The sequence below is a fragment of the Dyadobacter sp. CY261 genome (assembly GCF_021440085.1).
In the GTDB taxonomy this organism is placed as follows: Bacteria; Bacteroidota; Bacteroidia; order Cytophagales; family Spirosomataceae; genus Dyadobacter.
Window position 1 is genome coordinate 1728935 of sequence record NZ_JAKCPW010000001.1, and the last position, 57671, is coordinate 1786605.

The window sequence follows — 57671 nt, forward strand, 5'->3', positions numbered from 1 at the left end:
GCGCATTTCGCTCCGGGCCGACGACGCGTCGCTGAAAAACATCCTGAACCGCATCGAAGGCCTCACCGAGATCCGCTTCACGTATAGTCCCAAGGTGATCCAGGCCGACCGACGTGCATCGGTGAGCATCCAGAACCAGCCCGTACGCGAAGTACTCGAAACGGTGCTGAAACCGATGCGTATCAACTACCGCGTGATCGGCAACCAGATCATCCTCAGCCAGCAGCCCAGCCCCACGGGCGAGGCCACGCCGCCTGCGAACGCCCCGCAGGCAGCATCGATAGACCGCACCATTACTGGGTCGGTGAAGAGCGAGAGCGGCGAGGGCCTGCCCGGTGTGAGCTTGGTCGTCAAAGGCACAGTGCAGGGAACAACCACCAATGCCGACGGTCAGTTTTCATTTACCATTCCCGATAATGCTGCTACGATCGTGTTTTCCTATGTCGGTTACCTGAGCCAGGAAGTCGCATTGGGCAATCAGACGCAACTGAATATCCAACTGATGCCGAATCTGAAGGCCCTGGACGAAGTAGTAGTAGTGGGTTATGGTACGCAAATCAAGCGGGAATTGACCAGCGCCATATCAAAAGTATCGGCCAAGGAGCTCACCGAACTGCCCGTGGCGGAAGTGGGGCAGGCATTGCAGGGCCGGGTGCCGGGACTAACCGTTACCAATGTGAGTTCACCGGGAACGGCACCGAATATCCGCATTCGCGGCGTGAGCTCGGTAAGCTTCTCCACAGACCCGTTGTACGTGATCGACGGTTTCCCGACCACCAATCTTTCCAGTTTCGACAACCGCGACGTCGAATCGGTGGAAATCCTCAAAGATGCCAGCGCCGCAGCTATTTATGGTTCGCGTGCAACCAACGGGGTCATCCTTCTGACCACCAAAAAAGGCCAGAGAAATAAAAAGATGACCGTCAATCTGGATTCCTACGCCGGGATCGAATCGGCCTGGCGGAAGCTGGACCCGATGAATACCGAACAACGCTCGCGGTTTATGGATGCCATGTTTTCCGGTGCCAACCAGGAGAATGCAGGTGCACGACCCAGCAGATATACCCCCGCAGAAATGAACAAGTATCCCTACCCCGGCGCGCCGCAAACCTACGCCCAGACTAACACCGACTGGCAGGACTTGTATTTCAAAAAGGGTTTTATGACCGGCAACAACGTGTCCATCTCCGGCGGAAGCGACAAATCGACATTTTACAGCTCAGCTGGCTATATGCGTCAGGAAGGCATTGTGAAAGGCGTGGGTTTCGATCGGTACAACTTTCGCGTCAATTCCAGCCACGATCTTGGCAAGCGTTTCACATTCGGACAAAACCTGCTGGTAGCCTATACCTCTCAACTTTACAATAACTCCGACGGACAAACCGGCGACCAGGGCACACCGCTATCATTGCTTCAATTCGCATTGCCGCATTTGCCTTTGAAGGACCCGACCAATAATGCGTGGATCAAGGCAGGCGGCGACGCCATCGACGGTCATCCTTTTCCCAACCTGATCGCTGATATAGAAAACATCGTTTTTAGAAGAAATACCACCAAAATCCTCGGCAGCGCATTCCTCGACGTGAAGCTGCTCAGTTGGTTGAAATTTCGGAGCACATTTGGAATCGATTACGCCAATTCGCTCGAAAACGGCGCTGATAACAGCTATACGGTCAACGACGGTAATAACGTATTTAAGCTCAATGATGGGTTGTCGACTATTTCCAGCAACCGGAACACCTACTCCTCCCTATTGTTTTCGGAACAACTGACGGCCGACAAAACCTTTGGCACCGATCACCATTTGAATGCTATTCTCGTTTTTGAAGGTCAGAATGGTAAAATCCGTACGGAAATGATGTCGGGCAAACAGTCAAACCCGGATATCAAGACATTGAATGGTGCTACCAATGTGAGCGCATTGAATGCGTTGGAAGAAAACCTGCTGCTCTCGTACGTCGCGCGTGTGGGATATGCTTACAAGGGGAAATATATTCTGAATGCGAGCATCCGTCGCGACGGCTCGTCGGTTTGGGCACCGGGCAACAAGTTTGCCAATTTTCCGGCGGCTTCGGTAGGCTGGAATATCGGACAGGAGTCGTTTATGCAAAAACTGTCGTTCGTGTCGGACATGAAAATACGGGCGAGTTACGGCGTGACCGGACTGAACCCAACTTCCCTGAGCAATTATCCGTGGCAATCGCTGGTTTATAATTCGTCTTATCCATTTAATAATGAAAACGCGGTCAATGCCTCGTTCTACAATAAACTGGCTAACCAGAACCTGAAATGGGAGAAAACCGACCAGCTTAACATCGGTCTGGATGCTTCCCTTTTCAATAATTCCGTATCCTTTACGGCCGAGTATTTCAACCGCATTACCGATAACCTAATCCTGAAAGCCCCTACTCCGCCGTCGTTTGGCTATGTGCAATTTACGGATGTGAACATTGGAAAAATGGAAAACAAGGGTTGGGAGGTCGCATTGGGCTATCGCTCTCCGGGCAAGAAAAGTTTCAACTGGGGCATCAGTGGCAATATCAGTGTGGTCCGTAACAAAGTGCTCCGCCTGGATTCGCCAAGTGGTGTGATTTACGGCGGCGATGGTAACTACTTTTCAAGCTGGGGCGTGCCTGTTACCCGCACAGTGGCCGGGGAATCGATACAATCGTTCTATGGTTGGGATTTTGACAAAATTTATCAGACACAAGCCGAAGTGGACGCCGATAATGCTGCCGCGCGCGCCAAAACAGGTTCAGACGGCGCATATTATCAAAGCCAGGCCACAGCCCCCGGCGACGTCCGTTTCCGCGACCTGAACGGCGACGGTGTGGTCGACGACAAAGACCGCAAAGTGATCGGCTCCTTCCTGCCCGATTTCACCTATGGTCTCAATCTGACCGCCAACTACAAGCATTTCGACATTTCCATTCTCTTTCAGGGTGTGCAGGGCGGTGAAATTTACAGCGGTATCGGCGTCTATGCAGGTGCGTTCCGCTGGCCCTTGGGCGGCAGTCTGGATGCATTCGAAAATGCCTGGACGACCGAAAACCCGAGTACGACCAACCCGCGCATCAAATGGAGTGACCCGAACGACAATTCGCGCGTGTCGCAACGATGGTTGCAGGACGCTTCCTATTTACGGCTTAAAAACATCAGCATTGGCTATGAGCTTCCGGCCGATTTGCTGGCAAAGAAAACCAATGGCGCATTCTCCAAATTCCGCATTTACCTCTCGTCCCAAAACCTGCTGACTTTTACCAAATACGACCTCGGATACGACCCCGAAATCGGGATGAAAATCGGGAGCAACCGCGGGGCCGGTAACCTTACCAACGGCATCGACTACGGACAATATCCTGCCGCACGTTCTTTTACGCTCGGTTTACAATTAGGTTTTTAAATTGATATTCAGGAATTTATGAAAAGATATAAACTTTTACCCGCACTCATTACCGCATTGACGTTGCTGGGAGGCTGCGAAAGCCAACTCGACAAAGTGAACCCGAATGCGGTCACATCCGAAAATTATTTCAAAACCGCCGCCGAGCTGGAAAAGGGCGTCAACGCAGCCTACACTACCTTGAATGGCAGCTACCTGGTCGGCAATTGTTACATATGGCTGCACGATCTCCGTTCCGACGATTTTGTGGGCACCACGCTTGCAGATGACCGGGGCGAAATCCTGCGCGGCACGCTGGGCGTGAACAACTCCTACGTGGAACGTGTCTGGAAAGGCTTCTACATTGTGATCCATCGCGCCAATGTGGTGATCAACAACACGGTCACCGACAATGAGGCGTTGAAAAACCGCGTGGTGGCAGAGGCAAAATTCCTCCGCGCATTTTCCTATTTCGAGTTGGCCAGCCTCTGGGGCGGCGTGCCGCTGATCACAAAGCCGGTAAGCGATTTCAATGGCTTCGTACCGCGTTCGACCCAACAGGCTGTTTATGAGGCCGCTATTAACGATTTGAAAGAAGCGGCCGAGATGTTACCCGCGACTTATGACGCAAGAGACAACGGCCGGGCAACCAAAGGCGCTGCCAATGCACTGCTAGGGCGTATTTACATGCAGATCGGTGATTTTGCCAATGCCAAAACTTATCTTGAAAAAGTACGGAGCTCGGGACTTTATTCGCTGGTCGACGATAGTAATGACAACTTCCGCGAGGAAAGCGAGTTCAACAAAGAGTCCATTTTTGAATGCATTTTCTCCCCTAACCCCTCTGCTGCTGAGGACGAGGGCGATGATTACGCGCAGGGTCTCTACCGAGAATCGACCAACGGCACGCGCCAGTACGATATGAACACGGGGAACGGCGTCGTGTTGCCCGCACCGGATCTGAAAAAGGATTTCGAAGCCAGTGACGTGCGCAAAAAAGCGGCGTATTATGAAACCGGAGATATCTGGGCCGGTGGTGAAATGACGCAGGAATCGTGGAAGAAATATACGCTGAGCTACAAAAACGCAACGCCGGGCAATGTGGCGAGCGCCATCAACCGCCGGATGATCCGCTACGCCGAAGTGCTGCTTATGCTCGCCGAATGCGAAAATGAAACAGGTAGCCTGGCCAACGCCATTTCGCGCCTGAACGACATTCGCAACCGGCCCGATCTGAAAACCGCCAAACTGGCCCAGTTTCCCAACACCGCTTTTCCCTGCAAAACCAAAGACGACGTCATGAAAGCCATTATCCACGAACGGAAAGTGGAACTCGCGGGCGAACAGGTCCGCAACCGCGACATTCTGCGCTGGCGTGCTTCGGGAAAACTAGCGCTGGCTGGCAGCGACCCGATCACCTATTTCCAGGCCAACCGACATGAGTTGCTGCCGATCCCGCAATCGGAAATCGACCGGAACATTGCGCTCGGAACCGGCGGCGTTCCAGCACAAAATCCCGGTTATTAATTCAGAAAACCCTTTCGATCATCGGTTTATCCCGTACATTGCAAATCGTACGGGATAAGTTATAATCACTATGAAAAAACTGCTATTCCTAAGCCTTTTCTTTTTTACACAGAATTCTTTGCATGCGCAGGCCACACGTGAAATTGCTTCACCAAATGGCTCCATCCGGCTGATAGTAAATGTTCAGGACCAGTTGAGGTACAGTGTTTATTGTAAAAACCAACTTTTGGTTTCTCCCTCTGAAATAGATATGGAACTGTCGGATGGCAAAAAGCTGTCCGACGGTTTATCTAAACTACAATTCACCAGAAGAACGGTCAATGAAACGATCATTTCGCCCGTTCCTGAGAAACGTATTCAGATCCCCGACCGTTACAAAGAACTTAAAGTCACGCTGCGCAACGCTTTCTCGGTGATTTTCCGCGTTTACGACGATGGCGTAGCCTATCGCATTGCCACGTCCTTTCCTGGCGAGATCAAAGTCCGCTTGGAAACGGCTGCATTCCGTTTCCCGGCCAACCACCCTGTATATTTTCCTGAGGTTGTCCCGCCATCGAACATGGATATTTACCATACGAGTTTTGAGGAACCTTACACTATAAAACCGCTGGAAAGCATTCATGCCAAAAGCCTGTTCTTTTCGCCCATCCTCATCGCTCCGGATAATTCTCCGAAAATTGGCATCACCGAATCGGATCTTGAAGATTACCCCGGCATGTTCTTGTCGGGCAATGCGGAAACGGCCTTATTTGGCCATTTTGCGCCCTACCCCGCCGAGGAAACGGAAACCAAAGAGCTTTATTCGACGCGCTATGTTTCCAAACGCGCCGACTTTCTGGCGCAGACCAAAGGCACACGGGCATTTCCGTGGCGGGTTTTGCTGATCGCTCCCGAAGATAAAGACCTGCCTGGCAATGATCTGGTTTACAGGCTGGCTAGCCCGTCGCGCGTGCCGGATGTGTCGTGGGTGAAACCGGGCAAGGCTACCGACGAATGGATCATCACTTCCAATATTTTCAACGTGCCATTCAAAAGCGGGATCAATACGGCCACTTACAAATACTATATTGATTTCGCCAAACAATTTGGTTTCGAGCGCATTATGATGGATGCCGGTTGGAGCGACAATAATGACCTGTTCAAGATCAATCCGGATATCGACATGGAGGAAATTGTTGCTTATGCCAAAAGCAAAGGCGTCGGTGTCAGCATGTGGACGCTCGCCCTTACGCTCGACAAGCAATTGGAACCGGCCCTGCAACAATTCAGCCAATGGGGCGTGGATTTTATCATGACGGATTTCATCAATCGCGACGACCAGAAAGCTGTACAATTTTTTTACAAAATCGCGGAAGCCTGCGCGCGGCACAAGATCATGCTGATGTTTCACGGCGCATTCAAACCCGCCGGCTTCAATCGTACGTTCCCACACGCAGTGGCACGCGAGGCAGTGCTTGGTTCGGAATACAATATGTGGAGCGCCAAAGCTACGCCGGGGCACAATGTGCTGCTGCCTTTTATCCGGATGCTCGGCGGCCCGCTGGACTATGAGCCCGGTATGCTCAATAATGCCACCCCAAAAGGCTTCCATCCGATGCCCGAAAACGTAATGTCGCTAACGACCCGCACACAGCAACTGGCCATGTTTGTGGTTTACGAGAGCCCGATCCAGTTTTTTGCCGGTAACCCATCGCAGGGACGAAATGAGCCGGCATTCATGGAACTCCTCGGCAGCATCCCGACCGTCTGGGATACGACCCGTATCCTCGACGCACGTCTTGGCAACTACATTGTTACCGCACGAAAAAAAGGTACTGATTGGTACATCGGCGCCATGAACGATTCCACCGCCAGAGACCTCAGTATCCCCCTCGATTTCTTGCCGCCTGGTAATTTTAAGGCCACTATTTGCGAAGATGGCGTGAATGCGGACAAGTACCCGGCCGACTACCGGCTTTCCGAAGCCACATTAACTTCACGGGACAGTTTAAAAATACGCATGGCACCAGGCGGTGGTTATTTAGTGAGATTGAGGAAGTAGATGGTGTTAACACAGCTTGAACCATTCACCCAAAAAAATCACCTATCATGTAGTATGCAATGCATAGTACCTAACATTACATAGCTTTGTATAAACTATTAGCTATGAAAACTTTTGAAAATGATTTCGGCCCTTTTCCATTCCCCGGGCGCTGGTTGGGTGGTATATCACTCGTGCTGGCGCCCGTTTTGCTTTTGGCTGGGGAAATCCTGAAACTCCGGTTTGATTTCTTCTTTCCCGAACAGCTGCATGCTTATCAAACCCATCCCAGACTTATGTTTACGGCTTACAGTCTGTTTCTAGCCGGAAACATGCTGCTTTGGCCTGCCATTGTTACTTTGGCCAATCTCATTGGGCGCGAGAAGCCGGTTTGGGCTGTCTGGGGCGGTAGTCTGGTGTTGTTTGGGCTGTTCGCACGGACGTTCCATTCAGGGGTCAATCACCTCGCATTTCAACTGGTGAACATCCTCAGCTTGCCAAAAGCTACCGAGGTAGTGGCACAATCGTATGGCGCCTTTCACATTGTTTCGACACTGTCGGGTGCTATTCTTTTCGGCTGGGCAGTATTAGCGGTCGGCGCCTGGATTTCGGGCATATTGAAGCCATTTCAGGTGGTGGCGCTGGCAATGATGTCGGCTCTGATGATCGGGGTATTGAAAGGCGGGACCATTATGTCGGTGATTGCTACGGGCTGTCTTTGCATTGCATTACTCCCGTTGGGCGTACGCATACTGGCGCATGGAGACATGCCTTCCGCAAGAATATTCTGGGGATGGGTGATTTTTTCAAGCGCGGTGGTCGGCTTATTTTTCTTTCTGGGGCAAGCGGGGTAGTTTCAACACGCGGCGGATGCTTTCACCTCCCTGGCTTGGGTGATGTCGAAAATACCGCGGGGACTTCGACCAATTTTCGTTTTTCCAGCTCGTCGAGGAACGCGCTTTGTCGTTCATTGATTTTGGTGCGGGCAGTTGGGATGTCGAACCATTCGGCACGGTCGACTTCGGGAAAGCTCCGCATTTTGCCGGAACGGGGAGGCCACTCGATCTCGAAAACATTGCTGACGATCTGTTCCGCGTCAATATCGCCTTCTACTGCCCAAGCTTTCACTTCCTTGCCTCCCTTTTGTTTAATAGCGGCTAACGGCAGAAAATCCCCATCGATGGCCATTCCCGTTTCTTCCGCAAACTCGCGGCGCGCGGCGGCCAGCGCATCTTCCGGGTCGTCATACTCTCCTTTCGGTATGGACCATGCGCCAAGGTCTTTTCTGGCAAAAAAAGGTCCGCCCGGATGCACCAGCAGCACTTCGAGCCCCATTTTTCTTCGAAACAACAAAATTCCCGCACTGCGCCCTGCCATGGTTACCTATCTATGATGTATACCGGAAAATAGCAGGTACGGCGGGCATTAGCAACCGCTTTGGGTTTTCTTTTAATTTTGTCGACTGTTTGTCCCATTCCAGCAACTGCCGTTATGAAGCCCGCGTTCTTTTCCAAATACGAGTGGTGGTATCATCTAGCGATGATGCCAGTCTGCTTTGCGCTGGGCAACTACTATTTGCTGGGCGAACGATACTTCATGCATTTGCCCACATTCCTGACAGCCTCTTCGGTGGCACTTTTACTTTACTGGTTTTCGGTTGTCGCTCTGACGATCGTCATTCGGCGCACAGCAGGCAGTTCGGCCCAGGGGCAAATCCAGCAACAAATGCTGAGAATGTTTTGGAAACTGGGCATTGTGACGGTGTTCCTGGCGATTTTCAATAGCTGGATCTACACCCTCGTACCGTCCCTGGATCTTACATTAAGCGGAGCGAAGATATGGCCGATGGGTTTGATGGGACTGATTTGTGCCGCCTTCATCTGTGCATTGCTCGGGCTGTTCTATGCGTTGCAACAATGGAAAAACGACCAGGCCGACGATGAGAAATCGGCAAGGCAGTCGGCCGAAGTGGAGTTCGATGCGCTGAAAGGACAGGTGAACCCCCACTTTCTGTTCAATAGCCTTAATACACTTTCGTCGCTGATCAGTGCTAATCCCGCGCAGGCGGAGGATTTTGTGGAAGACCTCGCACGCATTTACCGCTACATGCTGCAAGGTGCCAGGGTCGAGCTGGTACCACTCCAATCCGAGCTTTCATTTCTTGAAGTGTATATAAGGTTATTGAAAGTGAGATATCACGATGCGCTGGTGGTGCTCCTACCCGACCGCTGCCCTCCGGATCTGACGATCCCGCCGCTCATGTTGCAGATATTGGTCGATCACGCTGTTCAGTACAATGTCCTCTCGGCGAGCCGACCGCTCACGATAGCAATCAGCCTGACTGACGATCGCAGCATCCTGATTACCAACAACATTCAGATGCGCCATCGTACAATCGGTACCAGCGGTGCTGGCTTAACCGGCCTTTCAACCAAACTGTTGACATTCACTGCACGGAAATTAGAGATTCGCGAGGGCGACGACACATTTTCAGTAACCATACCGCTGCTTCCGGACGTAGTAACGGCACCAGTTCCGGGGTAATGACAATTCATGCCGATAAAAATACAGTTGGTGCAAGTCATCCGATTGCTTTTTCAAACATTACCCTATTTTTGAACTTGTCGTAAGGCCTTGACTGACCTGTCGGCTGCCTGACCATGAAAAAAAGAGCATTGTTTGAAAATCTTCCGGAAAAACTCCCGCTGGGTGACCGCTGGGAATACGTGTTCGGCATGGTCGTATTTCTGCTGTTTTTTAACTATATCACCATTGGGAAACCATTGTTGGGTAGCCTCTCATCTTTCGCAGGAGCCACACTTTTGAATGCGGCGATTCTGGCGTCGGCTTTTTGGGTGCAGGTGCGGGTGGCCCGTTACATTGCCAGTTCTTACAGCGACGTCCATCAAACGCTCGTGCGGGTTGCCCTCTCGATTTGCGCCCATGCGGTGGTTTCAGGAGCATTTGTATTGCTTGTAGCCTGGCTTTACATCGATCAGAAACTGTTCGGGTCCACGCTGACAGTGCATACTCTAATTGTGATTTACGTCATAAATCTGGCGACGATGATATTGGCGGTAGGCTTGTTGGAAACGTTCGGTGCCCTCACGCGCTGGCGGCAGCATGAGATCAACACGGAGCGGTTGATGAAAGAGAATGTCAACGGACAGCTGGAAAGCCTCAAAGCGCAGATCAGCCCGCATTTTCTATTCAATACCCTTAATTCCCTATCGGCGTTAATTGGCGAAGACCCCGAAAAAGCTGAACAGTTTGTAGATGAAATGGCGCGGGTGTACAGATATCTTTTGCAAACCAATCATTCGTCGATCGATCAGGGGGATTTGGGCCAATTGACTACTTTAAAAAAAGAGCTGTCGTTCATCGAATCCTACGGGCATTTGCTCAAAACCCGGTATGGCGATGGGATGAAACTCTATATTCATGTAGAAGAAAGTTTTCTGGACGCACGCATTCCACCGCTGACATTGCAATTGCTGGTGGAAAACGCCGTAAAACATAATGTGATCCGTGCCAGCAGGCCTCTCACCATTTTTATATTGAGTACAGTGGATGGCCAATTAATGGTTAGAAACAATTTGCAGAAGAAAAACCTGACCGCTGGTGCCGAGAACATCGAATCTACGCACGTTGGCTTGACGAATATTATTACTAAATATAAACTGCTGACCGAATACCGGCCCGGTCTTTCCCAGCCGATAATCGAAAGTAATCACGAGTTTTTTACCGTAACACTTCCATTGATTTCCTGAAAACATGAATGCGCTTATCGTTGAAGATGAAGATTTGTCGGTCCGCCGACTTAAAAAAATGATCGGTGAAGTCGCACCGTCGCTGGATATTGCAGGCGTCACTGACAGCATCGAACAGACTGTGGAATGGGTACTCGAAAACCGCGGGGCCGGCCACGCCGATCCGGACCTGATTTTTCTGGATATCGAGCTGTCCGACGGCCAAAGCTTCGAAATTTTCAACCGTATCGAGGTTTCCAGCGCGATCATCTTCACAACCTCCTACGATGAATATGCTTTGCAGGCTTTCAGACACAACAGCATCGATTACCTGCTCAAACCGGTACATCGCGACGATCTTCAACGTGCATTGCACAAATATGAAAAAATGAGGGTACAGCCCGAGACCGATCATTCACTGGCGGGCATCCGTAAGTTGCTGGAAGATTTCAAAAAGGCGTCTTCTGTCGAATACCGTCAACGTTTTCTGGTGAAGCAGGGCCAGAAGATGCTTTCGATCGAAGTTGGTGAAATTGCCTATTTTTTCACTGACGACCGTTACAGCTTCTTCATGACCGATTCCAACCAGAAAATGCTGGTCGACTACACCCTCGACGAGCTAGCCGAATCGCTGGATCCTTCACGCTTTTTCAGGATCAACCGCGGGATGATGGTCACGCACCGTTCTGTCGACAAGATCGACCCTTATTTCGGCAACCGCCTCGCGCTTACATTGAGACCGACCCATAACAAAGAAGCGCTCGTAAGCCGGGAAAAAGTGGGTGATTTCAAAATATGGATGGGGAAATAAGACGATTCCACAATACCTGATTTGCCCAATAAGGGAAGTAGTAACACTCACATTTTCAGCACCAGCCGATCTTCCAACGCGGCATTCACTCCCTGCTCGATGCGTCGCTCGTGCGGGAGGGTGTAAAACTCGACGGTTAGCGTGATACCACCGGCAGTTCTTTCCAAAAGCACTTTCAGGAAGCCGTGTTTGGTATCACAACTGTTTTCGAGGTGGATACCTTCGAAAATGGGTAAAGAGCTGGTGAACCGGTAATCGTTCGTATAGGCCACCGGGTGCAACTCGTCGTAACCGCCGCTGCCCGCTACGATGAATGGCAGCACGCGACCGCCGCGGTAATGCCGGTTAAACCGCTGGTAGTTATGCACATGCCCGCTGAAAACGATGTCGGGATAAATGCCTGTTTCTTCAAAAACACCTTCCAGCAGCTCGATCATGGGAATACTAGACCCGTGGTTAATATCCGCGGAATAGGGCGAATGGTGCAGGCAAAGAATCACCGCTTTGTGCGGGCGTTCGCTATCTGCTGCCCGAAGTTCGTGGATAAGCCACTCGCGCTGCTCGTCGGTGATCACACCGAACTTGGTCACATTACTGTACATGCCGATGATATTCGCGAGCGGCGTCACGAGGGTCCAGTATACATTGGGCTGCACCATACTTTTGCGCTCCGCATTGCCGCTGAACGAAACTGTGCGACGCTCGGTATCACAAAAAACGGCCTTAAATCCATCCAGGCTGTTGTACCTCACCCGGCTGTCGGGATTAATGTCGCTGTCGTGGTTACCCGGAATCGCGAAAATGGGTCCGGGATACTTCTTGTAAGGGTCGAAGAACTGGCGCTGGTACTCGCTGGCCTCGCCGTGGTTGTAGACTACATCGCCGAGGTGGAACAAAAATTGTGGTTCATAACCCGTTTTCTCCGCCGCTTCAAACTGCTTGACCATCTCGCCCACCACCAGTTTCTGGAAATCGGGTGTGCGGATGCTACCAGTATCGCCTACCATATGGAACGCCAGCTTGTTCTGATCAGGCACCGGATCGATCGCTTCGAGATCTAAACGATAAGGGTATTTTCCGGACGGTTGGGGAGCAGGCAGGTACTTGAAGGTATCGTCGGGAACGTCTCTTTTAAAAACGGGTTTTGAGAATTTCTTGGAAAAATCTGATTTCATTATCAATGGCTGCCATTAATCAGCCTTTTTGCTTTCAACAATGGCAAGCTAAGAAAAATGCTGTTTAGAAGCGTAAAATTTGCGTTAATTAAGGTGGGTTTGTCTTAATGCTTTTAGTTCTTCGACTACATGACACTACAACTTGATATCATGATCCCCAATCTTCGTCGGAAAGCGTGAGGCGACGGCTTCCGGTGCGGCGGGAGAATAAATGGTGCTGCGGCCTTCGATGGTCAGTTTGCCGGAAGTTTCCAGCGTTACGAATGCATAGAGCGGATCTTTGTAATAATAGGCACCACCTTTGGTATAGACGTACGTGGCGCTGTTGACGATGAAGTAATGCACGCCGTTGCGCTGGCCATAGCGGTCGTCGTGATCGTGTCCCATGAAAACGGCGGCTACTTTGGCCGGGCTTTTGTTTTGGGCGGCATTGAAATTTACATCATCGAAGATTTTCAGAATCTCGTCCGCATTGCCCAGCTCATCGTGAAAATCACTCAGGAACACGGGCTGGTGCATGAATACGATTACCGGACTGTGAGCTTTCAGCAGATCGTCGCGCAACCAGTCGAGTTGCTCCTGGTCAGTGAAACTGCGCTTTGGCGAGCCGAGTTTTCCCCAGTTGGAAGTGTCGTAATGCGTCAGCCGGCCGTCGTCCTCTTTCAAAAAGTTCCGGTCCATCGCCACGAAATGGAAGCCATTCTGGTCAAATGAATAATACCGTTTCGGCATACCCCAGAACTGCATGATCGTTTCTTTGCTGCAATAGTCCATATCGTGGTTGCCGAGCACATGGTACTTGGGTCCTTTGTACCGGTTCCATTGCTCCATAATGCCTTCCGAGCGGGTATGCCGACAAAAGTCGCCGCATTGGATGATAAAATTCGGATGGGTTTTAACCACATCATCCATAAATCCGCCCAGGCGCTTTACCTCTTCCTGGCCAAACTGTAAATGGTGGAGGTCGGAGATCATGCCGAAACGCACCTTCTGTGCGGGGCCGCTGGCGTAGGCGGGTATTGAAAAGGAATTCTGGTAGACGGCGACACTCCCCGCCGCTACACCCAGATTTTTAAGAAAATCTCTCCGCTGCATGGTCCGGACTATTTAAAAACACTTTTCAGCGGCTCGCCAACAGGGTGGTTCGCCGTAAACTTGAATCCCATCAGCTGGGCCACGGTCTGCGCGAACTGGTCCTGGTAAATCTGCGACTGGCTTTTCATTTCCCCTCCCACTGGGGTATCCGGACCGATAACCGCCATCCAGGTTTCGTTGGAATGGGGTGCCGAGGTGCCATGGCTCGTCCAGCGGTCGCCAATGCCGCGGCCGTGATCTGGGTAAATGACAATGGTTGTCTGGTCCTTATAAAACGGGTCAGCCTGCATATAATTCCACAGGCCTGCGACCATGCCGTCCACGTAGTGCGCGCCATCCAGGAAGGAATCATACTGGCCATGGTGCCCGAACTCGTCCATATCTGCGAAATCGATATGCACCACACGCGGGTGATTTGCTTCAATATATGAGCGGGTCAACGCATAGGTGTGCACGTCGAAACGCACCGATTTGCCAAAGTACTCGGGTAGATAATTTTGCAGTTCATTGGCAAGTTTCTGAGCTTCTGTCAATTTACTACCTTTTACCTGCTCACCCGGAATATTGACGAGCATTCCATTGCGGTCGCGGTTGAGAATGCGTGAAAGCGCGTCCCAGGAAGCAAATGTGACCACTTTTCCTTCCAGCCCTTTTTGCTTATTCAAAAATTCCAGCACATTCTCGTTGGGGTTATTCGGATAGTCGTTGCTGTTGATCTTCTCGTCATAATACCCGCATAGCGTTTCGCTGCGGCCGGGATAGGAAAACCAGTATTTATTGCGAACATTGACCAGATTTCCCAGATCACGGTTACCGTAAAGCTGGCCCTGTTTGGCAATAGTATTCCAAAAGAAAGGCATCAGCTTTGAACGACGCTCGTCGGCTGTCTTGCCCCAATATTTGGTATTCATCGCAACCGAATCCTGTTGACGATATTTTTTAGTATTAAACAAAGTAGAATCCGCGCCACGGAAGATCTCCTGCCAGCGACAGCCGTCGACGGAAATCATGACCACATTTCGGGTTTTGGTTTGTGCCAGCGCCGCCACACTCAGCACGGTCAGCATCCAGGTTAGTAGTTGGGTTTTCATAAATGTTAAGGTTAAGAGTCCGGAAAAGTAAAAAACTTCCCGCGGACCGCACGGTCCGCGGGAATCGAATTTTATTTGATCAGCCACATCACGCTATTCTGCGTGTCGGCGCCATTAAATTGTACTGAAAGCGAGGCCTTTACGTTCGCTTCATTGGTGGTATATTCGGCAGTCGGGTAAGCCCAGCGGACAGGGATCTGATTGTTGTTTGAATTGGATTGACCAATATCAAATGCCGGGATACCCGTGCGGCGATAATTGTAGAATGCCTGCCGTCCGGAGTTTTCAAAGAATGCCATGTATTTCTGTTCGAGTATTTTTTGCAACCCTTTTTCTGTGTTGCCTGGGTAAGGGTTTGCAGCAATGAATTTGTCGATTTCAGCTTGCGTGATGTTGTAAAACTTCATCGATTCGGTAATGCCTTTGTTATAATAATCAGCAGCATTACCCGCCAGCCAGCCCCGGTTAATGGCTTCGGAAATGCTGAAGTTAACCTCGTGCGCACCAAGCTGGATCGCAGGCACGCCCGCAGCGGAAGCTTCCCAGTAATCGAAATTGATCATGGACAGAAGCCCTTTTCCCGCTTGTTCGAGCAAGGTCGATTGCAAGTCGCCCGTTTTCCCGCCGCCATAGCGCTGGTATGGGTCCTGAGCACCTTTCAGCGCGTCTGCCGGCAATGCGACGACGAGCAAGCGCGGGTCACGCGTGGCTTTGGCAATGTCTGCAAAAGTGGCACCCAGTGTATTGCGTTTATCATTTTTAACCACCACACCATTACTAGGCCACAATGGATAAGTATTGATGGTATTGTAAACTACCTGGAAATTGTCTGCGTTGGTCGTGATCAGCGGGTATTTCGCGGGATCATTCACGATAGCGGCAAACTGTTGTTTTACATTCAGTTCCGGCGTGTCGTCGGCGCGCTTGCTCAGGCCGATCAGTACGCGCAGGCGATAGGAGTTGATCAGTTTCTGCCACTTCACCAGGTCGCCGCCGTACATATAGTCTCCGGAAATCGCAGGCTTTTTGGCGATCAACGCGGGCATTTCGGCATTGGCTTCTTCCAGCCATTTCAAGACCTGGATATAAACCTCTTTCTGACTATCGTACTTTGGTTTAAAATTCTCATCGCTCACACCCCTAATCGCTTCCGACATCGGGATATCGCCGAACATCTCGGTGGCCCGGCTATAAAAATAGGCTTTGAAAAACTTGGCCAGCGTCAGGTAATGCACGCCAACATCACCGGTTTTGGCGGCTTCGATCTCCATCCGGCTCACATTGCGGAGCGGTGTGTAAAAGCCGTCGTAGGATCCCGTCGTCCAGCCGTAAGCCTGGCCGTCGTAATAGGCCTCGTTCTGCGTCATGAACTGGTTATGACGATGATCTGTGCTCCACGGGGAATCCCAACTGCTGCTGAGAATGCCGGTAAGGATGAGGTCCGCCGAAGGGTTAGTGATCGCGCCGGGGTCCTTTTGCAGCGTGTCGATCTCCTGACAGCTTCCCAGGCTTATCGCCGCCGCTAGTATGAGGTATTTGATCTTTTTCATGGGTATTTTCGATTAAAAGGTCACATTCAGGTTAGCTCCGAAACTTTTGACAGATGGCGTTTGAAAGCTGGTAGTCGTGCCTGTAAATTGGTCTAGATCGATGTTTTTGGTATATTTTCCTGTAAAATACAGCAGGTTACGTCCTACAAGCGAGATGCTGGCTGCGCTGGCAAAGCGTGTCTTAGCAAGCAGTTTTGCAGGAAAATTATAGGTCAAAACCACTTCGCGGAGCTTCACATAAGTACGGTTCTTGGCCGCAATGTAGTTAGACTGGTAATAGTTCGTCGCCCATGCCTGCCACAAAACCGGCACGTCGTTGGCGGCAAATTCGCGGGTATCCGAGATCACATTACCATCCTGATCGGTATTCAACTGTCCTTTCACGATCCGCTTGCCTTCGGTCATCACCGAGCCCTTGTACTCCGGGTTATCACGGTTCTGCCAGTCCTTCAAGCGGAATTCATTGGCCGATTCCGGTGCCGTTCCGCTTCCAAACTGTTTGGTATACATATAATTGTTCACCTTTCCACCAAAACGACCATCCACCTGGAAGCTCATCGTAAACGACTTGTGGCTGAATGTGTTACTGATTCCGGCGGTGAAGTTATTGTCGTAAAAACCAATCTTGGAATTATAAGGATTGTAAGCAGGCATGCCATTCGACCCTACGATGATATTGCCCGCTTCGTCGCGCTGGAAATCCTTGATATAATAGGTATCCGCACGTTCACCGACGTGAATATTACCGTCACGCTGCTGCACGCCGTCGATCTTGTCAAGCCATTTATGGTTGGTCGACCAGTTTGCCGCCACATTCCAGGTAAGGTTTTCGTTTTTCACAACCGTTCCATCCACACTCAATTCGACACCCTTGCGTACGTATGTGAATGCATTGCGCTGCACACCCGATACGCCCGAAGCTAGGGAGGTGGGCACGCTCACGATGCCGGGGCCTTCCACATTCCGGAACACCGCCGCGTCGAAACCAAGCCTGTTATGCAGGAAACGCATTTCAAGACCCAGTTCAAGTGTTTTTACACGCGCCGCTTCGAGATTATCGCTGTAAAGCGTTCCTGTGTAGCTCACACCGGTGTAAGAATTGTTCCAACGCGTTGAGCTGGCGTACGTTGGTAGTAGCTTATAAATATCATACTGATAGTTTTCGTCCACAAAATCGCTCGCCACATTGGCGTAAGAACCGCGTAGTTTGGCAAATGAAATCGCTTTGGGCAAGTCGATCACTTGGGAAAGGACCGCGCTCAATGAAGCCGATGGATAGAAATAAGTATTGTTTTTCTTCGGCATCGTGCTCGACCGGTCGACACGGCCTGTGAGGCTCAGGAATAGGAAATCTTTGTAATCCATGTCCACAAATCCGTAGACGCTCCCTACCCAGCGCTTCGCCTGGTCATTGGCAGAAGTAGCGGGCTGCACCGAGTTGGAAAGGTCGTAAACACCCGGCACGATCAGCCCCTTGGACGTTGTTCCTGTCAGCGAGGTCACTTTCACGTTCCGCAGGTTACCGTAGAGCGATGCATTCAGGCCAAAGTCCTCCATGAAACGGTTTTCATATTTTAAAGACGCTTCCGTGTTGTTTTCCCAGAAGGTGTCATAGGTTTCGGAATAGCCGCCTGCCTGGTTCGGGAAGCCGAAGTTGTAGAGGTTGGACGAGATCGGGGCACGTGTGCTGCGATTACGGTTCCAGGTGCTTACATTGGTCCGCACGTTGAACGTCAGCTTGTCGGTAAGCTTGTAATTCATTTGTAAAAACCCATACACATCGTTTTTGTAATAGGTTTTCAATGCTTCATAAGCCGTCAGCCAGGGGTTATCATAAATGGTATATTCCCGGTTGTATTGCTGTGCATTCTCCTTGCCTGGCTGCCAGTAGTTGCGGAGGTCGTTCACATCGTAATCCACCCCACCCCATACTGTAAAAATGTAAATCGGACTTGCCGGGCCGTAATCCAGCGTCGGATAGTTAGGTGAATACTGTCGGTTGTAGTTGATGCTCGCATCGAAACGCACTTTTTTACCCGCATTGATCCCGCCGGAAATGTTGACGTTCGTGCCGCCGAGTTTAGTATTGGGCATCTGACCGCGCTGATACAGCTGCGAAATCGAGAGCCGGAAATCGCCGAAGTCGTTTTTGCTTGAAATCGCCAGGTTATTGGTGCTCAGCAAGCCATTGCGAAGGAAGTTGTTGAGGTTATCCTTGCCTCTCGCAAGCCAGGGAATAGGTGTGAGCTCACCTGTGACTGGGTCTTTCGGGCTGTTATACTGGGTAATTAACTGGCCTTCAAAACGCGGGCCCCAGATATTGTAATCGTTATCGTTGATCCCGCCGCCGCGGCCGTCTTTGAATGCGTATTCGTAATCGCTACCCGGGCCGTATTCTGTCTGATATTTCGGAATCGCATTAAAACCGGTCTGCAACTGGGTGCTGGAATTGAAATCGACCGTAAAACCTTTCTTCGCGCCGCTACCTTTTTTGGTGGTAATGATGATGGCCCCATTCTGGCCGCGGTTACCATAAAGTGCCGCCGCGCTGGCTCCCTTCAGAACTGAATAAGTCTCGATATCATCCGGACTGAGGTTCCAGGAATCGGTATTAACAGGTACACCGTCAACCACATAAAGAACTCTATCCCTACCACGTAACGTTACCTGCGGGTTTGAAAACAAGTCGGTGCTTTGTGCGATCGTGAGGCCGGCTACCTTGCCCGTCAGCGAACTGATCGCATTTGGCTCCCGCGCTTTGACCATTGTAGCACCTTTCACCTCAGAAACGGCGTATCCGACGGCTTTCTTTTCCTTTTTGATACCCAAAGCCGTCACTACCACCTCATTAAGCTGCCGTTGGTCGGCATTCAACGCAATATCGATGACCGACCGATTGCCAACGGCGACTTCCTGCGACAGGAAACCAAGGAACGAGAAAACGATTGTATCACGCTCACTGTCAACGCGCAACACATAGTTGCCAGTGGCGTCGGTTACAGTACCACGTGAGGTTCCCTTAATCAGGATGTTGACACCCACCAGACCTTCCTTACCCGGGCCATCTGTCACTTTACCGCTGATGGTTGTTTCGGCATCGCCGATATCCCCTCCAAACGAACGCTCATTAATATACGCAAATCCATTCGGAGATGTATTTCGGGGCTCCGCGGTAATGTTACCGGCTTTTACTGTCTGCGGAAGCAAGGCCGAAAGCCCAAGGCATAAGGCGAGTGCAGCAGATCTGCACCCGCCAGGGCGTATCCGCTTTAAAAGTGTAATAGTGTTCTTCATAAGTGACTGTTAATTAGCTGGTTTTTCAAGTCAATAAGGGTTCATCGAGGGTCAACAGACCATCTTGCAAACATGTGCGCCAAGCGCGGGCAGATACGAAGTCATCAGCGACGACACTCAGGTCGCAGGGCCGATTATTGAAAACAAGTTCAGAAATGCATATGACAGTCAGGTTTGTGAACAAATACTAAACATTCTAAGAATAGCACTACTTCGAAACATTCTGCTGTTAAAATCTAAAAGTAAAGTATAATTTAACATATAAAAATTTTTAAACAGAATTTATTCTTAAAATCAGATAAATATGTTCGACCACACCGAGAAAAGTTTACAAGTACTACATATTCTATAAGTACATCACAAAGATATTTTCCCTCTCGCAGAGTTAATTTACCAGAATGTTAATTAATATTTAACTTTTAAACCAAACTCTTATCCCAGCTTCCGAGTTTGGCAGAGCAAATCTGTACCTAAGCCCTTTCCAGTTCTCCCCCAGCCGCTTGATCATCCATCGTATTCAATGGATAATCGGATGCCGTATGGTCGGCATCGCTATATGATATTTCCCGTCAGAAATGCCATGATGATAAAATTGTGAACTAGAATTTAAGCTTACGTGATCAGTTCGCCCCTACTTGATCATCCACTTATCAATTTCTTAAACTGCTCTAAATTAACTGTTTAACAAGCTAAAAATTCTCACTTAGCCAACATTCGCATAACATTCGCAACTCATCTTTACCACACTTATGAAACAACTGCGCATCGCATTGCTTGTATTGCTGTCCTGCATCGCAGGGCTGTTAACCCACCAGTTCCTTTTCTGCCCCCGGTATCAATTCAATCCTCCCAGGCCATTCGCGGGCTCACACATCAATAATCCCTATGATTCTATGGACGTTCGCAAGTGGGTGAAATGTAACTTCCATGCGCACGCTCATTCGTGGGGAGGAATTACCAATGGGCACGGTTCGGCTGATCATGTTCATCGCGCCTATGAGAACCTGCATTACGGTGTACACTGCGTTTCCAACTACCATAATATAGATACCAGCAATGCCAAAGAAGTCAACTACCTGTCCGCTTATGAGCACGGATATAACATGCTCAAAACCCATCAACTGGTACTTGGCAGCAAAACGGTTAAGTGGCTAGATTACCTGCTTCCTCAGACCGTTCACAACAAGCAGCACTTGTTAAAGACACTTCGTGAAACCGGGACGGTGACGATTCTGAACCACCCGGCCCTTCGAAACGGGTATACAAGCGAAGACCTCGCGCAAATCGTCGACTATGACTGCGTGGAAGTGCTGAATCCATCCGTAACATCCACCGCAGAATGGGACGCGGCATTGTCAGCCGGCAGGACTGCTTTTATAGTGGGTGACGATGATATCCACGATGTAATTTCCAAAAGAAGGCTCGGCACACGCTGTACGTTTGTAAACGTAAATAGCAGTTCCTCAACTGAGGTTTTGCATGCACTGAAAACCGGTAAAAGCTATGGTGTTATCGTCGGCGCGAGGCAACATTACGATTCCATTCCATATCTGCGCAGCTTAACGGTCCGGGGCGATAGCATCCATGTCGTAATGAGCACCCCGGCTCAAATGGCCAGCATTACCGGACAAGGGGGCAAGTTGCTGGTCGATTTTCGAAATACGGCACGACTGTCGTATCGGATCAAACCAACTGATCACTATGCCAGGGCAACTTTCCAATACGATAACGGCACCACTGTTTTCCTTAATCCCGTCTACTATTCTGCACCGGGCGGCCATGTCGTTCCACCAGTGACGGAAAACTTTATTGAAACCATTTTCTTTCGCATTCTGGGTGTTTGTTCGATGCTGCTCTGGCTATGGTTCGGCAGGTGGTGGATGTCTCCGAAACCACCGACACGTGGCGGACAGGTAAAACGGCGAAGGGAGGATTATGTACTCCAAGAATAACACCATGATTTTGAGTCACTTAAAAAAACCACTGGCACAACTAATCGTCGTCACGACGATCATCCGCCTCCTTATTGCCAACCTGATCAACCTCGGCAACGACGAAGTTTACTACTTTACCTACGCCGTGTTACCCGACTGGAACCATTTCGACCATCCGCCGATGGTCGGTATTTTAATTCGCCTTTTCACATTCAACCTGCATTGCAATTCGGAAGTTTTTGTGCGGATGCCGGGCATTGTTGCAGCTGGGATAAACACCTGGATCATTGCACATTGCGGGAGTTTTATCAAAAACAGGAACACCGGCCTGATTGCCGCCTTCCTGTATAACTCTTCTATTTACACCTCCATACTTTCCGGCATCTTTATCCTTCCCGACTCGATACAGCTCACATTCTGGCTTGCCGCTTTGTACGCGATGCTTCGGTGTATCAAGGCAACCAGCCCGGCCGAAATCCGGATGTACCTGCTGCTCACAGGTCTCTGGATCGGGCTGGCGACGATGAGCAAGGTGCATGGCGTCTTCCTTTGGTCCGGATTTCTGGCGTTCATTGCTGTTAACCATCGTGGACTACTGAAAAGCCCATATTTTTATATTTCACTAGCCATTACTGCCGTGGTTGTTTCGCCGATCCTGTTCTGGAACTTCGGAAATGACTTCATCACCTGGCGCTTCCATAGCGAGCGTGTGACGCTGACGGAACAAGGCATTAATCTTAAATCATTTTTTCGGACAACCATCGGCCAGGTGTTGTACGCCAATCCGTGCCAGGTTATAGTTTTTGTATTAATGGGAAAAGAACTTGTCCGGAAAAAGGCCTTCGCCGATGCAGCCGCCGTTGCATTACTACTCTGGTGCAGCTTGCCGATTATCGCTTGTACCATGTTGGTTTCGCTCTTTCGTGACACCTTGCCGCATTGGAGCGGGCCCGGATTTATCGGTTTAATGCTCATCGGCTCAGCCTGGATTGATGAGCGATTTTCAATAACGTCCCGGAATATACCGGGAAGACTACTTATCGCCTCCATAGGCGTAATACTTTTTGTGCTTACCATCGGCCCGCTACTTATTCGTTGCTACCCGGGCACGATGAGCCCAAAGCCGTTCCCACGTACGGGTTCGGGCGACGCCACATTGGATATCACAGGATGGGAACAGCTTTTGCCCGCATTTGAAAAGCTGCGGAACGATAACATTGCGAGCGGTAAGATGTCGCGCGACGCTCCGATGATCGTCCATAAGTGGTTTCCCGGATCGCACATTTATTACCATGTCGCATACCCGCTCGGTATGCGCACTATTGGTGTCGGGAATTTGGAAGACCTTCATCAATTCGCTTGGACCAACCAACTTTATGGCCACATTCCGGTGGCTACCGACGCCTGGTACATAGCGCCGTCCAACGACTTCACCGATCCTGCCGAAAATTATGCGGGGCAATTTGAAAGCATTGAAAAAGCCGGAACTATCACGCAACGGCGCAACGGACGGGTGGCGCGGTATTGGTTTATTTACCGTCTTAAACGGGCCAAACGACAATTAGGCTACCAAATCGACACTACTGCTTACATTTTCTAACCTCCCATACAACCATTTCCTGATCTTGCGGCCTCTTTAACCCGAATACGCTAAAAAACACCGCATGACTTCGGAGGCCGATTTGATTACTGGTTGCCTTTTACACGACCGGATTGCCCAACGGCAGTTGTACGACCGGTATAAAAAAGCAATGTACACCCTCGCCTACCGCATTACCGGCGATTTCGACGACGCTAACGATGTTTTGCAGGATGCATTCCTGGAAGTGTTCAAACACCTGAACCAGTTTCGTGGAGAATCCATGCTGGGCGCATGGATCAAGCAGATCGTCGTGCGGAAATCAACCAAAAAGAAAAGAGCGGTGCTTTGGCAAAATGTGGATGATTATACCGGCGAAAGTGTCGATTGGGGCGAGTCGGAAATCAATGCGGCGCATCTTGAAACGGCGGTACTGTCGCTGCCCGATGGCTTCCGGACCATTTTTGTACTCGCGGAAGTAGAGGGCTACACGCATCGGGAAATTGCCGTGATGCTCAACATTTCGGAAGGCACCTCTAAGTCGCAATTGTTTCATGCCAAAAGAAAGCTTCGCGCAATGCTTTCGGCTAACTGACATCGAGAATCATGGAAAAGAACCATAGCAACCTTCAAAATGCCATTCGTCGATTTCCCGCTTATGAGCCAGGAGATGAGGTCTGGAATGCGATTTCCGAAGAAATGAATGCGCGGCCATTGAAGCAAGCTCTTACCAAAATGCCGCAGTACGATCCGGATGAAAAACTCTGGGATCTGATTGAACGGAAAAATGTACGGGAAAGACGCTTGAAATGGTGGTACGCGGCAGCAACGATTTTGCTTGCCACCGGGGCTGCCTGGCTGATGTGGCCGGGCAACTCAACCCGCATCGCCTATTCGCAGGAAACGGTCGACCAGCGCTTGCAAATGGACGCTGGTGTTAAGACGGACCAACAATATCAAGTATTAAAAACCTATTGCGAAACGGAGACATTGGTATGCAACACCCGCGAATACCGGACACTTCAGGCAGAATATGAGCGACTTAGCTCCGCATCGCAACAGTTGGAACTAGCTATTGGCGATTTCAACACCGAACCAGCCCTTCTCAGGCAATACAACGAAATTGAACGACAAAAAACGGACATTCTGAATGCAATGGCCAAAATGATTTAAGCACCAGAACCAATGAAAAAGTATATCAAAGACCTGACCAAACCGCTGCTATGGGCATTATTTACCTGGGCGTCGATCCATGCACCGGCCGCCGCGCAGGGAAAATTGCAGGTAGCAACCAAAAAGATTGAAAAGACGATCAGCGCACCGACCGTCCGCACGCTCTACATCAGTGCCGAAAAAGCAGACATCGAGATTGTAACCTGGGATAATGCCGACATTACGGTGCTCATGGAACTCTCCGCCCGCCATCCCGACCGCGCTACCGCTACGGAAGACCTCTCCAAGCTGCAGTACATTGCCGACCGCAACGGAAAAGATTACTTTCTCCGCAATTATGTAGTGCTTAAAAACGGCGAAGCCAAGCCGGTATCGAACCTGAAAGCGCGCTACACCATTCATTTGCCCGCTTCATGCGCCGTCGATCTCAAAAATTCGTTCGGTACCATTACTTTACGAGGACTAACAAACCAACTGAACCTCAAGGCTGATTTCTGCACTACGAACCTAACCGGAATCAGCGGCAAAGGGGCCCTTCAAACCACCTTCGGCGAACTTTCGGGCAGCGAACTGGCCGGTACATTCACCTTTTCCAGCGACCACACCAATGTCCGCCTGGAACAGATAGCAGGCGCTGTGCGCATCGACGCGGAGTATGGTAATGTCGAAATCTACCCGACCGTAGGCCTTACCAGCCTCGGAATCCATTCCAAAAAAGCCGAAGTAACCCTCCTCGCCAAAAACTGGCAGCAGTTCAACTACACCATCAATGGCGCCTATGCCAGTATAAAGTTGCCCAACGGCTTCAAATGGAAGCGCAACACGGCAGATTTTAAAGAAGCATTTTTCTCCCGGGACCAGCTCGCCAGCGTGGACATCAACGCAGAGTTCGGCCGGGTTACGATAAAATAAATACGGGTGCTTTAACTATTAGTCATGAAAGTAAAATTACTTGCCATGTGCTTGCTGAGCTCAGTTTGGAGCTCAGCAAGCGCGCAGGACAGCTTGGCTGTCAGCTTTTCCGAGGAACAGGATACCTTGGTAAAGCAGCACTTTATCGACAGATATGAAAACATCTTTATGACAAAAGTGCCAACGCGGCACATGCTGAAAGCTGACATGGCAAGTTCCGAAATGAGCGGCAAGGGCATTTATGTGGGGTATGAATATAAATTATTCCCCTTCTTATCGGTGGAGGCTGGCATTTTCGCCCAGGCCAGTAACTTCGACCCAAACCGCTGGGATGAAACGATTATTTTTCAGCTCAATAACCCCAGTATTTGGGCGTCAGGGAAGGTTCGGTGGTATTACAATATGAATCGCAGAATCCGCACCGGCTTGAGCGCAAACAATTTTACCGGCAGCTACGCAGGTTTCCAGTATGACCACCCGCTAAGCCTTGACTATTTCCACCCCAATCATAAAGATATGCTCGGAAGACTTGGTTTGGTCGCAGGTTATCAGGGACGATTTCTTCAAAACGGACATTTCGATTTTTCCATTGGACTATTTAACCGGCAAATCGGCACCGAATATCGCTATGGAGAAGACCTGGGACTACTTACACCCGCCAATTTCGCAATAGGGACACAAATGAGCCTGGGCGTGGCAATGGGCGACTGGAAAAGGCAACGAAAGACGGCACTATGCGATGTGCTCATTTGCGATGAGCACGTTGAATCGCATTGGAAGCTTCTTTTCCCGGACATTTCCGTGGGCATAAGACATCAAAGAGCACTAGCAATGATTATGTATGAAAGGCAGGTTGGCCAGACTCCTTTTTCGGTCCAGATCCAGTTTGAAAGTAACTACTGGCGCGACTCCTATAATGGCCAGCCGGGTTCGAGACTTACCCTGATCCCCGGAATTCAGCTGAGATCCTATTTTTTACAAAAATCCCGTGAAAGAAAGGGATTGGGTGGATCGAGCCTTTCCGGCATGTATGCAGCGCTGGTAAGCAACTACATGAGATTTGATGTGAATCAGGTCCTTACCGGCTTCCCCGACCAACAAGGCCCTGTCAAATATCGCAGCAGAGGTGAATATCTCAACGCAGGGGTAAAAGTAGGTTACCAGCAACGGCTTTTTGGTAGAATGTTCATTGACGTTTCGTATGGATATGGCTGGCATTTCCCAGTTAAGAGAATTGTCGGATATCCTTACGGAAGCTACCCCGACCGCTATGATGCCTTTAATCTAAGTACCGGCATTGGTTTGACATTCTAACTAAAACGGGTAAACAAAACCTGCCGGCAACTTTTAGTTTTGACCACAAAAATCAAACGGTCAAAATACTATGAGACAATTCGGCACTAACCTTCCACGACTTGCAAGCCAGTTTGCATTAATACTAACCACATTATGTACATGTGTGCAAGCGGTGGCCCAAACCTCCCAAAACAAAATCATCCCACTCTGGGAAACCGGTGCGCCCGGTTTTGAAAACAAGCGTAGCGAACCCGAGTCGGCCAAGGATTATTGGGTCAAAAATATTCATAACCCTTCGTTACAGGTTTTCACGCCTGTGGGAAAAGCGAATGGAACGGCTGTTGTTGTTTGTCCGGGTGGTGGTTTCCGGTTGCTGGTATACAAGGCAGAGGGCGTGCAGCCAGCTGAGTATCTGGCTAAACTGGGCATTACCGTTTTTGTGTTAAAATATCGGTTGCCACGGGAAGAAGGTTCACCCTATTCGCTCGACAAGCATCCCCGCGAGGACGCGTTGCGTGCGATCAGGCAGGTGCGGAGCCGTGCGAAGGAATATGGCATCGATCCAAACCGTGTCGGAATGCTTGGCTTTTCCGCGGGAGGCGAAGTCGTGGCCTCAGTGGCTTACGTTTCAGGCAAAGGAGACGCTAATGCGAAAGACCCTGTTGACCGTCTCGACGGAAGACCTGATTTTCAAATGCTTATTTATCCGGGGCCGCTAGGCATACCCGACAAAGTCCCGGCCGACGCGCCGCCCGCATTCCTGCTCGCCGCCAACGACGATCCTTGCTGTGGCGTCACAACTGCGGATTTGCTTGTCAAATACCGAGAAGCCAAACGGCCCGTCGAGGCGCATCTGTACACCAAAGGCGATCACGGTTTCAACATGGGCGACCGCTCTCCTTTGCAGAGCATCAAATCGTGGCCACAGCGAATGGCCGATTGGTTATCGGACAATGGCTATTTGAAATAGAAAGATCCCGTTCACTATCTTGCATTCCGATTGATATGAACGCCGTAAAAATAGTTGTATACAACATTTCCATTCCCAAAGCTGCCGAATACCCGGCCCTCATCGAAATCTGGGAAGCCGCCGTCCGCACGACGCACCATTTCCTGCAAGAAGCGCACATCCAGCATTTCAGATTACTGATTCTGAATGAATACTTCGCGGCAGTTGATTTATTCTGCATCCGGGACGAGGCGGGTCAGATCATGGGATTTTCGGGACTTTCTTCGGAAATGGTCGAAATGCTATTCATCCATCCGCAACATGTTGGCAAAGGTATCGGCAAGATACTCATGCAGCATGCCGTGACGGAGTGCGGTATACGCAAGGTGGATGTCAATGAACAAAACCCTGACGCATTGGCAAATGACCAACACTGTACGGAAAGATTTCTCGTAGCAAATCCTGTTACCTTTTACAAAACCAGCGTATAAATGATGGATGCCTGCTTGCTTGTCATCCGAAAAAATATTTACATATGCCGCTGACACATTAAACGTAAAATTCACATCTGAGCTATGGAACTTAAACCAATCAAAAACGAGGCTGAATACGACCATCTATTGGAATGGATCGATAGTCAATTCGATAATCCTCCTATTCCTGATAGCGCGGAAGGCAACAAACTGCAAATTGTATTGCTTTTGGTCAAAGCATATGAAGATGCACATTATCCCATCCCAGCGCCAGACCCGATCGACGCCATTAAAATAAAAATGGACGAAAAAGGCCTGAAAAGTAAAGATTTGGCTGAATGGGTCGGAAGCAAGAGTTATGTCTCCGCGCTTTTGAACCGCAAAAAACCGCTTACACTAAAATTGGCCAGGCTTTTTCATGAAAAACTAGGTATTCCGGCGCAGGTATTGCTTAGCTAAAATTCCCGCTCCTGATAAGGCAACCCTTCCCCTTTCTCGCAATAATCTTTCAAACTCAGCAAAAACATCGCCCAATTATAATTGCACCATTGATAAAATTCGGTGAGTTCGCGCCAGTTGAAATGCTTCAAAACGACGGCTGTGATGCCGTTTTTCCTTTCGAACAATTCAAATGAAACGCCGGTACCAATCCACTCAGGGTCGGAATCGGTGCAGAGCCATTCGATGCGCGTATTTTCCATGAGTTCGGTAATTTTCATTAAAACACGGTCGTCTTTTCCGAAGCCGAAGTCGCTGATGGCACCGACCTCGTTTTGAACGGTCAGGTCGGTGGTCCAGATGTTTCCGAGACCTTCCCTGGTCGTGAGTGCCTCGTAGACTTTTGAAATGGGGGCCTTAATGTAGTTGATGTGTTCGATTTTTTCCACTGTTGTTTCTATTGAGCTATGATAATGCAGCAAAGTTAGCGTCATGGTCAATGACGTGTGTCGGGGAAATGGGACATTTGAGGGGTTGTTCCAGCCAAGTTGGCGTTTACTTTGCTGTTACATGCCTGACGGCATTTTTGATTATGTTGCATTTGTGGCTTTTACCAATATTACGTGCCTGACGGCACTTCACTTATTGCACTTACTTCTCCGAATTGGAAGCAACTAAAATAAACGCCACACCCAAAGTCCAATCGTGCCAAGTCGTGCTAGCGACGTAATATTGGTAAAAAACCACGTTTTCTCTCAAACGCCAAATCCCATGGGGATGCAACAACAAATCAATCGCAACGCCGATCGCCCATGAGTCAAATCTTAACGGATCAAACATCACTCGATTAGACCCGCGTCAAACGCCTCTGCGTCAAATATCAACACCGCCTCGCAAATACTCCGCCGTCAGCGATTCTTTCGATTTCAACAGGTCCGCAGGCGTACCTTCAAACAAAATCTGCCCACCCTTATGCCCGCCTTCCGGGCCGAGGTCGATGATCCAGTCGGCATGCTTCATCACTTCGGTGTTGTGCTCAATGACAATGACTGAATTCCCCTGGTCGACGAGGTGATCAATGATTTCGAGCAAATGGCCTGTATCCGACATGTGCAGGCCTGTTGTCGGCTCATCCATGACGTAGATCGTTCCACTTTTATGGATCTCGCCGGCAAGCTTGATCCGCTGGCATTCACCGCCGGATAAGGTGCTTAATGGCTGTCCCAACGTCAGATAGTTGAGCCCTACCTGGTTCATGGCGGTTAGTTTGTGAACAATGTCTTTGGTTTTGAAAAACGTCAATGCTTCCTCCACAGGCATATCCAGTATGTCGGTAATCGACTTTCCATTCACTTTATATTCCAAAACCTCGGGTTTGAAGCGCTTGCCTTCACATGTTTCGCAAACGGTTTTAACGGGTTCCAGAAACGCCAGGTCCGTGAAGATAAACCCTAAACCCTGACATTCAGGACAAGCGCCGTCGGAATTGAAACTGAATAGCGACGCACTTACCTTATTGGTTTTACCAAATAACTTACGGATGTCATCCATAATACCAGTATAGGTCGCCGGATTCGAACGGATCGACGTACCAACAGCTGATTGATCGATCACAATCGCCTCGGGATGTTGCGAAAGGAAAACGCCATTGATGAGCGAACTTTTGCCGGAGCCAGCCACGCCGGTTACCACCGTGAATACACCGGTGGGAATCTCTACCGATACGTTTTTGAGGTTATGCCGCTTGGCATTCTTTACTTTCAATGCGCCGGTTGCTTGTCTGAATGCCGGCTTCACCCGCAAATCCCGCTTAATGAACTGTCCGGTTAAAGTCTTTGCACTAAGCAGGCCTTTATAATCACCCTGGTAAACGATCTCGCCACCACCGGCGCCGGCTTTAGGGCCTACATCCACCACATGATCGGCCACCCGGATCACGTCGGGGTCGTGCTCCACTACGAGAATGGTATTGCCTTTATCACGCAGCTTTTGGAGTAACTCATTCAACCTGTGCACATCACGTGGATGCAAACCAATGCTCGGCTCGTCGAAAATGTAGATAATGTCGATCAGGCTGCTATTCAGGTGCTTCACCATTTTGATCCGCTGTGATTCACCGCCGGACAAGGTGCCTGTTTCGCGATCGAGGCTCAGGTAACCCAGGCCAATGTCGACCAAATGCTCCAAACGCTCGGTCAGCGTATCGATCATCGGTTTCGAAACCGGGTCGTGGATCTCGCGTATGATCTTGACAAGTTCGGCCACTTCCATCGCCGACATTTCCGCGATGTTCATTCCATTAATCCGGCAGTCGAGCGCCTTTTTGTTCAGGCGAGCGCCCTTGCACGAGGGACAATCCCCCATTTTAAGAAATCGTTCGACCTTTTTGACAGTCTTTTCCGAAATCTCACTGCTGTCCTTCTGAATGTACAGCCGGTTAAATTTATCGACCAGCCCCTCATATTTCGTATCGAACACCATGCCATTGTAATTGGATTCATACGTGCCCTTCCCGTAGAGTAATGTGTGCATTTCTTCATCCGAGTAATCTTCAAGCTTCTTCTCATTATCGAGCATGCCCGAAAAAGTGTAGGCTTTCCAATACCAGGTGCCGACCGCGAAAACAGGAAACAGGATCGCGCCTTCATTCAATGATTTGGAAGGATCGAGAAATTTCTCAAGATCTATCTCTACTTTTTTACCCAAACCATTACACTCCGGGCACATTCCCGCGGGATCGTTGAAAGAAAATGCATTGGAAAAACCGGCGTGTGGCTGGCCTAGTCTTGAAAATAGTAACCTCAAAACTGCCGAGATATCGGTAATCGTCCCCATGGTCGAGCGGGAGTTACCACCGAGACGCTTCTGGTCGATGACGATCGAAGTTGAGAGGTTTTCGATCGCATCAGCGTCCGGCTGACTAATGCGTGGCAGGCGGTTACGGATAAACATGCTGAAAGTTTCATTCAGCTGACGCTGTGCTTCTGCGCCAATGGTGTCAAAAACAATGGAGGATTTTCCTGAACCGGACACCCCGGTGAAGATGGTGATTTTCCGCTTTGGAATATCGAGTGAAACATTTTTGAGATTATTTTCCCTTGCTCCGCGGATGCGGATGTACTCCTGCTGGCTCATAGGTTTGGATTTGAAGTGGTGAAGTGTAATGAGTGAATGAGAGAGTCTTTTCACTCATTGACTCATTCACTCATTAAAAGCGCCCTCCGTCGCAAACATAACCAAAAAGCATTTCCCTCAGGAAGCACTTCCGGCAGAAAAAATCCACTGAACCGCGTAACGATCTGTGAGTGTGGCCCATTGACCTTTGAGAATATCCGGCGAAAGCGGCGCGGTGACTTCACCTTTTTGAGCGAGCCTTGTGAATACCGATTTCAACTGCTCGGGTGCTGTAATACTGATCCACAGCGAAATGGCGCTGCCGATAGCCCCCCCTTCGTCCCCGCCAAGATCGGATGCAAAGAGCCGGACGTGCTCCGACACCAGGCTCGCATGCAGCACCAGTCGGCGTATCTCGCGGGGAAACTGCTTCCCGTCGGGCGTATCGCCCAGGTACGTGAAATGCAGCTGCCCCCCAAAACATGACTGATAAAAATGCATCGCCTCGCTGCAATTACCGTTGAATGTAAGGAAGGGGTATATCGCCATGCTATTGTTATTCGTTATAAGCGCGGTCCAGCTCGGCAATATCGAGCTTGCGCATGCCCATCACCGCCTGGAACATCTGTCCGGCACGTTTCGGATCGCCATTGGATAACCGTTCGCCCAGCATAGCAGGCACGATCTGCCACGACAACCCGAACTTGTCTTTCAGCCAGCCGCATTGGCTTTCTTCCCCACCGTCGGATGTGAGGGTGTTCCAGTAAAGGTCAATTTCCTCCTGATCTTTGCAGGACACAAAAAACGAAACCGACTCGTTGAACTTGAATTGCGGACCGGCATCGAACATATGCAGCGTCAATCCCTTGATTTCGATAGTACCCATCATCACCTGGTCAGCCGGAAAGGGGCTGCCCTCTCCCCACTTCTTAATTGTCTTGATCTGAGAATCGGGAAAGAGCCGGGTATAAAGGTTCATAGCCTCTTCTGCCTGGCCATCGAACCATAGAAACGGGGTAATACCTTGTGTAGTTGATAAATCGCTCATTGTTTTGAATGTTGAAGGTGAATGGTTTGGATAAAAATAGCTTTTAGTTTGTTGATCGATTGACATTACAAATTTGGCTGGTTGAAAAGAAATAAATGGGGTGCAAATGCGCCGATCCAGAGGGGTAAAAATGCCAAGTGAATATTTTCCTATATTTACACTTCTAAATCCAGATTCGTTATGAAGCATATCTCGGTATATGTCCCCCAGTGTTCCTACATCGAAGCGGTTTCACCTGCTTACCGGCTTTTCAACACAGCCAATGATTTTCTGAAGGCATCGGGAAAAGAACCGAAATTCAACGTCGAATTCGTTGGCCTCAGCCATGATATCAAGGCACAGGATGGTGAATACACAATCCGTATCAACAAGCTGTTAAGCGAAATAAATAAAACGGACCTCGTCATAATTCCCGCATTGTGCGGTAACCTCCGCGATTCCGTAGAGCTGGATCGCCCGGCCATTCCGTGGATGCTCGAAATGCATAAAAGCGGCTCTGAAATCGCTTCACTTTGCCTGGGCGCATTCCTGCTGGGAGCTACCGGTTTGCTCGATGGCCGTAAGTGCTCCACGCACTGGGCTTATTATGAGGATTTTAAAGAAATTTACCCGCAAATCGAAGTCGTGGATGGCACCATTATCACCGACGAGGGCAAGGTTTATTCGAGCGGCGGTGCCAACTCCATCTGGAACCTGCTGATTTACATTCTCGAAAAATACACCAGCCGCGACATCGCAATTCTGGCCGCAAAATATTTCGCGATCGATATCGACCGCGATAACCAGCGCGCATTCACGATTTTTAAAGGACAAAAGAACCACAACGACGACGGCATTCTCGCCGCACAGGTTTTTATCGAGAACAACTACACGGAAAAACTGACGATTACCGAACTTGCCGATATCGCCAGTGTAAGCCGCCGGAGTTTTGAACGGCGTTTCAAAACTGCCACCAACAACACTATTAATGAATACGTCCGCCGTGTGCGTGTGGAGGCAGCGAAACGCAGCTTCGAAGTGTCGCGCAAGAACGTTACGGAGGTGATGTACGACGTCGGTTATACAGACACAAAGGCATTCAGGGATGTTTTCAAAAAGGTAACAGGTCTCACACCGATCGAGTATCGAAACAAATACAGCAAAGAAAACTGATAGCGGCCTCCGGGCCGTTTTTTATTGAATGGCAACGCGCTAAGCGGTTGTTTATCAAATAGAAGCAATGATTTGCCGGTAGCTCATTTTATTTGCAACCTCTTGTACTTCTGCGCACTTTTGCACCGCCATTTTTAAAATCGAACCAATTTATTGTTATGCCAAAATCCATTTTGATCATCGTGCTTGCCTGCATGATCGGTTCCGCACATGCCCATTGCATCCATCCGGTTATGAAAAGTAAAATTGCCTACACCGAGACTGTCGATTGCGGCAGTGTCTCGCTTACCGACATTTTCAGACGCGCCCGGTTATGGGCCAGCCAGTCGGCCCCCGACAACAAAACGCTTGTCGATGATAAAGAAACCGGCGACTTCGTGACGCAGGGAAATATTACCATTACCATCCCGAGATCTGAAAACAGCGCCGGTGGTATTTTCAAATTCGCATATGTTCTTTCGGTGGAGTGCGCCAACCGCAAATACCGCGCCACGGTCGCCAATGTGGAATATCAGGACGGCAACGGCGGCCACACTATACCGATGGAAGCTTTCAGCCAAAAAAGCGAGAACAAGGCCGCTGCCACTGAACTGGAAAACAAATTGAAGGAAATGCTGGCCGACCTGCAAACGAACGTCAAGGACTACAAGCCGTTCTAACAATGAATACCAACCGCATTACAACGTTTCTCCTCGGTCCTGAACTTTCCTGGTTTTTAATGTACGGGCTTACCCTACTCCTGGTTGCGCCCAATCAGCCAGCAACCGAAGCCGGTAATATCCGGCTCGAGAGCCTAGCATGGTACACCATTTTTTCGGCGATCATCATCTCATTTGCACCTTTATACTGGTCACAAAGCGGACTGGGCTGGATGATGCTCCGCATTGGCATTGCCGGTCTAGCAGGGATCGTATCACTCAGCACCGCATTTTGTGCTGCCATTAATTACCATGACTCGCGTAATTCCGGCGTCGGCACGTTATGGATGATGCTGGTGATCTTCGGGTCGATCTTTCTTTTTCTGGGCATGATCTGCGTGAGCTTGTATATGAAATTCAAATCCTGACATGTCAAATGGAGCATAGCAAGGGCGTCCCTGGTTTCGAGTTGTTCATCTTGCTTTTCTTCACCATCGGCTCGGTATTCGCAGTGATATCGTATACTATTTACCGTAACAGCCGTAACCTGATCGAAAACGGGATAGAAACAAAAGGAATCGTCATCGATCTGCACCGGCTGAAACCCCGGGAATATCCATTGGCCCCGTCTATTCGCTTCTTTACAAAAGAAGGGACCGGGCGGGTGTTCCATAGCTCGGAAGCACGCAACCCGCCAGCCTACCAGGTCGGAGAGGAAGTCACGCTTCACTACGATCCCAAAGATCCGGACAATGTCCATTTACAAGGCAATTACCTGCTTGTTTATGTTTTTGGCGGAATGGGAGCAGTGTTCTGGCTGTTCTCGATATGGAGCGTTGGTTCGGCAGTAAAAGCCGTATTCCAATGGCTTTTCGATTAATTCACAAAATCAAAAAAGGGCGTTCGGCCCTTTTTGATTTATGCCAGGATCGGCTTAACCACTTTCCCATGCACGTCGGTGAGCCGGTAGCGGCGTCCCTGGTGCTTGAATACGAGCTGTTCGTGATCGATCCCCATCAAATGCATCACAGTCGCCTGGAAATCATGAACATGCACAGGGTCCTTAATGATATTGTATCCAAAATCGTCGGTCTGGCCGTAGACAAATCCTTTCTTGACACCGGCACCAGCCATCCAGATCGTAAAGCTACGCGGGTGGTGGTCGCGACCATAGTTGTCGCGCGTGAGCTTCCCTTGCGAATAAGCACCCCGGCCAAACTCGCCGCCCCATACCACGAGTGTTTCATCCAGCAAACCGCGCTGTTTCAAGTCATTGACCAGCGCAGCCGACGCCTGGTCGACGCTCTTAGCCATCGTTTTGATATCATTCGGCAAGTTCCCATGCTGATCCCAGCCCTGGTGGTACAATTGCACGAATTTCACATCCTTTTCGATTAATTTTCGCGCCAGCACGCAGTTGGCTGCAAATGTGCCCGGCTTGCGTGAATCCTCGCCGTACATGTCGAAAATATAGTCGGGCTCCTTGGAAATATCCATGGTCTCCGGAACGGCGGTCTGCATCCGGTACGCCATTTCATATTGCGCCATCCGGTAATTGATTTCCGGGTCCAGAAGCTTTTCGAATTGCCCCTGCTGCAATTTTGCCAGGGAATTCAGCATGCGTCGGCGGCTTGTGCGATCGATCCCCTCGGGGTTGTTGAGGTAAAAAACAGGGTCCGGACCGGAGCGGAACACCACGCCCTGATGAATGGACGGTAAAAACCCGTTGCTCCAAAGTTTGGCATACAAAGGCTGATCACCGCCACGCCCTTTCGAAAGTAACACGACGAACGAAGGCATATTCTGGTTATCGGAACCCAGGCCGTAACTCACCCAAGACCCCCAGGATGGCCGGCCGCCTTGCTGGCTGCCGGTCTGGAAAAAGGTTACTGCCGGATCGTGGTTGATAGCTTCGGTAAACATCGAGCGTATGAACGTGACGTCGTTCACAATGCCCGATGTATAAGGCATCAACTCACTGATCATCATATCATTGTCGCCATGTCGCTCGAATTTATACTTCGAAGCGGCTAATGGAAAGCTGCTCTGCCCGGCAGTCATCCCTGTGAGGCGTTGACCCTTCCGAACCGATTCGGGCAAATCCTTACCCCACATTTCTTCCAGTTTTGGTTTGTAATCGAACAATTCCAATTGGGAGGGCGCCCCGCTTTGAAACAAATAGATTACCCGCTTGGCTTTTGGCGCGAAATGAGGATGCCCGATCGGCAGTCCGGCTGCCTCGGCCCCCTTCTCACCCACTTTTTTGGCCAAAGAATTATCTGCACTCAAAAGCGATGCCATCGCTGCCGCACCCAGGCCCAAACTAGTCTTCGACAGGAAGTTACGCCTGCTCAATTGCTCATGGACATGGTTTTCAAGTTCTCTATATAGGCTCATTTGCTTTGATTGTTATCGCTTGATCAAAAATTCATCAAAATTCATCACCGTGCTCGCCACGATGGTACCGGCTGCAAGCTGCGCCGGATTCAGTGTTTTGTCGAGGGGATATTCGCCAGCCGACAGTATGGCCTTCATTCGTTTCGGATTATGGCTGAAATCCTTCAATTCCTCGTCATACAGCTCTTTCAGCACCATTTTTTCCCTCGGATCGGGCAGGCGGCTTGTCAGTGCTGTGAATGCGTAATCGATTTGTTCGTCGATGGTCTTGCCCTTTTGCAGCATATGTTGCGCCAGCACACGGGACGCTTCTACAAACTGGGGATCGTTCATGACCACCAGCGCCTGCAATGGCGTGCTGGTTTTCTGACGCTTAGTAATGCAGAAATGGCGTTCGGCGGCGTCGAAATTGAGCATCATCGGGGGCGGCGAGCTACGTTTCCAGATCGTGTAAAGACTTCTCCGATAAAGGCTGTCGCCATGCTGCTGCTTATAGGTAACCTCGTTACGCGTAGCAAGCGCTTCCCACAAGCCTGCGGGCTGGTAGGGATATGCACTTTTGCCCCCAACCCTATTTGTAAGCAACCCGCTTGATGCCAATGCATTGTCTCGGATCTGCTCGGCACTCATGCGGTAACTCGGTCCGCGGGCATACAGGCGGTTGTCGGGATCGACATCCTTTGTACCCGGATCCATTTTCGACGACTGCCGATAGGTGGCCGAAGTCACGATGAGCTTCTGCATCGCCTTCACATTCCAGCCTGATTCGCGGAAACGTGCAGCCAGGTAGTCCAGCAGCTCGGGGTGCGTAGGTAACTCACCCTGGTTGCCATAATCGTCACTTGAAATCACGATTCCCTTGCCGAAATACGTCATCCAGAAACGGTTGACGGTCACCCGGGTAAATAGTGGGTGCTCTTTATCGAGCAGCCATTTGGCCAGGCCCAGGCGGTTTTTGGGATATTCTTTGGGGATTTTGAAGAATGCATCCGGCGTATCCGAAGTAACGGCCTTACCGGGCGCATCATAAGCACCACGATTGAGAATGAAGGTCTTGCGCGGATATTTACGCTCTTTCATCACCATCACATCAATCTGCTTATCCATGATTTCGGTCTCCTCTCCGATCAATGCGAGGCTCGCGGCTCTTTCCTTCTTATAGCCGGCATCGATATTTGTCAGGTAGTAATCTTTCAACGAAGCTAGCTGAGCAGGCGTCAATTGCGTGGCAGATGTCTTCAATGCTGTCAGCAGCTCATTTTTCAAAGTATAAAGTCCCAGCATTTCAAGCGGACTGACTGCCCGCGTGTAAATCTTAAACTCGTCTACCTCAAAATTCTTGGTCCGCTGATCCGACAACCGGCCGATATTGAGCTTGTCGACGTACCAGTTTGTTTTATTTTTTCCATACAAAATACTCTCGGTGAGATGGTCATTATGCACGGTTACTTTAACAGGCTGCCCGTTCACAAATAGTTTAAGACCAGCGGCTTTGCTCATTCCATCATAGGTAAAGCCCAACTGCGTCCATTTGTTCATCGGAAACTTGTCGATGGTCTGGATCTCAATGGCATTCTCAGGCCATACGTGACTGATCGTCAACCTGATCCGCCCATCCGTCTCCCTGAACACATTCCAGCCGCGATAGCCATTCATTACGCCATTGGATTTGTGAATCAGCGAACCACTGACTGCCGGATCGTGCAGATTAAGCCAAATGCTGATGCTGAAAGGCTGGTTACGTTCAAAGAATGCGAAGTTGTCGCCGAAGCTCACTGCATTTTCACCAAAAATATATCTGGCCTTCCCGATCCGCCCGTTGCGCGAAGCGACATTGGAAAGGCTGTCGTCACCCTCCGCATTGGCTTTATGCTTTGGATCGGCCAGGTTGGCAAATTCTTTACCGGTAGGTTCATCGAACGTGAAATGGCCCAACAAATCGGTTTTCTCTGGAAGTAATGCTTTTTCTGGTGCATCGCGGGCTGTGACGAGCCATTGCTGGAAGTTGCGTTCATATCTAGCCGAGTTCGCTGCAATGGCCGCCTTTTCCTTTGTCAGGTTTTGGTGGATAAATTTCAGTTTTGCATCTGCCTCCGGCGTCGGAAGCGTGATGGCCGGGCTCGCTTCTCCATTGTAAGGGATCTGTCCGTTTTCGTCATTATTGTTGAAGAACGCATACAACGAATAGTAATCCTTGTGGCTGATGGGGTCATATTTGTGGTCGTGGCAGCGTGCGCATTCCACGGTCAGGCCCAGGAATGTTTTGCCAAATGTATCTACGCGGTCGGAAACGTAAGCTGAGCGATATTCCTCGGGGATAATGCCGCCTTCCTGGCTTTGCTGGTGCATGCGGTTGAATGCGGTGGCTACCATCATGTCGCGAGTGGGATTGGGCAGCATATCACCGGCGAGCTGCCAGGTTACGAACTGGTCGTAAGGCTGGTTGCGGTTAAACGAGTTGATTACCCAGTCACGGAACGGCCAGGCAGTGCGTAAGCCGTCGTCCTGGTAGCCGTGTGTATCCGCATAACGGGCAGCATCAAGCCAGGGCACGGCCATATGTTCGCCATAATGCGGCGATGCCAGCAGTTTGTCCACCGCTTTTTCGTAGGCGTTCGGCGATTTGTCGTTCAAGAAAGCTTGTACTTCCTCGGGTGTGGGCGGCAGGCCGGTCAAATCGAGCGATGCGCGGCGTAATAATGTCGTTTTTTCGGCCTCCGGCGAAGGTTTAATACCCTTGTCTTCCAGTTTTTTCAGGATAAACCGGTCGATATCATTACGTACCCATGCTTCATTTTTCACCTTCGGCAATGCCGGCCTTTCTACTTTGGTAAATGCCCAATGCGGTTTGTACTCCGCGCCTTCCTCTACCCAGCGGATCAGGATTGCCTTTTCACGTGCTGTAAGCGATAAATGCGACTCGGGCGTTGGCATTACGATATCCGGGTCGGCCGACAGGATGCGATACACCAGTTCGCTACTGCCCGGCTTTCCGGGTTTAATGGCCTTTAAGCCACTCTCCGCTTCTTTCTTGTACGCCACTTCGGCCACATCCAGTCGCAGGTCGGCTTTCTGGTGGTTAGCATCCGGGCCGTGGCAAGCAAAGCATCGATCGGAAAGGATCGGCTTCACGTCGTAGGTGTAATCTACCGGGGCAACGAGCGTATTCATTTCTGCTGCCACGTCGTCTGGGAGGTCGACCTTCTTGTCACAGGACATCAACATGAATCCTGCGGCAGGGATCAGCAAACAATATTTAAACCAGGAATTCAACATCAACAAAATATTATAATGAACAGGAGGCAAATAGACCACTCAACATATTATCAAAAGCACACATTGCCCCATTTCTTAATCTAATTTAATAAATAAATCCCATTTACCGTCGGTTAAAACCGACGGCAGGGATTGTAAATGGTTAGTTGTCCTGTTTTGTGTTAATGTTGCTTTCTAATTTTTTTGGCATTTGTTTATGGCCTGCTGGGGGCGGATAGTTCTGGTGCGCGGCATCACATTAAGGCTTTGCATACCCTTTCGCCGCATCATCGATCACCAGCACCCAGTCGTGCCCGTACCCGGAGGTAGGAGGTACAAATTTGTTGACCGATTGATTATCGAATTTACCAGCATCCTTTACTTTCCCATTGCGGGGGTCATACCAGAAAGCTTCGAGGTGAGCGCCGGAGATCTTACCAGGATTTACGGAAAAGGATTTTCCGGATGCCGTATATACAAATACGTAATCCTTCCCGCGCGTCGCCTGGACGCGGTCAGGAGCAGGCAACGCATTTTCGACCACAATGGACTGATCGGGCACCCGGTCGATAATCGGCCGCGATTCGATCAGCTTTCGCACAAACTTCATTTCAAGTGCACCGGGCAAATCAAGCGCCTGCTGCCAGAATACATGCGGACCATTGACCGCCTCCCGGTTTGGCGAATACATTTGCCAAATGTCGTGACACCCGTAAGTATGCCCGAATGCCCCTGCGAATAGATCGAGGTAAGCTGATTTGCGAACGTCGTAGGCGCTGGAAATACCGTTTTCCTTTGCATTAAAACAAACCGGGTGATCTTCGTAAATAGGCTCCGCGTCGATTACCGGCTTAACGACCGCACGGGTATAAGACCGTTGAATGTTATCGTAAACCGGCGAGTCGCGGCAATGGCCCGTCTGGAACATGTTGAAATCGAACCATTCGTCGTCATGGAACCACTCACTGGAACCTTCCTTGTTGGGCTGAGGATGGTAGGTCATCAGGGCCTTGTCGTTGCCACCTACTCCTTCGGCAATGCCCGCAGCCATAGCACGCCAGATTTCCACATCGCGGCTATCTTTGCGTGGCTGGCGATCACCGCCCAGTACCCAGATCAGGTTTTTCTTGGCCTTATAGCGGTTACCCAGCCACTTACCATAAACCCGTGCATTGTTTTCATTGAATATCTCCGGCCCCTTGCCCCAGGTGCTTTTAAATACTTTGTCACCCCATGTCGGCAAAAACGCGATTGTCAAGCCATAGTCCGCGGCTTTGTCGATAATGTAGTCCACGTGTTTGAAATAGGCTTCGTTCGGCTTGGCAGGATCGTTGCTGACGAGCGGCTTCTCGCCATACGGATTGGGTTCTCCGAGCCCGTCGAACTCGGCCAGCGCCACGGCCTGAATGACGGTGAATCCCTGCTCGGCCCTCTTTTGCAGGTAGTAATCAGCATCCGCCCGGTCGAGGCGGTGAAAAAGCTCCCAGGCAGTGTCCCCGAGCCAAAAGAATGGCTTACCCTCTTTGAGCAGGTAGCGTTTACTTTCGCTCACAGCATAGTGCTGCGCGCGCGCGACAAGGAACGAACCGCAAAAAAGGACCAGTATCAGGGCTTTAACTCGCTTCATCGAATGTAAGGGCTATGGGTGAATAACCATTAAAGACAATGTCTGTCAATTCTTAACCTGCAATAGTCAATTCTTATCATAACAAGATTGTAAACTTCTCACTCCCAAGCTGAAAGATTTCAGTCATGCGATTGTATCCCTTAGGCACTATGGCCAAAAAAATTTCCAGCAATCGCAATTAAAACATAACAAGCTTAAAATCAATATTTTAGTGTAAAAATGGAGACAAATTTTTATCACTATACGTAGAATTAATTTAACCGCTTAGTAAGTATTTCCCTTGAAACGGTGATATATGACTAATATTGAAGCACTATTTTTACAACAACCTAAACCCAACGAACCTCCGATATGAAAAGAAATTCTACACATTCTTTTTCATTGCCGCATTACAGACATCTCCCTGGTCTGGTGACGTAGCGTCTCAAGCGGCATTTCTACATAATTGGCTTTGCACTTCCTCTGGTATCGCGTTCAGGCGATTCGTCAATTCTTAATAATCCATCTATCAATCTAACCTATTTTTTCTATGGCAGAACCATTCCTATCAGAGATCCGGCTGGTAAGTTTCAACTATCCTCCCAAAGGTTGGGCGTTCACCAATGGACAGCTCCTACCCATTAATCAGAATCAGGCACTATTCTCCCTACTCGGTACCACGTTCGGCGGTGATGGTCGGGTCAACTTCGGGCTTCCCGATTTTCGGGGACGAACACCCATGCACGTAGGTAACGGCCACACGCTCGGGGAACGTGCCGGCGAGATGGGTCACACGCTCAGCGTCCAAGAGATACCGCAACATACCCACTTTGTTTCGGCGATCGACGCGCCTGCCACCCCGGTCCCAACCAATAATCCGACCAATAATTACTTCGCCAATACCCAGCCCAACTTCCTTTACACAAGCAGCACCAACAATAAGGTGGCGCTTAATGCGGGTACAGTGTCCAGTGTCGGGGGGAGCCAGGCTCATTATAATATGCAGCCCTTTCTGGCGATCAGTTTCTGCATTGCACTGCAGGGGATTTTTCCTAGTCCGAACTAGTAGCACCTACTTTTCCATCCAATTTTAACACCTGAAATATATGGCACAGCCTTATGTGGGAGAAATCAGAATCTTTGCCGGAAACTTCGCCCCCGCGGGGTGGATGTTTTGCGAAGGACAACTACTCCCTATATCAGAAAACGAAGTACTCTTTCAACTTATAGGAACAACTTACGGCGGCGACGGGCAAGAGACCTTTTCGCTTCCCGACCTGCGTGGCAGAATTCCCATTCACCAGGGCAACACCGGCAGTGGCACTTTTTCACCCGGGGAAATGGGCGGATCCGAAGAAATTACACTGACGGTCCAACAGATCCCTGCCCACACGCACCCGTTCATCTCGACCACCAACCTGGCAGACGTTCCGAGTCCTAACAATGCAATTTTAGGTATTTCCAGCACTACAAACGTGTTTTTCAACGATCCACCGGCGGCTCAGATGGGTGCTCAGAGTCTTTCCGGAGAAGGCGGGAACCAGCCACATACCAATGTCCAGCCTTATCTCTGTGTCAACTTTATTATCTCGCTATTCGGGGTCTTCCCATCGCAGACCTAGACGCGAACAATAAACCCGAACATTAAACCCCAATCAACTGTCATGGATCCTTTTGTAGCAGAAATAAGAGTATTCCCTTTCAATTTCGCGCCCAGGGGCTGGGCGTGGTGCGACGGGCAGCTATTGCCCCTTTCGCAAAACACAGCATTGTTTTCTCTTTTGGGAACAACCTACGGAGGCAATGGCAAGTCTAACTTCGCTTTGCCCGACTTGCAGGGACGGGTGCCGATGCATCCCGGACAAGGCCCCGGCCTCTCGCTCCGCGACCTGGGTGAAGCAGCTGGCGAGGAAACAGTGACGCTGCTGAGCAGTGAAATTCCCTTTCACACCCATTCGATCAGGGCAGTGGCTGAACCAGCCGACCTTAAAGATCCGGGGGGGTATTCGCTTGCCGCTTCTACACAAGGCAAAGTGTATGGCCAGGGCTCGCCTAACGTGCGCATGGCGCTAGACCAGTTGACGCCTGTGGGCAATAATCAGCCCCATAACAACATGATGCCCTACCTGACGGTATACTTCTGCATCGCTTTGCAAGGGGTGTTCCCGCCACGCGGCTGATATGACATCCAGGATTGACAATTTGATATATTTTATACTGAAATGCATTTTACGCTGACCAACAACGCCTTATCGCTCAGACACATTACCTCCAGGGATATGCCTTCTCTCGCGAAGATCTATTCAAGTACCAGGGAGCAGGAAATGGAACGGGTACCGCAATGGACCGACCTTATGAAGCAGGAATTTCTGTCCAGTCAGTTCGGGGCGCAGCATGAATACTATCAAAAAAACTATATCGGAGCCGATTTCTGGGTGATCGAACACGAAAACAAGACCATCGGGAGGCTTTACGTCCACGAAAACTTCCAGGGCAAGGGTATGCGGATCATTGACATCAGTATCCTGCCGAAATACCGCAACCGCGGATTCGGCCAGGGCATTTTTAAAGACCTCATGAGCAAAGCAACCGAACTGCAGCGGCCGCTCAGCATTCATGTAGAATCCTTTAATCCTGCCAAAAATCTGTATACCCGCCTTGGATTTCAAACAATCAGTGAAACCAATGGAGTTTATCATTTAATGGAATGGAAGCATACGATTTAAAGGAGATAGCAGCGGCAGATTTCCTGCCTCATGTAGGAGAACCGGTGGTTATCCATTTTGCGCAGGACTTTTCACTGCCATCTACCATTTTGAAAGTAACGGAACTGAATTCTTACACCCCGCTGGAACGGGGCGCATTTTCGGTGGAATTCCAGACCACCGGCGAAAACCGCGCTATTGTACAAGGCGTTTACCGGGTCGTCCATCCCGATGGCAAATACATGGACATTTTTCTTGTGCCGATTGCGCAACATCACAATGGGATGCGCTATGAGGCAGTCTTCTCGTAAGCCGGAATTACCCGGATCACATCTAACATTCTTTAAACCAAAATCGTTAACCATCCTGAAACCATGAGAAATTTCTACCTATACCTGGCAGGCGTTGCCCTGCTGGCATCTGGTGCTGAAATGATCAGCAAGATTTCCGGTGACCCGTCCTCTGCGCAGACAGAATGGGTTGGCCGAAAGCAAAACCAATCAGACAGAAAAGAGAATGAACGGGTGCCATTTGCCCGCGCCCGTAAACGATCGGGTACAAAAGCATTACTTGCACCGAGTATCAGCGCTACAAATACTTACGCCATTACAAACAACGTCGGGCCTGCCGGAGCATCTGCAGGGGATGAGCTGGAATATACCGTTGTGATCACAAATGGCGGGCCCGATCCTGCAAGCAATACAGCTTTCAACGAAACAATCGACATTAACACCACACTGGTTCCCGGCTCGGTAAAAGCAAGCCCGATCGCACAAAACGATAGTTATGTAACAATCGGTAATGTCAACATCACCGTTCCCGTAGGAACAGGTTTGTTTGCCAATGACATCAGTCCTGCCGCTACGGCGTTGAGCCTGAGCAGCTCGACCAATATTACCACCTCCAATGGCGGTACAGTCGTCATTACCGCTGCCACAGGAGCATTCACGTATCAACCCGCCGCTGGCTTCACGGGTAACGATACCTTTACCTATGATATTCAAAATGGCTCCGGCATGACGTCCAGTGCTACCGTTACTATCGCGGTAGGAAATGGCGCCGGTAATGCCATCTGGTTTATCAATTCAAGTGCAGCTGCCGGTGGAAATGGTACTTTGGCAAGTCCGTTCAACACCATGGCGGCGTTCCAGGCAATCAATGACGGAGGTACAAACCACGCCAAAGATTCACATGTCATTTTCATGTATAGCGGAAGCTACGACGGTAACATCACCTTCCGCAACAATCAGAAATTGTTCGGACAAGGTGCAACGTCTTCACTGATCACCCTCACGGGTTTTGCACAACCAAGCGGAACCGATCTCATTCCGGCAACCGGCGGTACACGTCCCTTACTCACCAATGGCGCGGGCAATGTACTCACCGTTGACGGCACTACCACCGTGCGGGGCTTAAACATTGGTAACAGTTCCGGTGCCAAGATCAACAGCTCGAACTCGGGCACATTTACCGCGAGCGAAATCAATCTGACAGGCACAGGAACAGCCATAAACCTGTCGGGCAAGGCGCTGGCCGCCACATTCGGCCAGGTATCGTCCAGCGTTAGCGGTGGCACCAGTCCGATCAAAATTTCATCAGGCAGCGGAAACCTGACAATCTCTTCAGGAACGCTCACCGCAACCAGCGTCCCCGCGTTGGACATTGCAGGCAGCGTGGCTTTGACGGTAACGCTGGATGCAGTTAACGCAAATGGCGGTAATAAGGGGATGATCGTGTCAGGCACGACGGGCTCTCTGCAGGTAACAGGAAGCGGAACAACGGGTGGTTCAGGAGGAACGATCCAAAACATTGTGCAGCGGGGTATCGAGTTGGTGAATGCAACGAATATCACACTCAAGAACATGAACCTGACCAGTGCGAACACCAGTGATGGCGCAACGGCCTCCAACCAGGATAACTCCGGTGCCAATGCCGCGGTATACGCGTCGGGTGTAAACGGGTTAACCATGGACCGGGTAGTTATCAACGGGACCGTAACGCAAGAAGGAGTCAATCTCTGGAATAGCAGTAATTTTAATTTCACAAACGGATCGATCGGTACAGCGGGGGATTTAAGCCAGGAAGGCTCTATCTACGCGGTCAACACGGGCGGAACAAACTCTATTGTGAATTCCACTTTTACCGATCCGGGTGGCCGTGCTGTCTTTTTCAGCAACAACAGTACCGACATGGCATTGCTCACCGTCGACAATTCCACGTTTCAGGACTCCAATAACTCCGGACTTCAGTTTTTCGGGTATGGCGATTCGGACATGAAACTCAAGGTTCAGAATAGTTGCAAATTTTTAAGAAATCCGACCGTAGGCGTATATGTAGGCGCCAATGAGCAGGCAGTGATTCAGGCCGATATCAAAAATTCAACCGTCGATGTGGGGAACGGTGTCGGAAGGACTTTCGATCTGGCAGCAGTAGGGACGGCCACACTGAAATTCAACGTGACTGGCAATACGGGTAATTTCAACGGCGGTATTGGGATCAACATGTTCGCTTTTGCAGGTGGTTATCTGGAGGGTAATGTCGTGGGAAATACATTGACCAACAAGCCCTCTTCATCGGGCGTATCGGCAATTTCCATCGATACCCAGGGCGCTACGGGCAGGGGTACCTTCAACATTGAAAATAACACAATCCTTAACACAATCGACGCACCGGGGATCGCTACGCTCACCACATCCAGTTCCGGTGCACAGACCAACGTGCACGTGGTCGGTAACAGTGTTCAGGTGTTTGATTCGGGAGACAATATTTTCAACGGTATTGACCTGGCTACGACCAGTGCGGCGGGAAACAATTCCAAGCTGTGTATCGAACTCAAGAACAATGCTGTGTCGATTCCGGCCGATCACAACGCGCTCCGTACAAGGTCAGCGTCTGCTCTCACCACAGTACTGCTCCATAATAGCGGCACCCCATCTTCTTCGCTTGTGCAAGTATGGAATACCGGCGGAAATACTCCTCAAAATAGTGTACTCCAATCCGGAGCGGCAAACCCATATCTTTATAATCAAACTTGTCCTACAACCAGCGTAAGTCCGTTGCGTGAAGCGATGGAGCCTTCTCCGGAACGCGTCGCAGCCATAACCGAAGAATCGGCCGCTCCGAACATCGCACCACAAGTGGCCGCTGGCACGCCATCCGCCGAACCTTCGCGTGAAGTGGTTTCGGAGCCGGCAGTTCAAACAGCGCGTCCAGCGAGGACCGAAGCCGTACAGGCAGGAGAAACGGTTACCGTGAACGGATCCGGAAGTGGCTTCACCCTCCCTGCTGGCAAAAATACCACCATCAAATTCAGAGTGACCATTAATGCCGATATTCCGGTATCTGATTGCGAGATCTCAACGCAGGGTACAGTCTCGGGGTCGAACTTTGCGGACGTCCTGACAGACGATCCGAACATACCAGGCACCAACAACCCGACCGTTACAACCATCACTTCGGTACCTGTCATCACATTCTGCCCAGGCAACCAAACTTTCTCTCCTGATGCCGGAACTTGTACATCCACACAAACATTCGCGGCTACTGCTGACGCATGTCCGGTGGCGACCATTACTTACAGTGTAGGCGGCAACCCGATCGCATTTCCTTACGCATTCCCTGCCGGCGAAACTACCGTGCTTGTAACTGCCTCGAATGGCATTGGAACTGCCCCTACATGCTCATTTACAGTGACGGTAACTCCTACCCCAGCACCGCCGATTACCGACGAGCCTGATGCCCAAACGATTTGCGCAGGGGCAAGTACTTCGTTTACGGTGGCCTCTTCACAAGCGGGCGTCACTTATCAATGGCAGAAAAAGCCATTCGGCGGCTCATTTGCTGACATTACGGTTGGCTCCAACCCTACCGCTGACGATGCGACGCTGACACTTTCGAACGTACCGGCAGCGGACAACCAGTCGGAATACCGCTGTATCATCTCCAATCCATGTAATACCAGCACATCCGCCGCGGCTCTGCTGACCGTCAATCAGATTACAGGCTCTTCTCTGACAGGTACCACGACCGTCAACCAGGGCGCAACCGCACCAGTCGTTACATTTGAAGCAACAGGCGGAACATTGCCTTATACCTTCACCTACCAGGTTAATGGCGGTAGCAACCAGACAGTTTCAACCACAGGTGTCCAGACAACTGCCACTGTAAGTCAGCCAACGGGCACAGTAGGGGTATTCACCTATGAGCTCGTGAGCGTAACTGACGCACAATCCTGCTCACTGACACCTCCCTCGGCACAAACCGCCGCAGTCACCGTTGCCAACAACCTTACAGCAACCATTTCGGGAGCTACGGAAGTATGCAAGGATAATACCGAACCGGTCATTACATTTACAGCAGTGAATGGTATCGCACCTTTCACATTTAGCTACACGATCAATGGCGGTCCGGTTCTGCAGACCACGACTACCGGCTCCAACACCTCGGCAACGGTCAATGCGCCGACGAACGCCACAGGGGCATTTGTTTACAACCTTACCAATGTGAGCGGAGCAGGCGGGGCCACAACAGCTATAACGGGACAATCGGCCACGGTCAATGTGGGTCAAAACCCAACCATTGCAATTTCCGGTCAGGAATACTTGTGCAGCGGCGACCTGAACACTTACACGGTGTATTTCACCGCAACGCCAGGTGCTGTGATCACGACCAACAAAGGAACAGTAGACGGGAATACTGTCACCGGCGTTCCAAGCAAGGAGACAGCGGTAATTGTGGCTACGCTTGGCAATTGCACGGATACGCTAATGGCCTTCAGGGATTGCTCACTTCCTGTTACTTTGGTCGATTTCATTGGCTCGAAGACCGAGAATACCATTTCTTTGAACTGGCGCACGACCGAGGAAACCAACAGCGACCGCTTTGAAATCCAACGCAGCACTAATGGTAAAAACTGGGCGGCGATCGGCACGGAAAAATCCCATGGAGAAAGCAGTTCGCTGATTTCTTACAAGTTCGTTGATCAGCAACCGGCGCAGGGAAACAATTACTACCGCTTGAAAATGGTGGACTTGGATAAGACGTTCGCTTACAGTAAGATTATCAAAATAAGCTTTAATGATCTGGTCCTGAAATCAGAATTCTATCCAAACCCTGTCTCCGATGTCCTCTACCTGAAAAGTACGGATTGGAACCAGGTCAAATCCGTTGAAATGCATAACATGATCGGTGCGACCGTTTACAAATCGGGCGAAACCGTGTCGAAAACCATAGATGTAAAAAATCTCGCGGTGGGCATGTATATTCTAACAATCACGCACGAAAACGGCGAAGTCAGCAGCCGGAAAGTGCTCATTAACCGATAAACGCGACACCAATGAAATCTTAACGTGTTGTTTAGGTTAACTGTATCAGGCGGGGGCTTCTCCCCGCCTGATTTTTTTTACCCCAACCCAAAATTCCCCAATATTTTACCCGGAAAATGTAAAAAACAACCTGATTAAGCGCTGTATTAATGCTTTGTTAACAAGGTTGGCAATTTTCGATCAAAACGCGCTTCACGTTAGTTTAAAATACCTTGATTCTGCGCAGTACGGGCACTTTTGGATTTGGCGGATTTAACGAACATTAAATACTTTTATGATAAATCTTTCCCCCAAACCTTACCCCGGTCTTTCCCCCGGCTTACCCCGATACAAATATACCGCTATGGCAACTGTTACATTTTACTTAAAAGACGCGAAAGGCACAAAGGAAACGCCAATTAATATGTACTTCTCATACGGGAATCTAAAACCATTCAAGTACGCCACTGGCGAGAGAATTGCGCCAGCAAATTGGAACCCCGAAAAGCAGATGATCAGAGACAAAAAAGGCGTCAGCGATGCGATGATTCGAAACGAGACCTTGGACCGGATGAGGAAGGCAATAGTAACCATCTACCGAAGGCTCATAATTGACGATCTGGATGTTTCCGATACATTGCTCCGCGAGCTATTAGACATTGAGATGGGGCGCAAAAAAGCCGACCCGAGTCTTACGCTGCTTCACTTTGCAAAGTCGTTTTCTGAAAAAATGGTTAGTCAAAAAAATTCCAATGCCAGGATCGTTACGATGGCCTATAACAACCTGACCGAATACTGCTCAAAGAAAAAGACCAGCATTGACTTCAAGGATATGGATATGTTGTTCCGAGACAGGTTCAATAGGTTTCTTCAAGAAAAAGGCTATGCACAGAACTCCATTTCCACCTGTTTCTCTGCCCTAAAAATCATCCTGACGGCTGCGAAGAACGCAGGCATTAATAAGTTCCTTTACTACCGAGATCGTGATTTTAGCGCGAAAAGAGAGCGGGTACGGAAGTATTCACTCTCGTATGACGAGCTGCTGGCAATTCACAAAAAGGACCTGTCCAATTTCTCTGATCAGTATGATGATATTCGGGATCTTTTCCTTATCGGCGCATTCACCGGTATGCGGTTCTCGGACTTTTCGAAATTAAAGCCCGAGTCCTTCGCCGATGGGATGATCACCAGAAAGACGAAAAAGACCGGCAACCTAGTAACCGCTCCAATGCACTGGATTATTCAGGAAATATTAGATAAGCGCGGAGGACAAATGCCGCGGATATACTGCTACGATACATTCAACAAAGGAATCAAAGAAATAGCCAGAATCTGCGGCGTGACGCAACCGGTAATCCTCAGCTACACCAAGGGCGGCGAAAGGGTTGATGAGATTGTTGAAAAATGGCAGGCAGTATCGACGCATGCGGCCAGGCGGTCCGGCGTGCGTATGATGAGGAAACAAGGCATAGACCGCGAAAAGATCATGCTGATTACAGGACACGAATCAATTTCCAGCTTCCGGATTTATGAAGATGTCGAGCAAGAGGAAAACGCCCTGGCACTAATGGATCATGCATTTTTTAAGAAGCCAGTATAGGTTCTATTGCGAATTTTGATAACTCGCCAATTTTCCGTTTTCAAAATAAAGATACATATCTGGATAAACCCACTGCTCATGAATTCCCCAATTGCCAACCGACTTATTAATGCTCATTGGATCTCCAAGTCCATCTCTGGCCATTCCAGCTGACATCCCAACCCAGTAATATCCATCAATGACCTTCTGCCCCACAGTTTTTCCGTATTTCCCTATCATCTTTTTCCTCCATAAAGCAGCCTCTACTTCGATTTCCTTTTCTATTTTTTGCAGAAGTAATTCACGATCTTCTTCCTTTTTTCGAAGTTCCGATGCTTTGTTATCCGCTAATTGTTGCTTTAAATCATTCTGCCGCCCTTTCAATGCTATTTTGTATCGCTTAATATCATCAGTTTCATTAATGAACATTTCGGAAATAAATCCGGTGATGAGATCTCTACTAACGGCCCAATACCCATTATCATAGTCAAGTAATCTAACTGCTGTTCCATTTTCCACAAACAGAACATTCTCCGAGACGGGATCAGGCTCCCTTCGAATAACTCCTCCGGTTGAAACTATTGCAGTTACAATGATGCCCTTATGTGCCTCAGAAAACTTTTCAATTGACGCGTTTGCTTCAAGTCGAGCCAGAATGCTTTTTGCCAAAATCAATGAATCACTCCTGCTTTTGACCTCAATTGTCAGTCGGTCAATTCTGGTTCGCAAAGAACTAATACTGTCGGATCGACTCGCCTGGCCGAACGAATCCACACTTAACGCAATGCACAGAATGATGCTTATCACATAGGGAATATGTCTCATACGCATACCTATCAATGGATCTACAAAAATTTCGTCTTCCTGTACAAATCTACCACGTTCATCATTTCGTAAACATCCGATAAATAAATTTCTTGATCTGGATAGATAGTCTTGTCTGGGTTGAGCGATCCAACGATGATCTTTCCATCCTCAACAAGGTGCGACTTAATGCGTTTCACCAGAACCCCATCCTTATGGACAATAATAAAGGTTTTGTATTGATGAATATGGAACCTGGATAACCATAGTGGCTTTTCAATGATCCGGCCAGTGATGATATCCCCTTCAATTATGGATTCCAGTGTGCCGTCATTCATGCTTTCTCCTCTTACTCGAAAGGCGCGATAATCGCCCTTGTTGTATACATCAACGCTTATCATATGCTTCGGAAGGTCATCTATGAAGTCGGGGTCACTCCATCCAGAAAGGTAACCACCATACGCATAGTACTCCACCAAAGGAACAAGCATGAAAGAGTTACCCTTTTCTGTATCGATAAATTCGTTACCAGATTTGTTCTTTATCACAGACTCGGAACCATCAGGATATCCGATTTCCTCAGCTTCGGATCTCGAAAAAAGCATCAACCCCTCGCCGGTTTCAATCCAATGCTGATTGATCCGGTCATCCAAAGAACCAATTTTCTGGATCAACTTTTTAGGAATAGATACTTGTCCATTTAAAATATTCGAAAACGCCCCTTTCGTTGAGTAGCCGAGCTTAAAACCAAGGTCTTGCTGAGAGGATGCTAACTTACTGGCTATCAAATAACTAACAACCATTTTAATTCGACCTAGGATATCCATGAAAAAAAATCTATAAAAAGTACATATTTTTCTTGCATAGAAATATGTACTTGTATATATTTGCATAAGTAATAACAGTCGCAAAACAACATCACAAAGTCCAAACGACCAAATCATTTGATTTAGCGGCATTTTCACACTTTATCACCAATCAACATGGATATCACTACCAAAATCAAAACTTTCGAAGATGCTTGCGAAGCGCTTGGCTTGGATTCGCAACTCGAAATCCCCTATCCTCATCCCGCATCTGATCGCCAAAAGGGCATTAATGCCGCTGCAAAGCTATTCATTATCGCTGAGGCATTGAATGAAGGTTGGAAGCCAAATTGGGAAGATTGGGACGAATACAAATACTATCCCTGGTTCAATATGTCCGCGGGTGGTTCCGGGTTCTCGTTCCTCGTCTACGGCTACGACGACTCGCTTTCGGACGTCGGCTCCCGCCTCGTTTTTCGGTCCCGCGAACTGGCCGAATACGCCGGGGAAACGTTTCTGGATATTTACCGAGATTGGATGCTATTCGGATAATGCATTCTACTTTTCTAAATTTGAAATTATTCATTAATAAAAAAAACTTAGCATTGATCATGGTCATTAAAATAAAATCATTCGAGGACGCCTGTGAAGTGCTTTCTGTTGATCAAGGACTAAGCAGGTCTGCTTTTGAGAAGTTAGAAATAGTTACGAGCGCCCTGAATGATGGATGGGTCGCAAATCAAAACGATCCAATGCAAGCCAAATTCTTTCCATTTATCAATAAAGCAGCCATTCAAGAACGGACAGGGGATTTAAAATTAACTGGCGATCTATCTTTGATTCTCTCCGGAGCGGGGTCTTTAAGTCTGTCCTTCAAATCGCCCGAACTTGCACTGTACGCAAGTAGTCAATTTGAATCCCTATACCTGGACATGATTCTCGAATAAAAAGCATGGTGGTAATGTAGCTCGGTTGGTCAGAGCCATGGGTCGGAGGTTCGAGCCCTCCCACTACCGCGCGACACGAACAGCCCCGTTAAGGAGTAAATAAACCGTATAACGTGTACGGCAACACCGTGTGTTTCTGATGTTGTGCTGTGAAATCAGAGAGGGAACCAGATACCGCAACCGGCAGATAAGTCGTAAGTCTGGAATCATAATCGACCGAGAGTAGGCTTTCCGGTGTGCCGCAACCAAAAACACCGGATATCAAATACACTTCATCAACAAACTTTAAAAACAGCATGATCCAGATTTTCGAATACGAGAGTAGTCCCATCCAATTCGAGGTGATTGATGGACAGGTAATGGCAAACGCCACCCTCATGGCCAAGGCATTCAACAAGAAGCCGGATGACATTTTCAGAACAAAAACTTGGAAAGAGTTCGAAAATGCCGTTATGGATGACACTGAATTGCGCTTCGAAGATATTCGAACCGTGAAAAACGGCGATGCTGGCGGATCATGGATTCACCAAGAACTAGTTTTGGAATTCTCACGCCGACTCAATACCAAGTTTTCTCTCTGGTGCAATCGAATGATAGCAGAGCTTTTGAAAAGTGGAACGGTGTCAATAAAGCCGAAGTCCACAGCAGAGCAGTTATTGGACAGTGCAAAGGTAATGGTCGAACATGAGCAGCGACTGAGCTTGTTGGAATCTAGAATTGAAAATCTTGAAGTAAGTAAAAGCAGAGCAACAAGACAGGTAATGGCTTTGCCGCTGAGCAATACGGCAATACCAGAACAAAGCGATAGAACAAAGATTTTGAGGCTGGTTAATGGGTATTGCAGAATGACGGGCATCAGCTCCCATGATACATGGAGTAAGTTGTACGCAGACTTGTATTATCTATACAACATTAGCGTTAGGGCATACAAGAAAAGACCGGACGAAAGAACCTATCTCGATGTCATTGAACGGCTAGGTCACCTTGATAAGCTTCACGCACTGATATCGGCAATGATTTATGACCTGGACCAAATGGCATCATGAGATCAACACCAATCATCAATCTCGAAGTTGGCGGAGTTTACCTGGTAAAAAGTCAAAAGGCCTGCTTGAAGGCAAATAAACCGCAACATCGCAAGATCGTCCGCCAACTACCACCAGGCAGCCTTTATGAATTTGAAGACGATCAGGGCGAGTTTTATACCAAGGAAGGCCGGTTCTTGAAGCGGATGCCATCCAATTACGATCTGATCAAGCGAATATCCTAACATCAATTATTACAACCCATGGAAGCGACATTAGAGAATTCATTCAGGCTGGAAAAACAAGGACACCGACAGAAAGTCTACGATGAATACACAAAGTTGATCAAAAACGGATTTCGATCACATGAGGCGGTTACCCACATTGTAAAAAACGCCGAGGCAATTTGCGGCATAAAGATCCATTCATTTGTAACCATCTATCGATATATCAATCGGATGAAAGCCGAAGAGGAGAAATCAAAAAAGCATCGATCCGTACGCTCATGAAATCGGTAGCTATCGTCCTCATCTTGGCACTCTCTATCCTTTCGCCGGCCATCAAATTCAAGATTGACCAGCTTTTTAAACGACACTGAATCAATGACGTTAGAAAATATTGAATCGCACATGCGCAATCAAATCGCTGTCATGTCCGAATTCCGGAAAGACTTTGACCAAATCAAAGAACATCTGCACAAAGGAGATGCGCTTCCAGAGGTTTATATAAACAGTAGCGAAGCTCAGCGTATCCTGAATGTATCTGCGAATCTGATCATTTTTTGGAGGAAGGAAGGGCTTCTAACCCACCACAAGAATCAGAAATGTCAAATCAACCGATACTTGCTATCCGAGGTATGGTGGCTAAAAAAACAGAAATACATGTTCATGACACCAATAGAGCTCACAAATCTGATCAAAAAAAGAAAGGTAGAGCTCGGCTTTTAATAATCGTTTATTCATCACCGTTATCAACAGTTCACCAATAAATTTATGTCACGTTACGAATCTACCCAAGCAGTAAACCCCGTCCAACGATACTACGATTGGGACGGACAAGGTCAAACATTCAGCCATTACAATTCAGAGTCGGCTGAACAAATTCCGGAAACATTGCCGTTCAAATTTTTCATCATCAGTGAACGGTACTGCGTCCGCGGGTTCGATGAAAATCTTCGCCAGGGCATTTTTTCAAATGTGGTTCAATATGTCGGCAGAGAAGAGCTCAATGTCCGCTGGAAAGATGGCAATACCATTGCAAAGGGACTATGGCGCGACATTAAAGGCGAGGTAAACGCCAACGGTGGTCACTACACAATGGTAATTTTTGCCATGTCGGAATTACAGGACTTGATTTGCATCCGACTCCGCGGGTCAGCCATTAAGTCTTGGGGCGACACAGTCGGCAAAAGCCGCGTACGTCAAAACGATGAATGGATTTCAGTTGCAAGCGTAGGGACAGGTGAAAATGAACGAGGCACTTATTATTATCCGATCTTCTCATTCGGCGGTTCACTTGCCAAAGAAGATGATGAGATTGGCGCGCAATTAGCCGCAGAACTCAAAAATTACCGGGAGAATAAACCAGTCGCTCAACCTGTCAGCCCAACGCCATCAACATCAATGCCCCCATCAGCCACCCTCCCGCCACCTACGGACGATGACGATGATCTTCCTTTTTAGCGTGTCAAATTCCACTTCATCATAATTGAATATAAGTAACCTCATCTTTCAGTATGGAGCGTATTAACAAGTCAAACGTCAAACGAGCCGTAGCTATTCACCGTGCCAGATCGCCTCGAAAAAACCGCCCGACGTTTATCTCAACCAGAGCAAACGGAACATTCCGGATGTCGCGCGGGCTCGTTGAACTAATGAATGATCCATCTCACGTTGAATTTTACATTGAGGACAACCGGCTTTTTATTGCACCAACAACGGAAGGCGTCGGATTCAAAGTAAGGAAATATTTGGATGGAGATAATAACGTCTTCTGCTGTCGGTATATCACTTCGATCTATTCAATGCTTATCGATCGAAAATCAATCGTATACACAGAACCGGTTGTATTAAAACTGGACGAAAATACCACCATTTCAGCTTACGAGATCCGTCTTGTAACAGATCCAGTCAAAAGTTAAGGGTTTTGGAATAATGCGCTTGGACATATTTCCAAGTCCACTTTGTGGATCAATATCGCTCATCACAAACAATCAATAACATGTCAACAGAATACCTTCAAATTTCAAAGTCAAATGCCATCAAAGCGTTTGAGTCAGCCGACAGGGCTGGGAAAAAACTTCTCAAAGACCTACTCGGAGAGGTTGCGCTAAGCCAGAAAATCACGGATCGGGTCAAATCTTACGAAGATGCGTGTCTGATCAAAGGCATCAAGCCAAAGACTATCGAAGATTTCTCATTCTTGGAAGATCAGGCAGAATACATGTTCGCAGTTCATCAGGACGATGTGATTAATGAGGTACTAAACGAAGGATGGAATCCGGATTGGAGCGATGACGACCAGTACAAATATTATCCATACTTCTATTGGGACGAAAATGCCGCGGGTGGTTCCGGGTTCTCGTTCCGCGGCGTCGGCTACGACTACTCGTTTTCGGGCGTCGGCTCCCGCCGGGTTTTCAAAACATCAGAACTGGCGACATACTCCGGAAAACAGTTTATTGAAATCCATCGTATCATCCACAATCCAAGACAGAAATGACAGAATTAATCCAAATCACCAAAGAAAATGCCATCAAGGCATTCAACTCAGCCGGACCAAAAGGAAAGGCCCTTCTTCAAAATTTGATTGGTGCCGATGTGTTGATTGAAAAAATCACAGACC

At 49.2% G+C, this 57671-nt stretch carries 50 protein-coding genes and 1 tRNA gene (2 of these 51 running past the window's edge); 36 read left to right on the forward strand and 15 right to left on the reverse strand.

What is annotated here, in order from left to right; genetic code table 11:
- The 4 genes from LZD49_RS06940 to LZD49_RS06955 all read left to right on the forward strand — a co-directional run.
- Nucleotides 1-3403 carry the 3' portion of a TonB-dependent receptor gene (locus tag LZD49_RS06940; RefSeq protein WP_234666590.1) on the forward strand. The gene continues 134 nt to the left of window position 1, outside the view, so only the last 3403 of its 3537 coding nucleotides appear in the window; its start codon lies beyond the left edge, outside the window; its stop codon occupies nucleotides 3401-3403.
- A gap of 18 nt (nucleotides 3404-3421) precedes the next feature.
- The gene (locus tag LZD49_RS06945; RefSeq protein WP_234666591.1) at nucleotides 3422-4909 is read left to right on the forward strand and encodes a RagB/SusD family nutrient uptake outer membrane protein; all 1488 of its coding nucleotides are present in this window, start codon (nucleotides 3422-3424) and stop codon (nucleotides 4907-4909) included.
- A gap of 70 nt (nucleotides 4910-4979) precedes the next feature.
- Nucleotides 4980-6950 (forward strand): glycoside hydrolase family 97 protein, encoded by a 1971-nt coding sequence (locus tag LZD49_RS06950; RefSeq protein WP_234666592.1) that lies wholly within the window; start codon nucleotides 4980-4982, stop codon nucleotides 6948-6950.
- Nucleotides 6951-7054: 104 nt separating this feature from the next.
- Entirely contained in the window at nucleotides 7055-7783 is a 729-nt protein-coding gene (locus LZD49_RS06955) for a hypothetical protein (RefSeq protein WP_234666593.1), read from the forward strand.
- Between the two features lie 22 nt (nucleotides 7784-7805).
- On the opposite strand, the gene LZD49_RS06960 is transcribed toward LZD49_RS06955, so the two are convergent.
- Nucleotides 7806-8306: an NUDIX domain-containing protein gene (locus tag LZD49_RS06960; RefSeq protein ID WP_234666594.1), complete on the reverse strand. Its 501-nt coding sequence runs from the start codon at nucleotides 8304-8306 to the stop codon at nucleotides 7806-7808.
- A gap of 114 nt (nucleotides 8307-8420) precedes the next feature.
- Here LZD49_RS06960 and LZD49_RS06965 point away from each other — a divergent pair, with 114 nt between their 5' ends.
- The 3 genes from LZD49_RS06965 to LZD49_RS06975 all read left to right on the forward strand — a co-directional run bounded on the left by LZD49_RS06965 (nucleotide 8421) and on the right by LZD49_RS06975 (nucleotide 11489).
- Nucleotides 8421-9473, forward strand: coding sequence for a sensor histidine kinase (locus tag LZD49_RS06965; RefSeq protein ID WP_234666595.1), 1053 nt, complete (start codon nucleotides 8421-8423; stop codon nucleotides 9471-9473).
- 116 nt (nucleotides 9474-9589) lie between these two features.
- Nucleotides 9590-10699, forward strand: a complete 1110-nt coding sequence (locus LZD49_RS06970; RefSeq protein WP_234666596.1) for a sensor histidine kinase — start codon at nucleotides 9590-9592, stop codon at nucleotides 10697-10699.
- 4 nt (nucleotides 10700-10703) lie between these two features.
- Nucleotides 10704-11489: a LytTR family DNA-binding domain-containing protein gene (locus LZD49_RS06975; protein WP_234666597.1), complete on the forward strand. Its 786-nt coding sequence runs from the start codon at nucleotides 10704-10706 to the stop codon at nucleotides 11487-11489.
- Nucleotides 11490-11536: 47 nt separating this feature from the next.
- Here LZD49_RS06975 and LZD49_RS06980 read toward each other — a convergent pair whose 3' ends face one another.
- From LZD49_RS06980 to LZD49_RS07000, 5 genes are all read right to left on the reverse strand, one after another.
- Nucleotides 11537-12664 (reverse strand): metallophosphoesterase, encoded by a 1128-nt coding sequence (locus LZD49_RS06980; protein WP_234666598.1) that lies wholly within the window; start codon nucleotides 12662-12664, stop codon nucleotides 11537-11539.
- Nucleotides 12665-12799: 135 nt separating this feature from the next.
- Entirely contained in the window at nucleotides 12800-13759 is a 960-nt protein-coding gene (locus LZD49_RS06985) for a metallophosphoesterase (RefSeq protein WP_234666599.1), read from the reverse strand.
- A gap of 8 nt (nucleotides 13760-13767) precedes the next feature.
- Nucleotides 13768-14850 (reverse strand): alkaline phosphatase family protein, encoded by a 1083-nt coding sequence (locus LZD49_RS06990; RefSeq protein ID WP_234666600.1) that lies wholly within the window; start codon nucleotides 14848-14850, stop codon nucleotides 13768-13770.
- A 71-nt stretch (nucleotides 14851-14921) separates the two neighbouring features.
- Entirely contained in the window at nucleotides 14922-16400 is a 1479-nt protein-coding gene (locus LZD49_RS06995) for a SusD/RagB family nutrient-binding outer membrane lipoprotein (RefSeq protein ID WP_234666601.1), read from the reverse strand.
- Nucleotides 16401-16412: 12 nt separating this feature from the next.
- A complete protein-coding gene (locus tag LZD49_RS07000) occupies nucleotides 16413-19694 on the reverse strand; it encodes a SusC/RagA family TonB-linked outer membrane protein (protein ID WP_234666602.1) in 3282 nt (1093 codons plus the stop codon).
- 749 nt (nucleotides 19695-20443) lie between these two features.
- On the opposite strand from LZD49_RS07000, the gene LZD49_RS07005 reads away from it, so the two are divergent.
- From LZD49_RS07005 to LZD49_RS07045, 9 genes are all read left to right on the forward strand, one after another.
- Nucleotides 20444-21646, forward strand: coding sequence for a hypothetical protein (locus LZD49_RS07005; protein ID WP_234666603.1), 1203 nt, complete (start codon nucleotides 20444-20446; stop codon nucleotides 21644-21646).
- 10 nt (nucleotides 21647-21656) lie between these two features.
- Entirely contained in the window at nucleotides 21657-23228 is a 1572-nt protein-coding gene (locus LZD49_RS07010) for a glycosyltransferase family 39 protein (RefSeq protein ID WP_234666604.1), read from the forward strand.
- Between the two features lie 64 nt (nucleotides 23229-23292).
- Entirely contained in the window at nucleotides 23293-23802 is a 510-nt protein-coding gene (locus LZD49_RS07015; protein ID WP_234666605.1) for an RNA polymerase sigma factor, read from the forward strand.
- 11 nt (nucleotides 23803-23813) lie between these two features.
- Nucleotides 23814-24380, forward strand: coding sequence for a DUF3450 domain-containing protein (locus LZD49_RS07020; RefSeq protein WP_234666606.1), 567 nt, complete (start codon nucleotides 23814-23816; stop codon nucleotides 24378-24380).
- A gap of 12 nt (nucleotides 24381-24392) precedes the next feature.
- Entirely contained in the window at nucleotides 24393-25292 is a 900-nt protein-coding gene (locus LZD49_RS07025; protein ID WP_234666607.1) for a hypothetical protein, read from the forward strand.
- Nucleotides 25293-25316: 24 nt separating this feature from the next.
- Nucleotides 25317-26606, forward strand: coding sequence for a DUF3575 domain-containing protein (locus LZD49_RS07030; RefSeq protein WP_234666608.1), 1290 nt, complete (start codon nucleotides 25317-25319; stop codon nucleotides 26604-26606).
- Nucleotides 26607-26676: 70 nt separating this feature from the next.
- Nucleotides 26677-27558 carry an alpha/beta hydrolase gene (locus tag LZD49_RS07035; protein WP_234666609.1) on the forward strand — a complete coding sequence of 294 codons (882 nt, stop codon included), beginning with the start codon at nucleotides 26677-26679 and terminating at the stop codon, nucleotides 27556-27558.
- Nucleotides 27559-27593: 35 nt separating this feature from the next.
- On the forward strand, nucleotides 27594-28028 hold the full coding sequence (locus tag LZD49_RS07040) for a GNAT family N-acetyltransferase (RefSeq protein ID WP_234666610.1): 435 nt from the start codon (nucleotides 27594-27596) through the stop codon (nucleotides 28026-28028).
- 84 nt (nucleotides 28029-28112) lie between these two features.
- Nucleotides 28113-28469 carry a type II toxin-antitoxin system HigA family antitoxin gene (locus tag LZD49_RS07045; RefSeq protein ID WP_234666611.1) on the forward strand — a complete coding sequence of 119 codons (357 nt, stop codon included), beginning with the start codon at nucleotides 28113-28115 and terminating at the stop codon, nucleotides 28467-28469.
- Here LZD49_RS07045 and LZD49_RS07050 read toward each other — a convergent pair.
- From LZD49_RS07050 to LZD49_RS07065, 4 genes are all read right to left on the reverse strand, one after another.
- Nucleotides 28466-28897, reverse strand: coding sequence for an SRPBCC domain-containing protein (locus LZD49_RS07050; protein ID WP_234666612.1), 432 nt, complete (start codon nucleotides 28895-28897; stop codon nucleotides 28466-28468). The genes LZD49_RS07045 and LZD49_RS07050 overlap by 4 nt on opposite strands.
- A 424-nt stretch (nucleotides 28898-29321) precedes the next feature.
- Complete coding sequence (locus tag LZD49_RS07055) at nucleotides 29322-31583, reverse strand: excinuclease ABC subunit UvrA (RefSeq protein ID WP_234666613.1); 2262 nt, start codon at nucleotides 31581-31583, stop codon at nucleotides 29322-29324.
- 117 nt (nucleotides 31584-31700) lie between these two features.
- The gene (locus LZD49_RS07060; RefSeq protein ID WP_234666614.1) at nucleotides 31701-32111 is read right to left on the reverse strand and encodes a VOC family protein; all 411 of its coding nucleotides are present in this window, start codon (nucleotides 32109-32111) and stop codon (nucleotides 31701-31703) included.
- A gap of 7 nt (nucleotides 32112-32118) precedes the next feature.
- The gene (locus LZD49_RS07065) at nucleotides 32119-32610 is read right to left on the reverse strand and encodes a VOC family protein (protein ID WP_234666615.1); all 492 of its coding nucleotides are present in this window, start codon (nucleotides 32608-32610) and stop codon (nucleotides 32119-32121) included.
- A 180-nt stretch (nucleotides 32611-32790) separates the two neighbouring features.
- On the opposite strand from LZD49_RS07065, the gene LZD49_RS07070 reads away from it, so the two are divergent.
- The 4 genes from LZD49_RS07070 (at nucleotide 32791) to LZD49_RS07085 (ending at nucleotide 35280) form a co-directional block, all read left to right on the forward strand.
- Nucleotides 32791-33762 (forward strand): GlxA family transcriptional regulator, encoded by a 972-nt coding sequence (locus LZD49_RS07070; RefSeq protein WP_234666616.1) that lies wholly within the window; start codon nucleotides 32791-32793, stop codon nucleotides 33760-33762.
- Nucleotides 33763-33920: 158 nt separating this feature from the next.
- The gene (locus LZD49_RS07075; protein ID WP_234666617.1) at nucleotides 33921-34421 is read left to right on the forward strand and encodes a DUF4468 domain-containing protein; all 501 of its coding nucleotides are present in this window, start codon (nucleotides 33921-33923) and stop codon (nucleotides 34419-34421) included.
- 2 nt (nucleotides 34422-34423) lie between these two features.
- Nucleotides 34424-34828 carry a hypothetical protein gene (locus tag LZD49_RS07080; protein ID WP_234666618.1) on the forward strand — a complete coding sequence of 135 codons (405 nt, stop codon included), beginning with the start codon at nucleotides 34424-34426 and terminating at the stop codon, nucleotides 34826-34828.
- A gap of 8 nt (nucleotides 34829-34836) precedes the next feature.
- Nucleotides 34837-35280 (forward strand): DUF3592 domain-containing protein, encoded by a 444-nt coding sequence (locus LZD49_RS07085; protein WP_234666619.1) that lies wholly within the window; start codon nucleotides 34837-34839, stop codon nucleotides 35278-35280.
- Between the two features lie 38 nt (nucleotides 35281-35318).
- Here LZD49_RS07085 and LZD49_RS07090 read toward each other — a convergent pair whose 3' ends face one another.
- The 3 genes from LZD49_RS07090 to LZD49_RS07100 form a co-directional block, all read right to left on the reverse strand.
- Nucleotides 35319-36797, reverse strand: coding sequence for a DUF1501 domain-containing protein (locus LZD49_RS07090; RefSeq protein ID WP_234666620.1), 1479 nt, complete (start codon nucleotides 36795-36797; stop codon nucleotides 35319-35321).
- A 12-nt stretch (nucleotides 36798-36809) separates the two neighbouring features.
- Nucleotides 36810-40016, reverse strand: coding sequence for a DUF1553 domain-containing protein (locus LZD49_RS07095; RefSeq protein WP_409021302.1), 3207 nt, complete (start codon nucleotides 40014-40016; stop codon nucleotides 36810-36812).
- A 295-nt stretch (nucleotides 40017-40311) separates the two neighbouring features.
- The gene (locus LZD49_RS07100; protein ID WP_234666622.1) at nucleotides 40312-41679 is read right to left on the reverse strand and encodes a glycoside hydrolase family 140 protein; all 1368 of its coding nucleotides are present in this window, start codon (nucleotides 41677-41679) and stop codon (nucleotides 40312-40314) included.
- Between the two features lie 529 nt (nucleotides 41680-42208).
- Between LZD49_RS07100 and LZD49_RS07105 the strand changes: the two genes are divergently transcribed.
- From LZD49_RS07105 to LZD49_RS07135, 7 genes are all read left to right on the forward strand, one after another.
- Nucleotides 42209-42724 (forward strand): phage tail protein, encoded by a 516-nt coding sequence (locus LZD49_RS07105; RefSeq protein ID WP_234666623.1) that lies wholly within the window; start codon nucleotides 42209-42211, stop codon nucleotides 42722-42724.
- A gap of 40 nt (nucleotides 42725-42764) precedes the next feature.
- Nucleotides 42765-43280 carry a phage tail protein gene (locus tag LZD49_RS07110; protein WP_234666624.1) on the forward strand — a complete coding sequence of 172 codons (516 nt, stop codon included), beginning with the start codon at nucleotides 42765-42767 and terminating at the stop codon, nucleotides 43278-43280.
- Nucleotides 43281-43322: 42 nt separating this feature from the next.
- A complete protein-coding gene (locus LZD49_RS07115; protein ID WP_234666625.1) occupies nucleotides 43323-43838 on the forward strand; it encodes a phage tail protein in 516 nt (171 codons plus the stop codon).
- A gap of 42 nt (nucleotides 43839-43880) precedes the next feature.
- Nucleotides 43881-44384, forward strand: a complete 504-nt coding sequence (locus LZD49_RS07120) for a GNAT family N-acetyltransferase (RefSeq protein ID WP_234666626.1) — start codon at nucleotides 43881-43883, stop codon at nucleotides 44382-44384.
- Nucleotides 44366-44674 (forward strand): DUF6916 family protein, encoded by a 309-nt coding sequence (locus LZD49_RS07125; RefSeq protein WP_234666627.1) that lies wholly within the window; start codon nucleotides 44366-44368, stop codon nucleotides 44672-44674. The genes LZD49_RS07120 and LZD49_RS07125 overlap by 19 nt, the downstream gene beginning before the upstream one ends.
- Nucleotides 44675-44737: 63 nt before the next feature.
- Entirely contained in the window at nucleotides 44738-49687 is a 4950-nt protein-coding gene (locus tag LZD49_RS07130; RefSeq protein ID WP_234666628.1) for an Ig-like domain-containing protein, read from the forward strand.
- Nucleotides 49688-50030: 343 nt separating this feature from the next.
- Nucleotides 50031-51266 carry a phage integrase SAM-like domain-containing protein gene (locus tag LZD49_RS07135; protein WP_234666629.1) on the forward strand — a complete coding sequence of 412 codons (1236 nt, stop codon included), beginning with the start codon at nucleotides 50031-50033 and terminating at the stop codon, nucleotides 51264-51266.
- 3 nt (nucleotides 51267-51269) lie between these two features.
- Here LZD49_RS07135 and LZD49_RS07140 read toward each other — a convergent pair whose 3' ends face one another.
- Together LZD49_RS07140 and LZD49_RS07145 are read right to left on the reverse strand one after the other, a co-directional pair.
- Nucleotides 51270-51914: a hypothetical protein gene (locus LZD49_RS07140; protein WP_234666630.1), complete on the reverse strand. Its 645-nt coding sequence runs from the start codon at nucleotides 51912-51914 to the stop codon at nucleotides 51270-51272.
- A gap of 176 nt (nucleotides 51915-52090) precedes the next feature.
- Complete coding sequence (locus LZD49_RS07145; protein ID WP_234666631.1) at nucleotides 52091-52876, reverse strand: hypothetical protein; 786 nt, start codon at nucleotides 52874-52876, stop codon at nucleotides 52091-52093.
- A gap of 156 nt (nucleotides 52877-53032) precedes the next feature.
- Between LZD49_RS07145 and LZD49_RS07150 the strand changes: the two genes are divergently transcribed.
- From LZD49_RS07150 to LZD49_RS07190, 9 genes are all read left to right on the forward strand, one after another.
- A complete protein-coding gene (locus tag LZD49_RS07150) occupies nucleotides 53033-53407 on the forward strand; it encodes a hypothetical protein (protein ID WP_234666632.1) in 375 nt (124 codons plus the stop codon).
- 20 nt (nucleotides 53408-53427) lie between these two features.
- On the forward strand, nucleotides 53428-53802 hold the full coding sequence (locus LZD49_RS07155) for a hypothetical protein (protein WP_234666633.1): 375 nt from the start codon (nucleotides 53428-53430) through the stop codon (nucleotides 53800-53802).
- Between the two features lie 10 nt (nucleotides 53803-53812).
- A tRNA-OTHER gene (locus tag LZD49_RS07160) sits at nucleotides 53813-53871 on the forward strand.
- Nucleotides 53872-54098: 227 nt separating this feature from the next.
- Entirely contained in the window at nucleotides 54099-54848 is a 750-nt protein-coding gene (locus LZD49_RS07165) for a KilA-N domain-containing protein (RefSeq protein WP_234666634.1), read from the forward strand.
- Nucleotides 54845-55072, forward strand: coding sequence for a hypothetical protein (locus LZD49_RS07170; RefSeq protein WP_234666635.1), 228 nt, complete (start codon nucleotides 54845-54847; stop codon nucleotides 55070-55072). Before LZD49_RS07165 ends, LZD49_RS07170 begins: the two co-directional genes overlap by 4 nt.
- Before the next feature lie 384 nt (nucleotides 55073-55456).
- Nucleotides 55457-55774, forward strand: coding sequence for a hypothetical protein (locus LZD49_RS07175; RefSeq protein ID WP_234666636.1), 318 nt, complete (start codon nucleotides 55457-55459; stop codon nucleotides 55772-55774).
- A gap of 45 nt (nucleotides 55775-55819) precedes the next feature.
- Complete coding sequence (locus LZD49_RS07180; protein ID WP_234666637.1) at nucleotides 55820-56509, forward strand: hypothetical protein; 690 nt, start codon at nucleotides 55820-55822, stop codon at nucleotides 56507-56509.
- A 538-nt stretch (nucleotides 56510-57047) separates the two neighbouring features.
- Nucleotides 57048-57548: a hypothetical protein gene (locus tag LZD49_RS07185; RefSeq protein ID WP_234666638.1), complete on the forward strand. Its 501-nt coding sequence runs from the start codon at nucleotides 57048-57050 to the stop codon at nucleotides 57546-57548.
- Nucleotides 57545-57671, forward strand: partial view of a hypothetical protein gene (locus tag LZD49_RS07190; RefSeq protein WP_234666639.1) — the 5' end (the start) only. 353 nt of this gene lie beyond the right edge of the window; only the first 127 of its 480 coding nucleotides appear in the window; it begins with the start codon at nucleotides 57545-57547; its stop codon lies beyond the right edge, outside the window. The genes LZD49_RS07185 and LZD49_RS07190 overlap by 4 nt, the downstream gene beginning before the upstream one ends.

Excerpts from the sequence above, each read along its gene's own strand:
- LZD49_RS07165 (WP_234666634.1), top strand. The coding sequence starts at position 54,099 with ATGATCCAGATTTTCGAATACGAGAGTAGTCCCATCCAATTCGAGGTG.
- LZD49_RS07045 (WP_234666611.1), top strand. The coding sequence starts at position 28,113 with ATGGAACTTAAACCAATCAAAAACGAGGCTGAATACGACCATCTATTG.
- LZD49_RS07030 (WP_234666608.1), top strand. The coding sequence starts at position 25,317 with ATGAAAGTAAAATTACTTGCCATGTGCTTGCTGAGCTCAGTTTGGAGC.
- LZD49_RS07065 (WP_234666615.1), bottom strand. The coding sequence starts at position 32,610 with ATGAGCGATTTATCAACTACACAAGGTATTACCCCGTTTCTATGGTTC.
- LZD49_RS07000 (WP_234666602.1), bottom strand. The coding sequence starts at position 19,694 with ATGAAGAACACTATTACACTTTTAAAGCGGATACGCCCTGGCGGGTGC.
- LZD49_RS07110 (WP_234666624.1), top strand. The coding sequence starts at position 42,765 with ATGGCACAGCCTTATGTGGGAGAAATCAGAATCTTTGCCGGAAACTTC.
- LZD49_RS06975 (WP_234666597.1), top strand. The coding sequence starts at position 10,704 with ATGAATGCGCTTATCGTTGAAGATGAAGATTTGTCGGTCCGCCGACTT.
- LZD49_RS07105 (WP_234666623.1), top strand. The coding sequence starts at position 42,209 with ATGGCAGAACCATTCCTATCAGAGATCCGGCTGGTAAGTTTCAACTAT.
- LZD49_RS07175 (WP_234666636.1), top strand. The coding sequence starts at position 55,457 with ATGCGCAATCAAATCGCTGTCATGTCCGAATTCCGGAAAGACTTTGAC.
- LZD49_RS07060 (WP_234666614.1), bottom strand. The coding sequence starts at position 32,111 with ATGGCGATATACCCCTTCCTTACATTCAACGGTAATTGCAGCGAGGCG.
- LZD49_RS07090 (WP_234666620.1), bottom strand. The coding sequence starts at position 36,797 with ATGAGCCTATATAGAGAACTTGAAAACCATGTCCATGAGCAATTGAGC.
- LZD49_RS07100 (WP_234666622.1), bottom strand. The coding sequence starts at position 41,679 with ATGAAGCGAGTTAAAGCCCTGATACTGGTCCTTTTTTGCGGTTCGTTC.
- LZD49_RS06995 (WP_234666601.1), bottom strand. The coding sequence starts at position 16,400 with ATGAAAAAGATCAAATACCTCATACTAGCGGCGGCGATAAGCCTGGGA.
- LZD49_RS06960 (WP_234666594.1), bottom strand. The coding sequence starts at position 8,306 with ATGGCAGGGCGCAGTGCGGGAATTTTGTTGTTTCGAAGAAAAATGGGG.
- LZD49_RS07135 (WP_234666629.1), top strand. The coding sequence starts at position 50,031 with ATGGCAACTGTTACATTTTACTTAAAAGACGCGAAAGGCACAAAGGAA.
- LZD49_RS07120 (WP_234666626.1), top strand. The coding sequence starts at position 43,881 with ATGCATTTTACGCTGACCAACAACGCCTTATCGCTCAGACACATTACC.
- LZD49_RS07035 (WP_234666609.1), top strand. The coding sequence starts at position 26,677 with ATGAGACAATTCGGCACTAACCTTCCACGACTTGCAAGCCAGTTTGCA.
- LZD49_RS06985 (WP_234666599.1), bottom strand. The coding sequence starts at position 13,759 with ATGCAGCGGAGAGATTTTCTTAAAAATCTGGGTGTAGCGGCGGGGAGT.
- LZD49_RS07005 (WP_234666603.1), top strand. The coding sequence starts at position 20,444 with ATGAAACAACTGCGCATCGCATTGCTTGTATTGCTGTCCTGCATCGCA.
- LZD49_RS07020 (WP_234666606.1), top strand. The coding sequence starts at position 23,814 with ATGGAAAAGAACCATAGCAACCTTCAAAATGCCATTCGTCGATTTCCC.
- LZD49_RS07015 (WP_234666605.1), top strand. The coding sequence starts at position 23,293 with ATGACTTCGGAGGCCGATTTGATTACTGGTTGCCTTTTACACGACCGG.
- LZD49_RS07085 (WP_234666619.1), top strand. The coding sequence starts at position 34,837 with ATGGAGCATAGCAAGGGCGTCCCTGGTTTCGAGTTGTTCATCTTGCTT.
- LZD49_RS07180 (WP_234666637.1), top strand. The coding sequence starts at position 55,820 with ATGTCACGTTACGAATCTACCCAAGCAGTAAACCCCGTCCAACGATAC.
- LZD49_RS07080 (WP_234666618.1), top strand. The coding sequence starts at position 34,424 with ATGAATACCAACCGCATTACAACGTTTCTCCTCGGTCCTGAACTTTCC.
- LZD49_RS06970 (WP_234666596.1), top strand. The coding sequence starts at position 9,590 with ATGAAAAAAAGAGCATTGTTTGAAAATCTTCCGGAAAAACTCCCGCTG.
- LZD49_RS07130 (WP_234666628.1), top strand. The coding sequence starts at position 44,738 with ATGAGAAATTTCTACCTATACCTGGCAGGCGTTGCCCTGCTGGCATCT.
- LZD49_RS07115 (WP_234666625.1), top strand. The coding sequence starts at position 43,323 with ATGGATCCTTTTGTAGCAGAAATAAGAGTATTCCCTTTCAATTTCGCG.
- LZD49_RS07075 (WP_234666617.1), top strand. The coding sequence starts at position 33,921 with ATGCCAAAATCCATTTTGATCATCGTGCTTGCCTGCATGATCGGTTCC.
- LZD49_RS06955 (WP_234666593.1), top strand. The coding sequence starts at position 7,055 with ATGAAAACTTTTGAAAATGATTTCGGCCCTTTTCCATTCCCCGGGCGC.
- LZD49_RS07025 (WP_234666607.1), top strand. The coding sequence starts at position 24,393 with ATGAAAAAGTATATCAAAGACCTGACCAAACCGCTGCTATGGGCATTA.
- LZD49_RS07125 (WP_234666627.1), top strand. The coding sequence starts at position 44,366 with ATGGAAGCATACGATTTAAAGGAGATAGCAGCGGCAGATTTCCTGCCT.
- LZD49_RS06945 (WP_234666591.1), top strand. The coding sequence starts at position 3,422 with ATGAAAAGATATAAACTTTTACCCGCACTCATTACCGCATTGACGTTG.
- LZD49_RS07070 (WP_234666616.1), top strand. The coding sequence starts at position 32,791 with ATGAAGCATATCTCGGTATATGTCCCCCAGTGTTCCTACATCGAAGCG.
- LZD49_RS07170 (WP_234666635.1), top strand. The coding sequence starts at position 54,845 with ATGAGATCAACACCAATCATCAATCTCGAAGTTGGCGGAGTTTACCTG.
- LZD49_RS07095 (WP_409021302.1), bottom strand. The coding sequence starts at position 40,016 with ATGTCCTGTGACAAGAAGGTCGACCTCCCAGACGACGTGGCAGCAGAA.
- LZD49_RS06950 (WP_234666592.1), top strand. The coding sequence starts at position 4,980 with ATGAAAAAACTGCTATTCCTAAGCCTTTTCTTTTTTACACAGAATTCT.
- LZD49_RS07145 (WP_234666631.1), bottom strand. The coding sequence starts at position 52,876 with ATGGATATCCTAGGTCGAATTAAAATGGTTGTTAGTTATTTGATAGCC.
- LZD49_RS06965 (WP_234666595.1), top strand. The coding sequence starts at position 8,421 with ATGAAGCCCGCGTTCTTTTCCAAATACGAGTGGTGGTATCATCTAGCG.
- LZD49_RS07040 (WP_234666610.1), top strand. The coding sequence starts at position 27,594 with ATGAACGCCGTAAAAATAGTTGTATACAACATTTCCATTCCCAAAGCT.
- LZD49_RS07055 (WP_234666613.1), bottom strand. The coding sequence starts at position 31,583 with ATGAGCCAGCAGGAGTACATCCGCATCCGCGGAGCAAGGGAAAATAAT.
- LZD49_RS07185 (WP_234666638.1), top strand. The coding sequence starts at position 57,048 with ATGTCAACAGAATACCTTCAAATTTCAAAGTCAAATGCCATCAAAGCG.
- LZD49_RS06990 (WP_234666600.1), bottom strand. The coding sequence starts at position 14,850 with ATGAAAACCCAACTACTAACCTGGATGCTGACCGTGCTGAGTGTGGCG.
- LZD49_RS06980 (WP_234666598.1), bottom strand. The coding sequence starts at position 12,664 with ATGAAATCAGATTTTTCCAAGAAATTCTCAAAACCCGTTTTTAAAAGA.
- LZD49_RS07150 (WP_234666632.1), top strand. The coding sequence starts at position 53,033 with ATGGATATCACTACCAAAATCAAAACTTTCGAAGATGCTTGCGAAGCG.